The following is a 57,671-nucleotide window of genomic DNA, read 5'->3' as shown; positions in this document are numbered from 1 at the left end:
CACGTCGGCGCCCGCCTCCGCGGCGGAGCGCACCACGGACAGGGCGTACTCGGGGTTGTGGTGGTAGCCGTCGAAGAAGTGCTCGCAGTCCACGAACACGCGCTGCCCGTGTTCACGCAGGTGCGAGACGGTGTCGGAGACCATGGCGAGGTTCTCGTCCAGGGTCGTGCGCAGGGCACGTTCGACGTGGCGGTCGTCACTCTTGGCGACAAGGGTGACGACCGACGCGCCGCTTTCGCGCAGCGCGGCCACCTGTGGGTCGTCGGCGGCCTTCACACCGGAACGGCGGGTCGCGCCGAACGCGGTGAGTCGCGCGTGTTCCAGCTGGAGCTCTTGTGAAGCCCGCTGGAAGAACTCGGTGTCCTTGGGGTTGGAGCCGGGCCAACCGCCCTCGATGAACGCCACCCCGAAGTCGTCCAGCTGCTTGGCGATGGCCAGCTTGTCGGAGACCCGAAGGTTGATCCCCTCGCGCTGGGCTCCGTCGCGCAGCGTGGTGTCGAAGACGTGGAAACTGTCGTCCCTCATTGGTGGAACTCCCGAAGGTGGATGTGCACGGCGGCCCCGGCCAACAAAAAAGACCCCTCGTGGACACGAGAGGTCAGCGCGCTGGCAGGGTCCGGATTCTCTTCCCTGCGTCATCGCGGGAAGTCGTCAGCCAGCGCGCCCCTGAATAATCACGACCTGGGACGGCATGGGGCCAGTGTGCCATACCGGCCCCGAAGAGTCGCACCTCGGGGCCGGTTTGTCTCACTCTTCAAGACGCGAATTTCCCACTACGGACATCTCGGACCTCAGGGACCCGCGGGGGCCGGGGTCTGCGGAACCACGGCGGACTCGGCCTCCTGGGTCATGGCGTCGAGCTCCTCCTGGGTGATGAGCGGCTCCATCGGCGGGCGGTCCTGCGGTGTGTTGAGGATCTCGTCCAGGATCTCCCCGCGCGGGTCGACCCACCCGGGATCGCCCTCCGCGGGCGGGGCCGGAGCCGCCGGCTCGGCCTCCTGTCCACCGCCGGGCGCCGGATCACCGGCCGGGGCGACGGCTTCGCCGTGGTGCGCCTCCTCCGCGACGTGCTCCTCCTCCGGTTCGTCGGGGTGGAGCAACGGGGTCACCGTGCGCTCGGAGTCGGAGGGTTCGTCGGCGGACTCCGAGGGGGTCGGGGCCGGCGGGTTCAGCGCCGCCGAGACCTCCGCCGCGCCGTAGGCGACGGCTCCCACCACCAGACCGGCGCAGGCGGTCAGGGCGACCCTGCCCGGCCACGGGGATCGGGGGCGGGCGTGGGCGGAACCGTCCGGGGCGGGGGACGGGGACTCGGTCATGGGGGACTCCAGGGGATGAGGGGGATCGATGACACGGGCCGCCCGGGACGCCCCGGGCGGCCCTCAGCCGACTAGAACTTGGTGATCCAGTCGTACTTGTCGGCGCGCAGACCCGTCTGCAGGCCGACGAGCTCCTCGCGCAGCCGCATGGTGACCGGGCCCGGGGTGCCGTCGCCGATGGTGAACTCACCGTCGTCGCTCTTGACGTGACCGACCGGGGTGACGACCGCCGCGGTACCGCAGGCGAACACCTCGGTCATCTCACCGGACTCGGCGGCGCTCCTCCACTCGTCGATGGACAGGGGCTTCTCCTCGGCGGGGATGCCCAGGTCGGGGGCGAGCCTGAGCAACGACTCGCGAGTGATACCGGGCAACAGGGTTCCGGTCAGCGAGGGGGTGCGCAGGCGCGCGTTCTCGCCCTCGCCGAACACGAACCACAGGTTCATGCCGCCCATCTCCTCGACCCAACGGTGCTCGCGGGCGTCCAGCCACACGACCTGGTCGCAGCCCTTCTCCACTGCCTGCGACTGGGCCAGGAAGCTCGCGGCGTAGTTGCCGGCGACCTTCGCGGCACCGGTGCCGCCCGGGGCGGCGCGGGTGAAGTCCTTGGACAACCAGACCGTCACCGGCTGGACGCCACCGGAGAAGTAGGAACCCACCGGCGAGGCGATGAGCAGGTAGACGTAGCTGCGGGAAGGGTGGTTGACCCCCAGGCCGACGTCCGTGGCGACCATGAACGGACGAAGGTAGAGACTGAAGTACTCCTTGTCCGGGACCCAGTCGCCGTCGTGTTCGATGAGCAGTTCGATGGACTTGAGGAAGAGCTCCTCGGGCAGCGCCGGCATGGCCATGCGCGCGGCGCTCCGGTTGAAGCGGGCGGCGTTGGCCTCCGGGCGGAAGGAGGCGAGCGAACCGTCCGGGTGACGGTAGGCCTTGAGCCCTTCGAAGATCTCCTGCCCGTAGTGGAGGGCGGCCGTGGCGGGGTCCAGGGACAGCGGGCCGTACGGTTCGATTTTGGCGTCGTGCCAGCCCTCGCCCTCGGTGTAGCGGATGCTCACCATGTGATCGGTGAACACCTGACCGAACCCGGGGTTCTCCAGCAGTGCCTCACGTTCCCGCGGGGTCTTCCGCCGGTCGGAGAGCTGGACGTCGAACGTCAACCCAGTGGTGGTGGTGTTGTTGTTCATGTTGTCGGTGGTCCTCTCGGGTGCATCGGGTCGGCAGCGCCGCCGACCTGGAATCTAGTGTGTCGGAAGAGCGCACCCGGGGCCAGAGCGGACCATGGACGGTCGCACGGACGACGGGCGCGCCGGATGTTCCGGACGCGCCCGTTCGTGGGTCATGAGGTGGCTGAAGTCCCGCTACGGCCGCGCCCGCTGTTCGAGGCAGGGCCGGAAGCGGTCGCCTCAGCCCTGCTCGGCTACTCGCGCGGCGAGGTCGTCGCCGATCCGGGAGGTGGACCGGACCGCGTCGCTCTGGGCGCGGGTCTTCAGGTCGATGGAGACCGCCTGCTCGATGCGGCGAGCGGCCTCGGGAACCCCCAGGTGATCCAGCATCGCCGCGGCCGACAGCACCGTGGCGGTCGGGTCGGCCTTTCCCTGGCCCGCGATGTCGGGCGCCGAGCCGTGGACCGGCTCGAACATGCTGGGGAAGGTGTTGTCGGGGTTGATGTTACCGCTGGCGGCGAGGCCGATGCCGCCGGTGATGGCGGCGCCGATGTCGGTGATGATGTCGCCGAACAGGTTGTCGGTGACGACCACGTCGAAGCGGCCCGGCTGATTGACGAAGAACATCGACGCGGCGTCGACGTGGCAGTAGTCCACGGACACCTGCGGGTACTCGGCGCCGACCTCCTTGACCGTGCGCTGCCACAGCTCGCCGGCGAAGGTCAGGACGTTGTCCTTGTGCACCAGCGTCAGCTTCTTGCGGGGACGCTCGGCGGCCTTGTCGAAGGCGTACCGGACCACGCGCTCGACCCCGAAGCGGGTGTTGACACTGTCCTGGGTGGCGATCTCGTGCGGGGTGCCCTTGCGCAGCACACCGCCGGCGCCGGCGTAGGGGCCCTCGGTGCCCTCCCGAACGACCAGCATGTCGATGTCCTCGGGGGAGACATCCGCCAGGGGGCTGTCCACGCCGGGGTAGAGCCGGACGGGGCGCAGGTTCACGTAGTGGTCGAAGTCGAAGCGCAGGCGCAGCAGCAGGCCGCGCTCCAGGACGCCGCTGGGGACGGAGGGATCGCCGACCGCGCCCAGGTAGATGGCGTCGTGTCCGCGCAGTTCCTCGGCGACGGTGTCGGGCAGCGTCTCACCGGTGCGGTGCCAGAGCCGGGCGCCGAGCTCGTATTCGGTGGTCTCGATGGCCAGGTCGTGTTGGGCGGCCACGACCCCCAGCACCTTGAGGCCTTCGGCGACGACCTCGGGGCCGATCCCGTCTCCGGGGATGACGGCCAGTTTCACGGTGCGCGCTGCCATACGGACTGCCTCTAACTCAGACGTGACCACGCCCGTGTTTCTCACATGACGAGATCAAATGAACAGTAGGTGAGACAACTGTACCGGCCCGAACGACCGGCACAGTCCCCCACCCGCGAATTCGCTCAGGCGCGACGGTTGATCGCGTCCTGCAGGGCGCGAGCGATCTCGTCGTCGGTGTCGGGCGCGGACGGGTACTCGATCATGTCGTACATGTGATCCTCCGGATGCGTCGTGCGACGGCGCCCGAGCACGACGGGGCCATCACCGCTGAACGGCGTGGGCGACGGTGTCCACGAAAGAAGGGGGACAAGGAGTTCGCCCCGGCGGGATCGCCTGCCGGAGTCGCCGGAACGGGCCCCGGTGGGGGCGGGTTCGGCGTGGATCGTGGCGCCCGGCAGTGTGCCTACACCACTGACTCCTAGGACTTCAGACTATCGGATGTCCAACTATATGACCAGAACTTCTCACCATGTGAGAAGCCTTTGTGTTTTCGCTGATCAGAACGGTGAAAACGAACCACATCGACGCGGAGATCGGCCCTGTGTCACCTCCGGAGCCCGCCGAGCAACAACCACGCACCGCGTCCCTGGGTCAGCGCCCGAATCCGGCGTTCCCATCGCTCGACCTCCGTCCGCCAGCGGGTCGCGTCCCTCTCCGCCTTGCGCATCTTCTTGTGCCAGTCCTTCGGCGGCCCCTCACCGCCCCTCTCCGACACGGTGAGAACCTCGGCGTGATCCAGCACGTGCACACCCCACAATCGGGCGACGGCGGCGTCCCGGCCCGCCATGTCCGCCCCCAGGTGCCGCGCGCGAGCGAAGGCCGCAGTGCGCTCCAGACGCAGTGGTTCGGCCCTTCCGCCCGCGCCCACGGATCGGACGAGACCGGCCCCCTCACGGTCGGCGGCCCCTGTCAGGACACGTACCGCGCACCTCCTCGGGCGTGTACCGGGAGACAGCAGGAGCCGGAAGGGGACGTCCGGGTCGGGCTCCGGTTCGGTTTCCGCGAAGCGCGTCCTCGGCTCACAGCGGTAGTTCTCGTGGAGGAGTCGCACGTCAACCGCCGGGTCGTCGATCGTGGCGTGTCGCCCCGGTGTGACCCACCGCCATTGGCCCACCAAGGTGACCCGGATGTCCGCCACGTCACCCGCGAGCAGGGCGTCCACCGTTTCGACCACGTCGTCGAACGTGCGACCCACCGTGTCGACCACCACGTCGACGAAGGGCACCTGCCAGGTCCGCCCGGGTATCCGGCGGCGAGTGTACTTGCGAGGAACCCGGTTCTCCAGGAAGGGACGCCCATAGCGCGCCGCCTCCTCCCCTCGTCGCTCCGTCGTCGGTACTCCCAGATGCAGACCCACGGACTCTTGCTCCGGGACGAACACCGCGCCCCGTTGCGAAAGCCGGTACCCGAGTTCGCTGTCCTCTCCCAGGACCAGGTCCGGTGACGTCCCACCGACCGCCTCGAACAGCTCGCGCCGCGTCGAGGCCGTGGCCCCCGTGAACACCTCCCAGGCCCGGTGCCCGGCCGAGCGCAGACCATCGGTGCCTTCCAGGATCTCGGCCATCCACTCCATGCCGCTCGCGCCCGGGAACAGGTGCTCGTCGGTCTCCGCCCGGGACACGTGCTCGTGGACATCGGCGGGGGTGAACTCGCGGCCCCGCTCCTCACCGAAGACCGTCCGACCCATGACGACGAGGTAGTCGGCCAGATGGTGCCACCTCATCTGCGCCTCGACGTGCCGCCGACCGACGACCATGTCGGCGTCCAACCGCAGCACGACCGACGTCGAGCAGGCCCTCACACCCGCCCCGACCGCGTGCCCGGGCCCCCATCCCTTCTCCGGAGCGACCAGTAGACGGGTGTGCTCCGGGCGGATCGGAGGCAGCCGCAACGGCGGATCACTGCCGTCATCCACCACCACGACCTCCATCAGGCCGCCCGGATAACTCTGCGCCGCCAACGAGGCCAGGGTCAGATCTAACTTCTCCTGACCACCATGGGCCGGAACCACCACACCCACCGACAACTCGGGCTCCCACTCCCCCAGCGCGGGCGGCTCCAACACCGAATAGTCGTTACGGCGCAGCCTGGGACGCCGAGGGGGCTCGTTCTCTCCCACCACTGCGCGACCGTTCCTCGCGCCCGGTGTCTCGCCCTCGGCCATGTACCCTCCCCCGCCCATCAGCCGATGGCCCGACGCAGGAACCGACCGGCACGGCTCCCGGTCAACCAGCGGAACCGGTTCTCCAACTTCGTGGCGCGCGCCTTGTGGAACTCGGCCCGCGCCTGTTCCCGTTCCAACCGTGCCCGCCAGTCCTTTGGCGGTTCCTCCTCCGATCGGATCGAGGGTTCCTCCACCTCTTCACCCGGCATGGACAGCACCGACTCACCGGCGATCCAGTGCACACCGAAGAGTTCACCCACCATGGTGTCCAGGTCCTCGGCCCCCTCCCCCAAGCGCCGCGCACGGGCGAAGGCCGCCGCACGCTCCAGGCGAGGCCCGTCCAGGTCGTCGCCGACCCCGGTCACCAGGACCAGGCCCGCCCCCGTCTCGTTCGCCTTCGCCATCAGCAGGTGGATCCCATCGATGGTCGGGATCTGCCCGGGCCGGATCGACATCCGGAAGGGGACGTCCGGGTCGGGTTCCGACACGGTCTCGGCCAGACGTACTCTCGGCTCGCATCGGTAGTGCTCGTGGAGGAGCCGTGCCTCCAGCGCCGGATCGTCCAGGACCCGGTGCCGCCCCGACGTCACCCGCCACCATTCGCCTACCAGGTGGACCCGGACGTCGCACACCCGGCCCGCCAGCATCGCGTCCACAGTCGCGGCCACATCATCGAACCGGGCTTCCGTCGCGTCCAGCACCACGTCGACCCTCGGCACCTGCCACTGCCGTCCGGGCAGGTCCCGTCGCCCTCCGCTGAGGGGAAGCCTCGTGCCCACGAAGGGGCGACGGAACCGGGCCCCCTCCTCCTTGCGGGTCTCCATCTGCGGCAGTCCCAGGTGCCAACTACTGGTCTCCAGCTCAGGGACGAAGACCGCCCCGTTCTGAGCGAACCTGTATCCGAGATGGGTGTCCTCGCCGAGGACCAGTTCGGACGCGGCCCCACCGGACTCCTCGAAGAATTCCCGACGCACCGAACCGGTGCCGCCGATGAAGAAGTTGAACACCTTGTAGTCCGCGGTACTCAGGTTCCTCGTCCGCTTGTAGGCGCGGCGCAACCACCCCAGTTCCTCACCCGGTGTCCGGACCAACGCCTCCGGCTCTCCCCGACGCACCGCGTCGAACACCTCGGTCGGCTCCAACTCTCCGGGGTCGTGGTCGACACAGCGCAGGTGCCCGGTGACCGCCAGGTAGTCCGCCAGGTGGTGCCACCGCATCTGCGCCTCGACATGTTCCCGGAAGGCGATCATGTCCGCGTCGAAGAACAGGAGGACGTCGGCGTCGGTGGCCGCGGCTCCGGTCCGCACCGCGTGTCCGCGAGCCCAACCTCCGGGCAGGCTCGGTACGATCCGGGTGTGCTCCGGGTGGATCGGAGGCAGCCGCAACGGCGGATCACTGCCGTCATCCACCACCACGACCTCCATCAGGCCGCCCGGATAACTCTGCGCCGCCAACGAGGCCAGGGTCAGATCCAACTTCTCCTGACCACCATGGGCCGGAACCACCACACCCACCGACAACTCGGGCTCCCACTCCCCCAGCGCGGGCGGCTCCAACACCGAATAGTCGTTACGGCGAATGAGCGGGCGAGGCGCGGACCGCTTCCGCACCGGGTCGGCTTGAACAAGCGTCATCGTTCACTCCCGGATGTCGTCATGTCGAAGGGGCTCTCGCCGGCCGCCCTCACCGGCGCGTCCATGAGGTCGGGTTCCAGCAACACGCTGGGCCGCCAGCCACGCCACTGTTGGTGTGCTCCCCGCAAGAAGTAGCCGGGGTCCTCGCTCCAGGTGTGCCCGTCCGGCCTGCGGCGGATGACGCACCCCAGACCATGGGTGCGGTAGATCGCGCCACCCATAACGCGTATGTCGTCGAGGAGACCGGCGTCCTCATCGACCTTCCATGGCCGGAAACCGCCGACCTCCTCCATGACGGTGCGGTCGGTCAGCATCGCGGCACCGGTCACGTGCCGGGCGAAGCGCTCGGAGCGGACCGGGCGTCGAACGGTGAGATCCAACTGTTCCAGGTGGTAGTACTCCGTCGCGCAGCCGACCAGGTCTGCGCCGGAATAGCGGCGGGCCCACACCAGATCCGACAGATGATCCGGCCCATACCAATCGTCATCGTCCATCTTCGCCACCAACGAACCACTCGCCCGCGCGATCGCCCCGTTCAACACCGAACCGAACACCATCCCCGAATCCGGCTCCCACACCACCAGGGAACGCCCACTCCCCCGGAAGATCTCGACCGCCTCCGACACACCAGGAGCACCCACCCCGAAACCGTGCAGCGCCAACACCACCTCCACATCCACACCCCGCTGACGCCCCACCTGACGCAAAGCGAAACCCACCATCTCCGGCCGCCGCGTACACAAAACAACCGACACCGAAGGCTCTACCGACCCACCACCCGACCGATACCAACGCGCCTGCCGCCCGAACAGCCGCAACGCCACCCGCCGCAACCGCACACTGTGCTCCTCACGCAGCAGCTCGTCGACGAACCCCTCCTCACTCACTCGCCCGAGAAGCGCGTGGAGTTCCTCGCCCAAGGGCCGCGCCCACATCGGCGGTCGGGCTCCCACCAGCGGGATGCCCGCGGCGGCCAACCCGGCCACCGCACGCACCGCCGCCACCGGCCCACTGTGCCGCCCCCACTCCACCCGCACCGCACGCAGATCACGCAAACCCGCCACCACCACATCCGACACGGCACCGTCATCCGGCACCCGCCAACGCACCCCACCCCCCACGACCAACACCCAACGACCACCCCGCGAAACCAACCGCCCCACCTTGGCCGACGAAGACCTCGTGAACCCCATCGGATTCACCACCCGCTCATCCACAGCAGGCACCGCATCCACTGACAGACGGGAGGGTTCGGCCGCCCCGTGTACGGCGCCCGGCTCGCCCAGGCGCCGCCAAAGCCGCTCGGGCTCGGTTCCTTCCGGCGCGGCGGACGGTATGGACTCGACGGGACTCCGTCGTCCTCCCACCAGGGAGCGGGCCACCGCCATCAACACCTCACCCGACTCGACCGGGTCGGTGAAGGAGAACTCCCACGCCCAACCCCGATTCGGTAGACGGCGTGTCCTTGAGCTCAACAGGCCCTTCCACTGCCCGATACCCGGTGGGGCCGGTAGCGGCGGGCCCTGGCGCGGTACGGTGTCCAGCACGACGATCATGGCCCCGGCCGCTCGTGGAAGCCCGTTGCTCCTGCTCCAAGTGCGCAGGTCGATCGTGCTCGCCGCGACGAGCACGAGCAGGTCCACCTGTTCGTCCGCCGTCCCGCCCTCGCCCGCTCCCAGGTCCAGGGCCCGGACCCCGGCCCCTTCGGCCACACCCGCCACCACGCGGTCGGTGCGCGGGCCTACGTGGGCGACCAGGACCGACTTCGCTCCGTGTGCTCGCAACGCTCCGGTCAGCAGATCCCCGATCACCGCGTCACCCTCATGTCGTGTGCCCGATCCTCGGAGTCACCACCCAGGTCCCTCCAGGCGACGGCGAGTTCGGTGAGGGGAATGTCCTCGGGATCGGGCTCCAGCAACGCACTGGGCCGCCAGCCCCGGAGCTGGCGGTCCCCCGAGGCCTGGAGGAAATGGCCGGTGTCGACCCTCCAGGTGTGCCCACCAGCCTTGCGGCGGAGCACGTAGTTGCAGCCGTGACCACGGTGGATCCGGCCGCCCATGCGCTCGATCCCCATGAGCAGCCGGGTGTCCTCGGCCGTGGGCACCGGGGAGAAACCGCCCACCTCCTCCAGGGTCCTGCGGTCCATCAACAGGGTTCCTCCGGCCGCCCTGTGCCACAGGGCTTCGGTGGCCCCACCCAGACGCACGGTCCGATCCAGTGCTTCGAGGTAGACGAAGGAGGCCACGGCCCCCACCAGGTCGGCTCCGGAATAATGGCGGGCCGCCACCAGATCCGACAGATGATCCGGCCCATACCAATCGTCATCATCCATCTTCGCCACCAACGAACCACTCGCCCGCGCGATCGCCCCGTTCAACACCGAACCGAACACCCTCCGCGAATCCGGCTCCCACACCACCAACTCACGCCCCGAAGCACGATAGGCATCGACCGCCTCCGACACACCAGGAGCACCCACCCCGAACCCGTGCAACGCCAGCACCACCTCCACATCCACACCCCGCTGACGCCCCACCTGACGCAGAGCGAAACCCACCATCTCCGGCCGCCGCGTACACAAAACCACCGACACCGAAGGCTCTACCGACCCACCACCCGACCGATACCAACGCGCCTGCCGCCCGAACAGCCGCAACGCCACCCGCCGCAACCGAACACTGTGCTCCTCACGCAGCTGCGCATCGGCCATCCACGACTCGTCGACGGAAGCGACCGAACACGACAACTCACCGCCCAGGCACCGGGCCCAGACGGGCACCGGACCGCTCAGCAGCGGAACGCCCGCGGCGGCCAACCCGGCCACCGCACGCACCGCCGCCACCGGCCCACTGTGGCGCCCCCACTCCACCCGCACCGCACGCAGATCACGCAAACCCGCCACCACCACATCCGACACGGCACCGTCATCCGGCACCCGCCAACGCACCCCACCCCCCACGACCAACACCCAACGACCACCCCGCGAAACCAACCGCCCCACCTTGGCCGACGAAGACCTCGTGAACCCCATCGGATTCACCACCCGCTCATCCACAGCGGGAACACCACCCACCGACACATCCGGCCCGCCAGCACGACCGACCAACGCGCCGGGGCGGCCCAACTCCTCCCAGGTGGGACCCACGCCGACGGCACCGTCCGAGCTCTCCGGCACCGGTACTTCCCGGCCCTGGCGACCGCCCACCATCCCCTGGGCGACCGCACGAAGGACCGCCTGGACCTCCACCGGATCGGTGAAGGTCAACGCGCAGGACCAACCCCGGTCCGACAGGCGACCCACGTGGAAGTCCAGCAGCCCTTCCCACTGCCCCGAACCTGGCACCACCGGAAAGGGCGGCCCGATGTGCGGGGCCGAGGCCATGACCACGATCCGGACCTCAGTGGCCGACGGCAGCCCACCGCTCAGGGGGACGGCGGCACGCAGGTCCGCCGTGGTCGCCGCGAGGAGAACGAAGCGTTCGATGGCCCCCGCGAACGGGCGCCCGGCCGCGCGCCGCAGGTCGACAACCTCGATTCCGGGCTCAGGGCGGGCAAGGTTCGGTGCGGTTCGCACACCGATATGGCACAGCACCAGACGCCCCTGCCCACGCCCCCCGAGGGCCTCGGCCAGAACTCCATCCATCACGAGACCACCCGAGCGGCCACCGAGGCACCCCCGAATACCTGCACATCGGACAACCCGTCACGGATCTCCGTGCGCAGTTCGGTCACCGAATCGGCCACGGAGTCCAATCGATCGGTCAACTCATCGGCCCGGCCGAACAGTTCGGCCCGATTCTCCCCAGCGATCTCGGCGACCTCTCGCACCTGTCGATCGAAACCACGTCGCAATTGCCTGATCTGAACAGTGGTACGCCGCACCTGGATCACGAGCAGCACCACCAGGCCCGAGAGCGCCGCCAGAGCCGTGATCTGCACGGCCGACCAAACGTCGATCAGCCCTTGAGCGAACAACAGTCCGAGCATCGTGGACACCGCGACCGTGGAAGACAGGAACAGGAGAACAGGACGACGCCGCAGAAATCGCAATTCGAGCTCCATTCGAACAGATCGGTGGGGTTCCTCCAAAACCGACCACGAAGAACGCTCACATGCGGTCGGCCCGAGGACACGATTCCACTATCCCGGAGGCAGCAAGTTCCGAACAGATGCACGTCCCATAATTTTGCCAATTCTTGATGCACATTCAAACACCGAATCGGCAATTAGGAACGATCATCCCCAGTAACACATAAGGCCATTAACACAACAGAAAGGCCGCCCCGACCAGAGATCGATTAACGAAATCTGGACGGAACGGCCCCGTACCACCGGCCCGGAGTCAGTTCTCCAGGTCGATCTGGCGGACTATGTCCGCCTCGATCTCCGCGCCGATCGAGGTCAGGATCTCGTCCGGCACCGCGGAGTCGACGGTCAGCGCGATCAGCGCCTTGCCGCCCTCCTTGTCCCGGATGACCTGCATGCCCGCGATGTTGACCTCGGAATCACCGAGCAGCGCGCCGACCTTGCCGACGATGCCGGGGCGGTCCTCGTAGGAGAGGAACACCATGTGCTCGTCGAGGCCGATCTCCATCGTGTAGTTGTTGATCTCCACCAGCTTCTCGGTCTGACGGGGACCGGTGAGGGTACCGGAGACCGACACCCGGGTGCCGTCGGCCAGCACACCGCGCACCGAGATCAGGTTGCGCCAGTCGCTGCTGTCGTCGCTGGTCACGAGGTTGACCTCGACCCCGCGCTCCTTGGCCAACAACGGCGCGTTCACGAACGTCACGGTGTCCTCGACCACGTCGGTGAACACACCCTTGAGCGCGGCCAACTCCAGCACCTTCACGTCGTGCTGGGCGATCTCGCCCCGTACCTCGACGTCGATGCGGGCGGCGAGCGCGCCGGCCAGCGACGTGAACACCCGACCCAGCTTCTCGGTGAGCGGCAGACCCGGCTTGATCTCCTCGGCCACGCCGGTGCCCTGCACGTTCACCGCGTCCGGCACGAACTCGCCCGACAGGGCCAGCTTCACCGAACGGGCGACCTGGGTACCGGCCTTCTCCTGCGCCTCGGAGGTGCTGGCGCCCAGGTGCGGGGCCACCACGACGTTCTCGAACTCGAACAGCGGGCTGTCGGTGGTCGGCTCCTTGGCGAACACGTCGATGCCCGCGCCGGCCACGCGCCCCTCCTTGATGGCCCGGTACAGGGCGTCCTCGTCGAGGATGCCGCCGCGCGCGGCGTTGATGACCCGGACCGAGGGCTTGACCTTGGACAGCGCCTCGTCGCCGATGAGGCCCAGGGTGTCCTTGTTCTTGGGCAGGTGGATGGTGATGAAGTCGGCGCGCGCCAAGAGGTCGTCGAGCGTGGTCATCTCCACGCCGATCTGCGCGGCGCGGGCCGGCTGCACGAACGGGTCGTAGGCGATGACCTTGGTGCCGAACGCGAGCAGGCGCTGGGCGACCAGCGCGCCGATACGGCCGAGGCCGACCACGCCGACGACCTTCTCGTACAGCTCCACACCCGTGTACTTGGAGCGCTTCCACTCACCGTTGATGAGGGCGTTGTGCGCGGGGGCGGTGTTACGGGCGCTGGCCAGCAGCAGGTTGATGGCCTGCTCGGCGGCGCTGATGATGTTGGAGGTGGGGGCGTTGACGACGAGCACGCCGGCCTTGGTGGCCGCGTCCACGTCGACGTTGTCCAGGCCCACACCCGCGCGGGCCACGACCTGGAGGCGATCGGCCGCGCCGACGGCCTCGGCGTCCACCTGGGTCGCGCTGCGCACGATCAGGGCGTCGACGCCGGTCAGGGCGGGAAGGAGCAGGGACCGGTCCGCACCGTCCACATGACGGACTTCGAAGTCCTCTTCGAGAAGCGCGATTCCGGCGGGTGAGAGCTTTTCCGCGACGAGTACGACGGGTTTGGGCACAACGGTTCCTTTTCAGGTGGTGCGACCCGATCGCGCAGGTGGAGGCGCTGCCCGAATCGGGTGTGACGGCCGATCCAAAGTCTACCTGTGGGGTAGGGAAGCCCACTGGGCAAGGGGCGGAAAAAGGGGGGAAAGATGTCTCACCTTCCCCCCTCGATCACGAATCCCGTGAGCTTCAGGCCTTGAGCCAGCTCATCAGCGGACGCAGCTCGGCGCCCACCTTCTCGATCTGCTCGGCCTGCTCGGCCTCACGACGCTTGGTGAAGGTCGGCTTGCCGTTGTCGAACTCGTCCATGAGCTCCTTGGCGTAGGTGCCGTCCTGGATCTCGCCGAGGATCTTGCGCATCTCCTCGCGGGTCTGCTCGGTGATCAGACGCGGGCCACGGGTGTAGCCGCCGTACTCGGCGTTGTCCGAGATCGACCAGTTCATCTTGGAGATGCCGCCCTCGTACAGGAGGTCGACGATCAGCTTCAGCTCGTGCAGGCACTCGAAGTAGGCGATCTCCGGCTGGTAGCCCGCCTCCACGAGGGTGGCGAAACCGGCCTTGACCAGCTCCTCCGTGCCACCGCACAGCACCGTCTGCTCACCGAACAGGTCGGTCTCGGTCTCCTCGGTGAAGGTGGTCTTGATGACGCCGGCCTTGGTGCCGCCGATGCCCTTGGCCCAGGACAGGGCCAGGTCCCAGGCCTGTCCGCTGTCGTCCCTCTCGACCGCGACCAGGCAGGGCACGCCGCGCCCGGCCTCGTACTGGCGACGGACCAGGTGGCCGGGGCCCTTCGGGGCGACCATGGCGACGTCGACACCCTCGGGGGCCTTGATGAGGCCATAGCGGATGCTGAAGCCGTGCGCGAAGAACAGCGCGTTGCCGGCTTCAAGGTTGGGGGCGATCTCCTCGGTGTAGAGGTCACGCTGGATGTGGTCGGGGACCAGGATCATGATGACGTCGGCCTCGCGGGTGGCCTCCGCGGGGGTGAGGACGCGCAGGCCCTCCTCCTCGACCTTGGCGCGGCTCTTGGAGCCTTCGGCCAGACCGATGCGGACGTCCACGCCCGAGTCCCGCAGCGACAGCGCGTGCGCGTGACCCTGGCTGCCGTAACCGATCACGGCGACCTTCTTGCTCTGGATGAGCGCGAGGTCCGCGGCGTCGTCGTAGTACATCTCTGCTGCCACTTGGGATTACTCCTTGTTTCTGCGTTCTCGGGGGCTCAGGCGCTGCGTTCGATCGCTCGCAGGGAGCGGTCGGTGATCGAACGCGGTCCCCGGCCCAGGGCGACCAGCCCTGACTTGACCAGTTCCCTGATTCCGAAGGGTTCCAGATTCTTGACCAGGGCATCGAGTTTCTCGGGGTCGCCGGTGGCCTCGATGACGACGACGTCCGGGCTGACGTCCACGACATGCGCGCGGAAGAGCTCGGCCGTCTGAAGCACATGGGTGCGGCTGTTCGCGTCGGCCTTGACCTTGATCAAGAGCAGCTCGCGCTGCACCGACGCGGTGGTGTCCATCTCCACGATCTTGACGACGTTGACCAGCTTGTTGAGCTGTTTGGTCACCTGCTCCAAAGGGTGGAGGTCGCAGTTGACCGCGATCGTCATCCTGGACAGACCGGGGTACTCAGTGGTGCTGACACTGAGTGAGTCGATGTTGAACCCACGACGGGAGAAGAGAGCGGAGGCTCGGGCGAGGATGCCCGGGGTGTCCTCCACCAGAACGGAAAGCGTGTGACTGCTCATGCTTGTTCGGCCTTCTCCTAGTCCTGGTGTTCCCAGTTCGGCGCCATGTCCCGCGCGTACTGGATGTTGTCGTTGCTGACGCCGGGACCGACCATCGGCCAGACCATGGCGTCGTGGTTGACGGTGAAGTCGACGACCACGGGGACGTCGTTGATCGACATCGCCTTCTCGATGGTGGCGTCGATGTCCTCGGGGCGTTCGCAACGCAGTCCGACACAACCGTAGGCCTCGGACAGGCGCACGAAGTCCGGAATCCGGACCTTCTCGTCCTTCGGTGAGGTCTGCAGGTCGGTGTTGGAGTAGCGGCCCTCGTAGAACAGGGTCTGCCACTGGCGGACCATGCCCAGGTTGCCGTTGTTGACGATGGCGACCTTGATCGGGATGCCCTCGACGGCGCAGGTGGCGAGTTCCTGGTTGGTCATCTGGAAGCAGCCGTCACCGTCGACCGCCCAGACCACGCGGTCGGGGTCGCCGGCCTTGGCGCCGAGGGCGGCCGGGACGGAGAAGCCCATGGTGCCCAGACCACCGGAGTTGACGAAGGAGCCGGGGCGCTCGTAGTCGATGAACTGCGCGGCCCACATCTGGTGCTGGCCGACGCCCGCCACGTAGGTGGCCTCGGGGCCCACGACCTGGCCCAGGCGCTCGATGACGGCCTGCGGCGACAGGGAGTCGTCGTCGGGGACGTCGTAGCCCTTGGGGTAGGTGGTGCGCAGCTGGTTCAGCCGGTTCCACCAGGCCTCGTAGTCGCCCTGGCGGCCCTTCTCCTGGTCGGCGCGCACGGCCACGACCATATCGGCGAGGACCTCTCGGGCGTCGCCGACGATGGGAACGTCCGCGTGCCGGTTCTTGGAGATCTCGGCGGGGTCGATGTCGGCGTGGACGACCTTGGCGTCGGGGGCGAAGCTGTCCAGCCGGCCGGTGACGCGGTCGTCGAAGCGAGCGCCCAGGGCGAAGATGAGGTCGGCCTGCTGCAGCGCTCCGACGGCGGCGACGTCGCCGTGCATGCCCGGCATGCCCACGTACTGCGGGTGCGAGTCGGGGAAGACACCGCGGGCCATCAGGGTGGTGACCACGGGGACACCGGTGAGTTCGGCCAGGACCCGCAGTTCGGCGGCGGCGTTGGCGCGCAGGACCCCTCCGCCCACATACAGGACGGGGCGCTTGGCCTCGGCGATCATCCGGGCGGCCTCGCGGACCTGCTTGCCGTGCGGCTTGGTGACCGGGCGGTAGCCGGGCAGGTCCAGGCGCTCGGGCCAGACGAACTCGGCGGCGGCCTGTAGGGCGTCCTTGGAGATGTCGACCAGGACCGGACCGGGGCGACCGCTGGAGGCGATGTGGAAGGCCTCGGCGATGGTGCGCGGGATGTCGCGCACGTCCTTGACCAGGAAGTTGTGCTTGGTGATCGGCATTGTGATGCCGCAGATGTCGGCTTCCTGGAAGGCGTCGGTGCCGATCATCGGGGCGGCGACCTGGCCGGTGATGGCGACCATCGGGACGGAGTCCATGTGGGCGTCGGCCAGCGGCGTGACCAGGTTGGTGGCACCTGGACCGCTGGTGGCCATACAGACCCCGGGGCGTCCCGTGGCGTAGGCGTAGCCCTCGGCCGCGTGCCCCGCCCCCTGCTCGTGGCGCATCAGGATGTGGCGCACCTTGGCCGAATCGTAGAGGGGGTCGTACGCGGGGAGGATGGCGCCGCCGGGAATCCCGAAGACAGTGTCAACGCCGACGTGCTCCAGCGACCTGATCAGCGATTGGGCGCCGGTCATCTGCTCGGTCATCTCAAGATCCTTCAGCGATGTCCAGAGCGGCGGTGGGGCTCTGGAAGTGGTGGTTTCCGGTCTCATGGCCTGGTGCGGCAATAAAAAAACCCCCACCGCCCGGTGGCGGTCGAGGGGTGGCGCGCAGCAGAAGAAACTCAGTGGGCTGCGCGCCGACCAAGTACGAGAATCAGGAGGTTGTTCTGCACGCTGTCAACATTGGCCGAAGGGGCCCGTTCGCGTCAACCGATTCCACGTATTGTCTCACCATGCAAGACGCCGATTTCAGCATCCGGCGAGACTCGCACCACCGAGAAACGCCCTGGCCTGCATATATACACGAAGGACCCCTGCCGCGTGTAACACAGAACACGTGACAGGGGTCGGACACATCCACCCCGAGCCGGACTTAACAGTCCATCTCGGACTACTCCCCGAAGAGGTCCTCGACCCGCTCGGCGTGTGCCGCCTTGCGCAACATCGCGTCCAGAACGGCGATGTCGGTGGTGCCGGTGATCCGTTCCCGAGCCGCCTCGGACACCTTGATCTCCCTGGCCTCAAGAAACCCGAGCAACGCCTCGACACGGCCCTCGACACGCCCCTTCTCCTTCCCTTCGCGGAAAGGGCGCCCGATCAGTTCGGTCTTGAACTCGTAGTCCTTCAGCATGATGAGCTTCTCCAATACCGCGGGGGCCGCGGCCGACAGGGCCGCGAGCACATAGTCAGAGTACAGCGAGCTGGACGAGTCATCGAGGCTGTTCAACGCCGCCACCAGCGCGTTCAACGCCGCCTCGTCCTCGGTCGGGTTGTTGGCCAAGGCCAGGATGGTCAACACCGGTCGGGCCACGGCCGCGTCGGGATCGGTGACAGGGGTGAGGGTGTCCAGCGCCAACGTCAGGGGACGGATCTCGCCGCACCCCAGTTCGATCGGTTCGGCGAACCGCCGCGCCAAGGACGACGTGGGCGTGAGCGCGAGCAGGACCACCGGGCATTCCAGCCGTAGCCGGGTGTTCGCCACGTAGGCGGGCCACCGGTAGTACTTGCGACGGTCGGGCCGGTTCTGGGGTTCGACGATGATCCCCAGAACCGGGATCGGCCCGTCCTGTTTCTCGTGCGGGTAGGGCGGCCGTTCGCAGACCACCACCGAATCCGAGGTCAGGTGAGTCAGCGCCGTGCTCGTGGCCTCGGCGGAGTCGCAACGGACACGGGTGAACTCCGGCAACGGCTTACCGGTGATCTCCTTGAGGAGTTCGACCACAGACGCGGGATCGTTGCGGATCAGGTCGAGTGGGAACTCGTGCTGATGAGAGGGCATGCCGGAAAATTAGCGCCCATATCCGCGTCTCCGCAGGTGAACAGCGCTACATCCGGTTTGGTGGTGGTTCGTCCTACAGGTTGACGCCGGCTTCGCCACCGACGAGGGACTCCACGCCGCTCGCGGGCATCGGGCGGGCCACCAGGAAACCCTGGCCGTGGTCGCAACCCATCACCCGCAACTGCTCCAGCTGCTCGGGGCGTTCGATGCCCTCGGCGACCACCTGGACGCCCAGGTCCCGTCCCAGTTGGACGATCGTGTGGGTGAGCAGGGTGACCGTGTCATCGCGGCCCAGGTCGGCGATGAACGAAGGGTCGATCTTGATGGCGTCCACGCTCAACTCCCGCAGGTGCGCCAGAGACGCGTACCCCATGCCGTAGTCGTCGATGGCCAGCCGAACACCCAGGCCGCGGAGCTCGCCGAGGCGCTCCACCGCGTCACCCTGGTCGTCGAGGAGGACCTCCTCGTCCACCTCCAGGGTCAGCACCTCCGAGGACAGGCCCGTCTCGTCGAGGACGCCCTCCACGGCGCGCACGAAGCGGGGCGACAGCACCTGCTTGACCGAGAGGTTCACCGACAGGCCGATGTCCCAGTCCGAGACCCGCCACACGGCGACCTTCTCGCAGGCCTCACGCAGGATCCACTCCCCCAGCGGCACGATCAGCCCCGACTCCTCGGCCGCGCCGATGAACGCGTCCGGGCCGACGACCTCGCCGTCACGGTCCCAGCGCACCAACGCCTCCACCGCAGTGACCTGGGACGTCCCCAGGTCCACGATCGGCTGGTACTCCAGGAAGAACTCACCGTTGCTGAGCGCCTGGCGCAGCCGGATCTGCAACTCCAGCCGGGACACGACCATGTCGTGCATGTGGGCCGCGTAGACCTCGACGTTGCCCGCGCCGCGCTCCTTGGCCCGGGTCATCGCCACGTCGGCGTTGCGCAGCAGCTCACCACTGTCCGTGGAGGGTTCGGCGAAGGCCACCCCGATGCTCGCGGTCAGCAGGATGTCGCGGTCGGCCACCTGGAAGGGTTCGGAGGCGATCACCCGGCCCAGACGTTCGGCCAGGTCCACCACTCGCTGGGCCTTGGGAACGTCCTCGACCAGGACCGCGAACTCGTCGCCGCCCCAGCGCGCCAGGGTGGCGTTGGAGTCCAGCTCACCGCGCAACCGGCGCGCGGCCTGCCCCAGCATGTGGTCGCCCCGCACGTGTCCGGCGGAGTCGTTGACCGCCGTGAACCCGTCCAGGTCCAGGAAGATCACCGCGACGTCGCCGGTGTGCTCGTCGTTGATGGCCCGGTGCGCCAGCACGTCGCTGGCCCTCTCCTCCAGATAGGCCCGGTTGGGCAGGCCCGTCACACCATCGTGGAAGGTCAGGTGCTCCACCTGGTCCTGCAGGGCCACCTGAGCACTGATGTCGCGGGTGGTCACCAGCAGCCGGTCGGGTTCGCCGGGCTGTTCGTAGAGCGAGACGGTGGACTCGGTGTGCCGCCAGGTCCCGTCCGCGGCCCGTACCCGCAACCGCAGGTGCACCCCCTGGCCGCTGCGTTGGCCGAACAGGTCCAGGACGGCGTTGGTGCGCGACAGGTCCTCGGGGTGGATGAGCGTGGTCACCGGCGCGGCGAGCACGTCGTCCAGCCGGTAGCCGAACGCCTCGGCGGTGCCCGGGCTGAGGTAGAACACCCCGCCGTCGCGATCCAGCACCAGGATGACGTCGCCGCTGTTGCGGGCCAGTTCGTTGAAGTGCCCCTCACGGTTTCGGACCATGCGGGTGAGGGTGGCGTTCTCCTCCAACATTCCCAGCACACGCACCACGAGCACGATCACGGCGGTGCCCGCGGCGATCGGCAGGACCGCGGCGACCTCGGACATCCGCAACGCCCCGGCGGTGAGCACGACGGTGGCGGCCAGGACCGAGGCCAGGGCGGCGAACTCGGGGGCGAACCGGTACAGCCCACGTCCGGTGATCCGGCGCGGCTCGGCGCCCGGCCGGTGCTCCACCAGCCACGGAAGCGCGCCCAACAGCGCGAAGCCCAGGAACCGCACCGGCTGTTCGATCCCCCCGGCCACCGGCGGCCCGGTGAGGCGGGTGACCGCGCCGATCATGTCGGAGGCGGCGATGGCGATGAGGGCTCCGGTCGCCACCAGCACCGCGCGCCGGGTGCTGTGCGGCGACATGAACACCAGCGGGATGAGCAGACACAACACCACGATGTCGGCCACCGGGTACACCAGCGCGAACCCGAGCAGCCCCGCCCCTTGGCCCAGCTCCTCGTACAACGGCGAGAACAACAGGACCCACACCACGGAGAACACCGCGGCGGCGCACACGTAGCTGTCGGTGATGTGCCGGATCGCCGTGCGCAGTCCACCCGGCCAAGGCGCGAACTTGGTGAAACCGATCACGAAGAGTGGCAGCGCGACCAAGGCGAACAGGTCGCCCAGGGTGAGGGAGAAGACCGACCCGGCGCTGAACGTCCGGGTGATGGCGTGGGTCAGGGCACCCGCGCACCAGGCCAGGGCCGAGAAGCCGAGGAACCTCAGCGCGGCCGGGCCGTCCGCCCCGTCGACGTGCGCGTCCCGGTCGGCTCCGGTTCGAGCCCAGCGTTTGGCGGCCAACAACAAGGACGCGCCCGCGGCGCCCGCGACCACGGCCCCGGGCCACTGCCCGAGGGAGTCCGCGACCGTGCTCTCCCCCGCCGGGATCAACGTCCCCAGGAGATAGAGGAGAAAGAGCGCGCCCAAACCGAACACCGCAAGCCGGCGTGCCTTGAGACCCATCAGGGGCCTCCCCAACGCCTGGCTCTCTCCTCGGACATGGAGCACCCACCTCGTGTATTTCTCGACTCAGGACGCGGTGGAACGCACGCACCCCATGCATGGACACCCTACGCAACCAAGGTCACACGGCGATTGAGGACCGGCTGAGAGATGGCGACGGAACGGCTACTCTCGGTCACCTCGGTTTCAGGTTCAACCCGTCCCCCGCACCCGCCTCTGACCCCGCTCCTGAAAAGGGATCGGCGCCGCGGGGCCCCTACAGCCCCACGACGCCGCATGAAGCCTGGAAGGCTCCGTGTAAGCCTCGGACCGACACCGTTGCGGGTACCGGGTCCAAGGCGGGAACCTCGGCTCAGCCGGAGAGCTTCTCCAGGATGAGTTCGCGGGCCCGGCCCGCGTCGGCCTGACCACGGGTGGCCTTCATGACAGCGCCGACCAGGGCGCCGGCCGCGGCGACCTTGCCACCGCGCACCTTGTCCGCGGCGTCGGGGTTGGCCGCGATCGCCTCGTCGACGGCCGCACCGAGCGCACCATCGTCGCTGACGACCTTGAGGCCGCGCGCCTCCACCACGGCGTCGGGCTCGCCCTCGCCGGCGAGGACACCCTCGACCACCTGACGGGCGAGCTTGTTGGTGAGCGTACCCTCGGCGACCAGCGCGATGATCCGGGCCACCTGCGCGGGGGTGATGGGCAGCGCGCCCAGCTCCACCTCCTGCTCGGTCGCGCGGCGCGAGAGCTCGTTCAGCCACAGCTTGCGGGCCTCGGCCGAGGGTGCGCCCTCGGCCACGGTGGCCTCCACCAGAACGATGGCGTCGGCGTTGACCAGGTCGCGCAGCTCGGTGTCGGTGAGCTTCCACTCGGTCTTGATCCGGGCCCGCTGGGCGGCGGGCAGCTCGGGCAGGGTGGCGCGCAGTTCCTCGATCCACTCGGCCGACGGAGCGACAGGGACCAGGTCGGGGTCCGGGAAGTAGCGGTAGTCCTGGGCCTCCTCCTTGGAGCGGCCCGAGGTGCTACGGCCCAGCTGCTCCTGGAAGTGGCGGGTCTCCTGGACCACGCGCTCCCCCGCGTCGAGCACGCCGGCCTGACGCTCGATCTCCGATGTCACGGAGCGTTCCACCGAGCGAAGCGAGTTGACGTTCTTGGTCTCGCTACGAGTGCCCCACTTCGAGGCACCGATCTCGTTGATGGACACGTTCACGTCGCAGCGCATGGAGCCTTCCTCCATGCGCACGTCGGAGATGCCCAGGGAACGGACCAGGTCGCGCAGCTCGGCGGCGTAGGCGCGGGCCACCAGCGGGGCGAGCCCACCGGTGCCGGTGATGGGCTTGGTGACGATCTCCAGCAACGGGATGCCGGCGCGGTTGTAGTCCACGTTGGAGTGGCTGGCGCCGTGGATCCGCCCGGTGGAACCACCCACGTGGGAGGACTTGCCGGTGTCCTCCTCCATGTGCACGCGTTCGATCTCGATACGGAACTCGCGCGGGCCGTCGGGGGTGTCGACCGTGACGTCCAGGTGTCCGTCGACGCAGATCGGCTCGTCGTATTGGGAGATCTGGTAGTTCTTCGGCATGTCCGGGTAGAAGTAGTTCTTCCGCGCGAACCTGCCCCATGGGGCGATGGAGCAGTTGAGCGCCAACCCCAGACGGATCGCGCCCTCCACCGCCTTCTCGTTGACCACCGGCAAGGAGCCGGGGAAGGCCAGACACACCGGGCACACCTGGGTGTTGGGCTCGGCACCGAACGCGGTCGGGCATGAGCAGAACATCTTGGAGGCGGTGCCCAGTTCGATGTGGGTCTCCAGGCCGAGCACAGGTTCGTACCTGGTCAGCGCCTGCTCGAAGCTAGGAGTTACCGCGTGGGCCATCGCCGCAAACCCGTTTCAGTAGAGGACATACCTTCCAGGTCAGCCTACCGAGGTCGAGGGGCCCTCTGTGCCCGTTCCCGATCCTCGCGGGACAAACGGATGTCACGGCGAGCGCACGATTGGGCCGCTAAGGAGGAGATCTACCGTCACCCAGGGTGCCGGACCGTTAGTCTTGATTGCCAGGAAACACGAATTCGCCGGTCGGGGCAGGGTCGCCCCAACCGCCCTTCCGCACGGGAGCGCCTGAGCATGTCCGGCATCCTGCGTCGGTGCGCCGCGTTGCTTTGCGCGAGCACGCTGATCGGCGCCCTCTCCACTTCACCCGTCCACGCCGACGGTTTCTCGCGCGTGGACCGCGACCCGATGGCGGGTGCCCCGGTCCTGCTCGAAGACGGCCGGGAACTACAGACGGCCCTGTTCAGCCTGCGTGTGGCCGACGAGGACTCGGTGCGCGCCTACGCGATGATGGTGGACGAGGAGGTGCGCCCGAGTACCGCCTACGTCGAGTCCGCGTGGGCGGACCGCCCGGAGTGGACGGGCACGGCCCGGGAGACGGACCCGGCCGACCGCGCGAACTGGATCGTGCGTCACTCCTACCCCAACCTGCCGCTGACGTCGTTGGCCTCCGAGGCCGGGTTGCCGGTCCTTGAGGAGCACACGGCGATCGCCGCCACCCAGGCCGCGCTGTGGCACGTGTTGGACGACGTGGACCCCGGCACCGAGGGCAACTCCGACGAGATGCTGCACCTTTTCGACCACCTGGTCGAGGGCAGCTCCGCCGCCGAGGGCGGCACGACCGCCCGATCGTTGGAGCTCTCCCCCACCCAGGTGGAGGAGATCGCGCCGGGCGAGCCCTTGGGCCCGTTGACGGTGTCCAGTTCGGGTGAGGGGGATGTGCAGGTGTCCGTGCGCGGCGCACCCGCGTCCTGGCTCGTGGACTCCGCGGGTCAGGAGATCTCGAAGGTCTCCGACGGTGACGAGGTCTACCTCGACGTCGACCCGTCGGTACCGGCCGGGGTGGCCACCCTGCACGCGCGCGGCCCGGGCGTCCCCCTCCCGGAGGGGCGTCTGTTCACCGGCCGCGAGGGGGTGCGCACCCAGCCGCTCATCACCGCGGAACCGGGTACCGCCACCAGTTCCACCACCGCGACGGTCACCTGGCACGCCGAGGAACCCGCCGAGGCCGGTACCACGGACGAGCCGGCGACCCCCGAACCGGAGCCGACGGCCGCACCCGCCGAGGAACCCGCGGACGAACCCGAAGTCATGACCGAGGTCCCGAAAGACGAGGACCGAAACCAGGAGGATGGTCTGGCCCTGACCGGCACCTGGTTGTCGGGGCTCCTGGTCATCGCGGGTGCACTGGTGGTATCCGGCCTGCTCATCCTGGTTCTGGGCCGTAAGCGTCGGGATTAGGCAGCCGAAACAGCCTCACCGCGCCGACCTCGATCTATAACATCTCTCCGCAATCCGGATTTGCCCTGCCCAGATTTGGACTTGCCCGTAATGGGCCACATTTTTCGTGAAGCGGGTTGGAAAGCACGAACCGTCTCGCTAGTATCGGCCGGGCGATCGACGACCCAGGGAGCACGCGGCCCCTCCCGCGTCTGACGGCCCTCCCGGAGAGATCGCTCCCCCTGAATGGCTCCGCGCCCCCTGACCCCGACCGTGGCGTCCATTCACTTCCGCACCGGCGGATCATCCGGTTCACCCCTAATAAGACACCGGGAAACAACTTGAGTAACTTCTCCCTCCCCCGCATCGTCGGCCGCACCGGCCTCGCGGCCTCCGCGGCCGCCTTCCTGGCCTTCGGTCTGGCCGCCCCCGCGGCCGCCGACGAGGTCGAGACCTACGAAGGTTCTGCCGAGGGCACCTACGTCGGCAACGCCGAGAGCGGTCCCAAGGTCCACATGGGCGGCAGCTCGGTCCCGACCAGCCTGTTCAACCTGGAACTGACCGACGGCAGCGTCCTCACGATGTACTGCATCGACTTCCGGACCAACATCGTCGGTCAGGCCGAGTACAAGGAAGACGACTGGGCCGACTACCCGGGCAAGGGCGAGTTCGCCGAGCCCGGCAAGGTCCTGTGGATCCTGCAGAACGCCTACCCGAACACCGACGCCGCCGCCCTCGGTGAGGCCGCGGGTGTCGAGGGTCTGAGCAACGAGGACGCCCTCGGTGCCACCCAGGCCGCCATCTGGCACTTCAGCAACGACATGGACCTCTCCGACGGCAACAGCGAAGCCGTCGTGGCGGTCTACGAGTACCTGACCGCCAACGCCGAGAGCATCGAGGAGGAGCCCGGCGCCGCGCTGAGCATCACCCCGAACTCCGCCGAGGGCACCGCCGGTTCGACCGTCGGCGAGTTCGAGATCTCCACCAACTCCGCGGAGATCCCGGTCACCCTGGACGCCCCCGAGGGTGTCGAGCTGGTCGACGTCGAGACCGGTGAGAAGGTCGACGCCGTCGACAACGGCGACAAGGTCGGCTTCGCCGTGCCCGAGGGCACCGAGCCGGGCGAGGCCTCCTTCTCCCTGGAGGCGACCTCCTCCGTGGAGACCGGCCGTCTGTTCCAGGGCAAGTCCGCCACCGAGCCCACTCAGACGCTGATCACCGTCGACGGTGACGAGACCTCGGTCACCGCTTCGGCCTCCGCCACCTGGGCCGCGGGCGAGACCCCGACCGAGCCGACCCCGACCCCGACTCCGACCGAGGAGCCCAGCGAGCCTGCTCCGACCCCGAGCGAGGAGCCCAGTGAGCCGGGCGACGACAAGCCCACTCCCCCGGCCGAGAGCGACGAGCCCACCCTGCCGGTGACCGGTGGAGCGCTGGCCGGCCTGGTCGCCGCGGGCATCGCCGCCCTCGGTGCCGGTGGTGGCGCCATCTACCTGAGCCGCAAGCGCAAGGCCGGTGCCGGCGACGCCGCTGAGGACACCGACGTGTAACAGCCGACACATCCTTACCAGCCGGTAAGCCGAAGGGGCCCGTTCCAAAGGACGGGCCCCTTCGGTATTATCGGACAGGAACAAATCGGTACTGTTGTGCCACCGGGCTCAAAGAGCCCAAACCCTCTCCGCCCACTCGGGCATCTGTTCTCCTCCCTCCCCGCTGTCGTACACACGTGGCACAACACCTAGCGACAGGACACGACTTGAAGCTCTCCCCCTCCCCCCGCGCCTTCTCCCGCGCGGGTGTCGCGGCCTCCGCCGCCGCGTTCCTCGCCCTCGGTCTGGCCGCCCCCGCCGCGGCCGACAACGGCGACGTGGTGCGCGCTCAGTACACGAGCAACCATCAGTCCGGTGTGACGGTCCACATGGACGGGCGCACCATCGGCACCAACCTGTTCAACCTGGACGTCGAGGCCGGCGGTAAGGCCATCACTTACTGCATCGACATCGAGACCGGTATCCGGTCCGGCGCCTGGTACAACGAGGACGACTGGGCGAACTACCCCGGCAAGGGCGCGTTCGCCGACTCCGAGCCCGGCAAGGTCCTCTGGATTCTCCAGCACGGCTACCCGGCCCTGTCCGGTTCGGAGCTGGCCTCCGCCGCCGACACCAACATCCGAGTCAGCGACGAAGAGGCTCTGGGCGCCACCCAGGCCGCCATCTGGCACTTCAGCAACGGCGCGTCCCTGGACCAGCGCAACAAGCCGGCGGTGAAGGCCGTCTACGACTACCTGGTCGAGAACGCCGAGGAGCTGGCCCAGTCGCCGGCGTCCCTGAGCGTCAGCCCGGACTCGGCCACCGGCAAGGCCGGTGAGACCGTCGGCGAGTTCGTGGTCTCCACCACCGCTTCGGACATCCCGGTCACCCTGGACGCCCCCGAGGGCGTCGAGCTGGTCGACGTCGAGACCGGTGAGAAGGTCGACGCCGTCGACAACGGCGACAAGGTCGGCTTCTCCATCCCCGAGGAGGCGGAGGCCGGCCAGGCGTCCTTCTCCCTGGAGACCACCTCCACCATCCAGCGGGGTCGCCTGTTCAAGGGTGAGGACCCCGACAAGCCGACCCAGACGCTGATCACCGCCGAGGACACCGAGACCTCCGTCCAGGCCGGTGCCGGTGTCGAGTGGGCCGCGGCCGACCAGCCCGCCCCCGAGCCGGAGCCCGAGCCCGAGCCGGAGCCGGAGCCCACCCCGGACGAGACCGACGAGCCGGCCCCCAAGCCGACCCCGACCGACGAGCCGGAAGAGGACGACAAGCCCGCCCCCGGCAAGGAGGACGAGCCCACCCTGCCGGTGACCGGTGGAGCGCTGGCCGGCCTGGTCGCCGCGGGCATCGCCGCCCTCGGTGCCGGTGGTGGCGCCATCTACCTGAGCCGCAAGCGCAAGGCCGGCGCCGCTGACGTCACCGACGCCTAAGCCCGCTTCCCAGGTCGCGAGAAGTGTCCGTTCGGGCGCCGTCAGGCCCTGTTCTCTGGAAACCCGGGGAGGTGCCGGCGGTGGGATAGCACGTTTTTTCGCTATCACACCAGAGGTGCCGAAGGTTCCTGACTTTTTGGGGCGCCCGAACACGCCAAAGCGAAGCGGCGGCGCTGAACGATAGGGCCCGTTCCCGTGCATGGCACGGGGGCGGGCCCCTTTGGTTTACCCGTGGTCGTCCGAATGGCTGATACCGGCCAGTTCGTAATAGATCCGTTGTTCCATGTGACCCAGTGTGAAAGCCTCTCTCCGCAACCTCCCAGGAAGAGAAGTGACGCACGTGTTCCGCCGCGCATCCTCCGTTCTCCTCGCTCTCACCCTGTCCCTGGTCCCCCTCTCCGTGACCGGCTCCGCCTCCGCCGAACCCGCCCCCTACCGCGGTTCCGTCGAGGGTCGGTACACCGGGGTCGCCGAACACGGGCACGCCGTAACCATGGCGGGCGAGCCCTACACCACCACCGCGACCTTCAACGTCCACCTGGAGGAGAGCGACCAGCGGCTCACCACCTACTGCATCGACGTGCGCACCGGGCTGGTCGAGGACGCCTGGTACCGCGAGGACCAGTGGGAGAACTACCCGGGACGGGGCGACTTCACCGATCCCGGCAAGGTGCACTGGATCCTGAAGAACTCCTATCCGGTGGTGGACGTGGAGGATCTCCAGGAGGAGGCGGAGATGGCCAGGCTCACCGAGTCCGAGGCGCTCACCGCCACCCAGGCGGCCATCTGGCACTTCAGCAACGGCGTGGACCTGGACCGGGTCGAGCAGGGCCCCCAACTGGACACCAACGTCAACGCCGGAAACGTCACACACCTGTACCGGCACCTGATCGACAACGCCGAGGAACTTCCGAACGAGCCGGCCTCGCCGCTCACCGTCAGCCCCGACGCGGACTCCGGACTGGCCGGGGACACCATCGGCGAGTTCACCGTGGAGACCAGTGGGGAGAGCATCCCGGTCGGTGTGGAGGGACCCGACGGGGTCGAGGTGGTGGACGCCGACAGCGGCGACACCATCGAGGAGGTGTCCGACGGTGACGTGGTGGCCTTCTCCGTGCCCGCGGACGCCGAAGCGGGCGAGGCCACGCTGGTCCTGGAGACGACCGCTGCGGTGGAGACCGGTCGCCTGTTCAAGGGCGAGGACTCCGAAGAGCCCACCCAGACGCTCATCTCCGCCGAGGACAGCGAGATCGTCATCGGTGACACCGCCACCATCGCGTGGGACGCCGCGGGCGGCACCCCGCCGGAGGTGGAGGCCACCACCGAAGCCGACCCGTCGCCGGTGGCCGACCAGGCCGCCACACCCACCTCCGGCGGTCTGGCCTTCACCGGCAACGCCGTGATCGCCCTGGTCGCCGCGGCCCTGGTCGCGATCGCCGCCGGCACGGGCGTGATGTATCTGACCCGCCGCCGCAGGGCGCAGGCCGGCGAGTAACCCACCCGGCCCCGAACAGCCCGAAGGCCCCGCACCCGTGAACGGGTGCGGGGCCTTCGTGATGCCGAACCGGCCGCTAGGCGACCGCGTAGGGGCTGCGGGCGATCAGGGAACCGTCCCGGTCGGTCAGGGCGCGCTCGACGGCGGCCGCGACCCGGTAGGTACGGTCGTCGGCCAGCGGCGGCGCCATGATCTGGAAGCCGACCGGCAGGCCGTCCTCCGGAGCCAGGCCGCACGGCACCGACAGCGACGCGTTCCCGGCCAGGTTGGACGGGATCGTGCACAGGTCGGCCAGGTACATCGCCATCGGGTCCTCGGCGCGCTCACCAAGTGGGAAGGCCGTGGTGGGCGTGGTCGGCGAGACCAGCACGTCCACCTTCTCGAAAGCGGCCTCGAAGTCGCGCTTGATGAGCGTGCGGACCTGCTGGGCGCTGCCGTAGAAGGCGTCGTAGTAGCCGCTGGACAGCGCGTAGGTGCCGAGCATGATCCGGCGCTTGACCTCCGGACCGAAGCCCTGGGCGCGGGTCAGCGACATGACCTCCTCGGCGCTGCGCGTACCGTCGTCGCCCACCCGCAGGCCGTACCGCATGGCGTCGAAACGGGCCAGGTTGGAGGAGGCCTCGCTGGGCGCGATGAGGTAGTAGGCGCTCAGCGCGGCGTCGAAGCTGGGGCAGGACACCTCGACGACCTTGGCACCCAGGGACTCCAGCAGCTCCACGGTCTCGCGGAAGCGCCGGCGCACACCCGGCTGGAAGCCGTCGTTGTCCAGTTCCTTGACCACGCCGACGGTCAGGCCCTCGACGTCGCCGTTACGGGCGGCCTCGACCACCTGCGGCACCGCGGCCTCGATGGAAGTGGAGTCGCGCGGGTCGTGTCCGGAGAACGCCTCGTGGAGCAGGGCGGCGTCCAGCACGTTGCGCGCGAACGGGCCCGGGGTGTCCAGGGAGGAGGCGAAGGCGATCATCCCGTAGCGGGAGGAACCGCCGTAGGTGGGCTTGCCACCGACCAGACCGCACACGGCGGCGGGCTGGCGGATGGAACCACCAGTGTCGGTTCCGGTGGCCAGGGGTGCCTCGAACGCGGCCACGGCCGCCGAGGAACCACCGGAGGAACCGCCCGGGACGCGATCGGTGTCCCACGGGTTGCGGGTGAGCTGGTAGGCGGAGTTCTCCGTGGAGGAGCCCATGGCGAACTCGTCCATGTTGGTCTTGCCCAGGATGACCATCCCGGCCTCGCGCAGGCGCGCGGTGACCGTGGCGTCATAGGGCGGCTGCCAACCTTCGAGGATCTTGGAGGCCGCGGTGGTGGGCATGTCCTGGGTGGTGAACACGTCCTTGTGCGCGATCGGCACACCCGCGAGGGGGCCCTGTTCGGTGCCCTGGGCACGCTTGGCGTCCACCGCGCGGGCCTGTTCCAGCGCGGCTTCGCGGCCCACGTGCAGGAAGGCGCCGATGTCGCCGTCGACCTTCTCGATCCGGTCGAGGTAGGCGGTGGTGGCCTCCACCGAGGAGACCTCTCCCGCCTTGATCGCGGCACCGAGTTCGGCGGCACTGAGACGAATGACGTCGCTCATCTACTCTTCCTCCCCAAGGATCCGCGGGACCCGGAAGCGCTGGTCCTCCACCGCGGGGGCTCCGGCCAGGGCCTGCTCGGGAGTGAGGCCGTTCCTGGCCTCGTCGGGGCGGTAGACGTTGGTCAGCGGCAGGGCGTGCGAGCTCGGCGGGATGTCGCCCTGGGCGACCTCCTGCACCTTGGCCACGGCGGTGAGGATGTCACCGAGCTGGGCGGCGAGCGTTTCGAGCTCGCCCTCGTCGAGCGCCAGCCGTGACAACCGGGCGAGGTGCGCGACCTCATCGCGGGTGATGGCGGTCATCAGTTGAGAACCGTTTCTTCGGCGGACGGGTGATCAGCACAATCCTATTGGCCCCCGCCCGTGTCACGGTCCCGTTCCCCGTCACCTGAGTCCCATGACACCCGGTTCACCTTCGGCCGTGTAGGAGACCGCCACCGCACCGGGAACGTCCAGCGCCTCGTACACGCTCAGACCCTCGTTCTTGTCCCACATGAACGTGGACTCCCCATCGAATCCGTCGAATCGTCCGAACCCCTCGGAGACGGAGGCGTCCTCCGTCCATTCGTTCAGGTAGAGCACTCCGCCCTCCAGCCCGACCCTGATCCCCTCGGCCCTGGCCTCGGGCCTCAGAGTGCGCTCGACCTCACCCGATCGATCCTGGATCCGATACTCATCGGTCTCGACGTCCCAAAGCCCCAACCTGGAGCCGTCGGGTGAGACCCACAGCAGGTTCTGCGTCTCAAGGTGGGTGGCCTTCTCCGCCTCGATGTCAAGGAGGGAGTATCCCAAGGGTGGATACGGGTAGTGAAAATCGATGTACACCAGAGCACCTGAGCGGGAGTCGATGGTGCGCTCCAACGAATCCTGATAGCGGCGACCGATGGAATGTTCGACTCTCCACACTTCTTCACCGGTCTCCGTGTCGAGTCCGACCAGTTCCGATGTGAAGCCATCTCTCGGATCATCGTCCTCAGACTCCTCGTGACAGGTGGTCGCGACCACCACCGAGTCATCCCGCACATCAATGTCATCGACGGAGCCCTCACCGGAGCAACGTGCCAGGTCCTGAACCATCCACACTTCATCACCCGTTTCCAGGTCGTGGGAGAACACCGTGTCCTCCCATCGAAGAATCCAGGATCCCCCGGTGATAGTGCGCAGCGGTTCGAACAGGTTCCCGCTCTGCACCCGGTATATGTGGTCGATTTCGGACAGGTCAAAATCGGCCTCATGCGCGACCCGACCGGTATCGCTCTCCAAGAGAACCATGCGAGATGTCTCCTCCTCGCGGAGCACGACGAATTCACCGTCATCGGTGACCTCGGCGAGGAATTCCCGATCTGGTTCGTAGTATGACCAGAGCTCCTCACCGGTTTCCCCGGACAAAGCGAAGGCACCGTTCTCAGAGAGCACGACGACCCCTTCACCTATTTCCCGGAGGGACCGCCGCTCACCATCAGGAGGCTCCCAAGTCCACGCGACCTCACTGACCGATCCCACATGTTCCGGAGGATCACCGGCTTCATGGGTGCTGTGAGAACTCATCGGAATCGAACATCCAGCCACCAGAATCAGCGTCCCGAGAACAGGAAGCACACGAGAATACCCAAGCCTTGCGTCTTCTTTTTTTCCATAATTAAAAATCCGGCACGCCTGACCCGAAAACACTCCACCCCGCAACTTATTCATCCTCACCTTTACTATTAAGATGGTCGTTCCATTTTTCTTCAGTAAGCTGAAACGCCCTTACGAAATTTTCCACAGCCTCACGAGTACTACTCTCCCCATCTGGCCACGGAAGGTCATCAATTTGACCATAATACTTTTGAATATCAGCATCAGAACCAGATACCCCCCATGTACTATGATCCGGCGGAACATAGAGGCTTCCAGAGCCATCCCTCTGCGCAATGCCTTCCTCTTCCAATTCGGCCATAAGATCAGGGTCCCTCTCTGCGGCAACACCAAGGGCGTACCCCATCATACGCTCCGACTCCACCCATGACCCTCTGACTTCAACACGAGTACCAGAATCACTTTCCGTGACTTCAAAAACTTCCGCTGCAATTATTTTGGCAAGCTCCACAGAAAGGCCAGAAGCTCCACGATCTCCCCCAAAACCACCTAGTGCATTAATGACTGAACCACTGACTTTATTTCGATAGTCCGCAAACTCTTGGTCATTCGCCCCACGCGCCGAACTTTCATTGAGCAGCGCCACCTCGACTAGCGTCTGAAAACTTGAAGATTGGATAGGGATATCTGGATCCCTTTTTCCCGTATTAGACGAGTACTCTTCCATGGATTCCGCGGAGTTAAGCAAAACTTCGGTATACAATTTTTCTGCAGCATCGGGATCACCAACAGCAAGCTGCGTGAACGCAACGCGGACTTCTGGGTCAAACTCCGAGCCCTGCCCATACCCGAGGGGAGTATTTCCGGGAAGACCATCCGTGTTAGCAAAGGCATCTTGGAAGGAAATGACTATATCAGCAAATCCATCAGCCAATTCTGGATTCAAATGACCGACCGAGACATTATGCCAAGTGACATCGTCTTCATCGGTCACATGTTCCCCCGTATTAAAAAGGGATTCCTGGAAGTCAGTGTCTTCCATAAGAACCATTAGCGCTTCCAATGCATCCTCGCGGCGATGTCCTTCAGTATCGTCATCCCCATCAGCAGGCCCATCCGTAATCCAATCAGTGACCTCGCGCACCGCTGCCCCATCGTCCCCCCAATCATGGGTGTACAGGTGCACTAGCGCATTTTCTCGGTTGCTATCCGCATTTGGCCCGCCCCAAGAAAGAGGGGCATCCACCCCTTCCGGGTACTCTCCTGTGAGCAATGCATAGTTCGCATCATCATTGCGTGTAGCCACTTCCAGGAGTATGGACATAGCGTTGTCATCGGTCGCGCCTTGGCCCGGCAGATGACTAATACGATCCACTTCTTTGGAAACAGCATCTATCAAACGAGTGGAGAACTCCGCACCAGCCTCCAATGTTTCATCAGCATGAACAAACAATTCACCCAACCCCGCAGCCTGATCCCGCCAGTTCTGAAGGATATCTCCAGCACCACGTCCAGTTTGGTCAGTACTGAAATCCGGCCCTCCAAGAACATCTTGGACGCTTGCAGGAACGGAATCATAACCACCTCCGACAGCCTCATCAGAAAGCACCAGAAGCCCGTCACCCAAGGCGCCAAGAGCATTTTCTCTTTGCGAGTCACTCAGATGCTCACCATCGATCTGCCCGGGAAGTTCGACCACCCCTCCTTCAACCTCTTCATCCAGGGCATCATAGAATTCCTCTAGATAATCGAGTTCATAACCCCGAGGCTGGCCTCCATTGCGTTTTGCGTCTCCAGCAAGAGCAGTGAGAGCGGCCAATTGCTCCAAAAGCCGATAGTACTCATCATCAAGCTCTTTTTCCCCGGTCAGATAATCAGCCATGTTCTCAGCGTCCCTCGTTCCAGTATCGAACGTGGACGGGTAGTACATGATCTGCCGGGTGGAATTGTACGCCGCAAACCCTAGGACCCCGGCGTCGACCAACTCTCGAAGATTGGACACGGTTGGCCCACCCTTCAGGTTTTCAGAGTTATCCTCTGCCTCTCCCTCCAGGGTTTCCCAGTGACCCTGAGCTCGGTCATTGAGGACTCCTGCCAACGCTCTACGTGCTTCGATTCCACCAGCATCGTCCTCTGGGAAACCGAAGTTATTACCGACTGCCGTATCCCATTCTTCCTGAAGGGCAGCGATCCGCGACTGGTAGCGTTCGACTTCACCACTCCACTTGGTCACGACCCCCCAAACGTGCCAGTAGGAGGTCAGAGCCGAACTCCATGCCGAATGATTTTCGTTCGCGGTGGACAAAAGATTTTCTGCGATCAGATCGGAGAACTCTAACGCGGCGCCCGTGAACAGTGACTCTAGATCTCCGCTTTTTCCGGTGATCCGGCCGACGATTTCCAGCATGTCGTCTGCGGCTTGATCGAGTTTTCCAGTGTCGATCTCGCAAGGCGTGGGGAAAAATACACGAATCTTCCTGATTTCCGAGTTGACTAATAATAAAAGAATCGATTATTGGAGGTTGACAGGGCGCGCCATCGGCGCATCCGCCGAGTTATAGACCTCTGATGCCTGGCCATCGGTATTCGCCGTCTCGGATGCACCGCCCTGAACGTTCTCCGCTAGCGCAACCCCGTGATTCTCGACTCTGGCTATGGCCTCGGCCTGCTCTTCCCCGTAATCCGACCAACCACCGACCCTCGGATCGTCGGCGCAGGCGGCCGAAGCCGAAGAAAGGACATCGTTGAAGTCGTCGTGCAGGCCGTTGAACGCTGACGCGTACTCTTCGGCCGAGGCACCCGCTCCATAGGCGTCCTGAACGTTGACGCCCACTTCGTGCAAGGGCATAGGGGAACATCCTCTGTCATGACCGACAAAATGGGATGCAGATTAAGTTAGCAGCCACGTACCCTTCGTGATCATGGTGGCCGCCACGATCATCGCGAGCCGAACCTCGGTGCCCCTCGTGAACTGCGGTTCCACCCGGGATCGGGCCCCCTGGCCACAAACGGTCAGTCGGTCACTGATGGCCGGTGGGGGTCGGGGTGGTGTGGGCGGTCCACCAGGGCAGCACGTCGCGGGGGTGCATGGGTTCGGCGAAGTGGTGGCCCTGGGCGGAGTGGCAACCGGCCTCCAGGGCGGCCTCGGCCAACTCCGCGCTGCTCACGCCCTCGGCGGTGGCGCGCATGCCCAGGGCTCGGACCAGGGTGATGGCGGCGCGCACCACGGTGTGTCCCCGAGACGCCTCCTCGGCCAGACGCGTGGTGAACGACTCGTGGATCTTCACCTCGTCCAGGGGCAGCCCCGCGAGCTGGGCGAGGGTGAAGTGTCCGGTGCCGAAGTCGTCCAGGGCCAATCCCACGCCGAGTGCCCGGAGCCGTTCCACGGCCTCGGTGGCGGCCTCCGGGTCGTTGATGAGGGACTGTTCACCGACCTCCAGGACCAGGCGTTCGGCGGGCACCCCGTATTCGCGCAGGGCCGCCGCGACGGTGTCGGGCAGCTCGGGATCGAGGAGTTCGCGCACGCCCAGGTTGACCGAGACCGGCAGGGTGAGACCCTCGGCGTGCCAATCGGCCGCGCGGGCCAGTGTGATGTCCAGGACCTGGGCGGAGAAGGCCCTGAACAGGTTGGAGTGTTCGACGATCGGCAGGAACTCGTCGGGGGTGAGCAGCCCCTGGGAGGGGTGTCGCCACCGAGCCAGAGCCTCCAGACCGATGGCGCGACCGTCGGCCAGTTCGACCTTGGGCTGGTAACGCATCTCCAGGGCGCCGTCGACCAGCCCGCGCCGCAGCTCGCTGTACATGCTCAGGCGGGCGGTGGAATTACGGTCCTTGCCCGGGTCGTAGGACTCCACCCCGGTGCGGTCGGTCTTGGCCACGTACATGGCGACGTCGGCGCGCTGCATGAGCGACTCGAAGTCGGGTGCGTCGTCCGGGTAGAGGGCGATGCCGGTGCTGACCTGAAGGTCGAAGTCCATGCCCTCCAGGCGCACCGGTTCGGCGAGGGCGCCGCGCAGTCGCAGGGCCACCTCGCGGGCGGACTCGGTGTCGCGGACCTTGGGCAGCAGGATCGCGAACTCGTCGCCGCCCAGCCGGGACACCAGGTCGTTGGGCCGCACGCTGTGGGTGAGTCGTTGCGCCAGGGTCTGCAGCAGCCGGTCCCCGGTGGGGTGGCCGAGGGTGTCGTTGACCTCCTTGAACCTGTCCAGGTCCAGGATGAGCAGGCCCACCCTGGTGCCCTCCTGGTGCGCGCGGACGATCTCGCGGCGCGACCGGACGGTGAGGAGTTTGCGGTTGGCCAGCCCGGTGAGTTCGTCGTGGTTGGCCTGGTGGTCGCGTTTCACCAGCAGCAGGGCGCTGGTGTAGAGGGCTCCGAGCGGGAACGCGAACAGCGGGACGTAAAGCACCGAGTGGGTCATGGCGATGACGATCAGCGGGGCCAGGCTGAGCAGTACCCCGTTGACGTAGATCTGCTGGCGCAGTCCCTTGAACATGACCTGGCGCAGCGGCACGCGTTCGTGCATGGCCACGGCGCACAGCACCAGGATGCGGTTGACCACGAAGGAGGCCGCGCCGGCCAGGGCGATGACGACGATCTCGCCGCCCACCGGTACCCACGGGGTGGTGACGAGCTCGGGCATGACCAGGCGTAGGACGGCGTCGGCCACGCCCAGGGACAGCACGTACTGGGCGGCGTTGAAGGCGGTGCGATGCGGGGCGTGGGCGCGGGCCACACCCGCGACGATCGTGGCGGAGCACTGGACGATCGCGGCGATGGGCAGCCCGTAGAAGATGACGAGCGCGAAGGTGAAGGGCAGCGAGGTGGGCGCGCCGGAGCCCGGGGACTGTCCGGGCATGGCGATGGGTCTGAGTTCGCCCAGCACCACCATGCACAACATGACCCAGACCAGGGGTTCCCGGCTGAGCAGGATGAGCTGTTCCATGCCGAGTTCGAGACTGGAGACGCCCAAGAGCAGGGCCCCGGCGGCGGTGGTTCCCGCCATGTAGAGCCACAGCGGGGTACCGGCGCGGGGCCCGACGTCCCGGGTAGCGATGGGGTCCTTCATCCGTGTCCTCGAACCTCATGACCGTAATCCGAGATACGGGCGGGTCCGTATCCGGTGCGTTGGCGCCCAGCTTACGCGGTTTCGTCACCAACTGTCGCATGCCAGGAACTATGCGTTAACCAATTTGTTGGTCACTCCCAACAGAAGGAAACGGGCGGGGTGTGCCCGCCCGTTTCTCGTCACGCCCTGACCAGGGGATTCACTCCCCCGCGTCCTCCTCGGGTTCCTCCTGCGGATTGATCCGCACGCTCTCGGCGGCCTCCACTCCCTGTTCCAGCAGGGTCCGGAACCCCGCCTCGTCCAGGACCGGAACACCCAACTTCACGGCCTTGTCGTACTTGGAACCGGGGGCGTCGCCCACCACCACGAACGAGGTCTTCTTGGACACCGAGCTCGTGGCCCGACCGCCCTCCTCGGCGATGGACTCCTTGGCGCCATCGCGGGTGAAGCCCTCCAGGGAACCGGTGACCACCACCGACACCCCCTCCAGCAACCGCGAACCAGGGGCCTGCCCCTCGTCCTCCATGCGCACGCCCGCGTCCGCCCACTTGCGGACGATCTCGGCGTGCCAGTCCACCTCGAACCACTCGCGCACCGACTTGGCGATCGTCGGGCCGATACCGTCCACCGCGGCCAGTTCCTCCTCGGAGGCCTGACGGATGGCGTCCATCGACCGGAAGTGCCGGGCCAGGTCCTCGGCCGCGCGCGGGCCCACGTGCCGGATGGACAGGGAGACCAGGATCCGCCACAGCGGCTTCTTCTTGGCCTCCTCCAGCTGGTCGAAGAGCTTCTCCACGGTCTTCTTCGGCTCGCCCTTGAGGTTGGCGAAGAAGGAGACGACCTTGGGGTCCCCGGTCTTGGGATCGGTCTTGGGCTCGGTGGTGTCCGGATCCAGCACGTAGGTGCGGATCGGCAACAGCCGGTCGACGGTGAGGTCGAACAGGTCGCCCTCGTCCTTGAGCGCCGGGTCGGCCGGCTCCACCGGCTGCGTGAGCGCGGTGGCGGCCACGTACCCCAGCGCCTCGATGTCCAGGGCCTTGCGACCGGCGATGAAGGCGATGCGCTCGCGGAGCTGCCCTGGGCAGGAACGGGCGTTGGGGCAGCGCAGGTCGACGTCGCCCTCCTTCTGCTGCCCCAGTCTCGTGCCGCACTCGGGGCACTCCTGCGGCATGACGAACTCGCGCTCGGTGCCGTCGCGGCGCTCGGTCACCGGGCCGACGATCTCCGGAATGACGTCGCCCGCCTTGCGCAACACCACGGTGTCACCGATCAGCACGGCCTTGCGGGCCACCTCCTGGGCGTTGTGCAGGGTCGCGAACTCCACCTCCGAACCCGCGACCAACACCGGTTCCATGACCCCGTACGGGGTGACCCGGCCGGTGCGACCCACGCCCACCTTGATGTCGACCAGCTTGGTGGTGACCTCCTCCGGCGGGTACTTGTAGGCGATGGCCCAGCGCGGTGCCCTGCTGGTGGAACCGAGCCGACGCTGCAACCCGAAGTCGTCCACCTTGACGACGATGCCGTCGATCTCGTAGGCGGGATCGTGCCGGTGTTCCTGGTAGTGGCCCACGTACTCGCGGACCTCGTCCATGGTGGCCACCACCTTGTACCGGTCGCTGAGCGGCAGCCCCCACTCGCCGAGCAGGGTGTAGGTCTTCGACTGGCTGGTGAGCTTCACCTCCTGCGGCGCGCTCTCCGGGGAGTCGACGCCCCAGCCACCCTCCGCCTCGCTGTACCCGGCGGGGACGTACGCGCCCACACCGTGCACGATCATCGACAGCGGTCGGGTCGCGGTCACCCGCGGGTCCTTCTGCCGCAGCGACCCGGCGGCGGCGTTGCGCGGGTTGGCGAACGGCGCGTGCGACCCCTCGTCGGCGATGCGCTTGTTGAGCTCGTGGAAGGCCTCCACCGGCAGGAAGACCTCGCCGCGCACCTCCAGCAGTTCGGGGGCGGCCCGCACGCTCTCGTCGAGCCGCTCGGGGACCACCCCGATGGTGCGCACGTTCAGGGTGATGTCCTCGCCCACCCGGCCGTCGCCACGAGTGGCGGCCCGTACCAGGCGGCCCCGTTCGTAGACCAGGTCCACGGCCAGCCCGTCGATCTTCAGCTCGCACAGGTAGGCGTCGACCGGGACCTCCGCCGAGGCGCGGTCGGCCCAGGCGTTGAGCTCGTCGGAGTCGAAGGCGTTGCCCAGGCTCTCCATCCGCACCAGGTGCTCGACCGCGGCGAAGTCGACGCTGATGGGCGCCCCCACCTTCTGGGTGGGCGAGTCCTGGGTGATGAGGATCGGGTGGCGGTCCTCGATGTCGCGCAATTCGAGCATGAGCGTGTCGTACTCGGCGTCGGAGATGATGGGGGCACCCATGTAGTACCGGTAGCCGTGGTCGTCCAGCTCACGACACAACTCGGCGTGCCGGGCGCGTACCTCGTCGGGAACAGTGGTGTTGTCGGGCGCGCTCACTGCAGCCTTTCTGGTTGTTCTCGCGGGGGTGTCCGGGGGAGTGCGGGTTCGGGGGAGGCTTACTTACGGGGTTCGTCCCGAAGGACCCGGGCCCCGTCTCTGACGGCCTTGAGGGCCGCTCTGGCGTGCCGGGGCGAGGCGCCCGCCAACCCACAGGTGGGTGTGGTGACCACCGCGCGGGAGAGCAGGTCGGGGGCCAACCCCAGCCGGTTCCAGAGCTCGCGTACGGGATCGACGTTACGCGCGGGGTCGGACATTTCACGGCCGTCCACCGAGGGCACGACGCCGAACATGAAGCCCACTCCGTCCTCCGCCGCGGTGCCGAGCATCTCGTCGTGGGCGCGGTCGATCAGGTGCGCGTCCATGCCGATCGCGCGGGCACCGCTGCGCCGCAACAGGTCGACGGGGACCGACGGGGCGCAGCAGTGCGCGGCCGGTACCGCGCCGGCCTCGTCGAGCGCGGCGAACAGGTCGCGCAACGTCGCTTCCACTCGCACCCGGTCCACGGCGGGCAAGAGCCCGAAGCCGCTGGCGGTGGGCAGGGAACCCACCAGCACCGCGGGTAGTGAGGGTTCGTCGACCTGCACGATGATCCGGGCTCCGGGGGCGCGGGTGCGCACGTCCGCGAGGTGGGCGAGGACGCCTTCCAGGTGCGATTCGGCCAGGTCGCGGCAGGCTCCGAGGTCGGAGACCATCCGCTGTCCGTTGCGCAGCTCCATCGACGCCGCCATCGTCCACGGCCCCGCCACCTGGATCTTCAACGGGCCCTCGTAGGTGTGGGCGTGATCGGTGAGGGCGTCCAGGTCGTAGGCCAGGAAGCTGCCGGCGCGGACCAGGTCCCGGCCGGGGGTGTCGGCCACCCGCCATCCGGTGGGTTGTGTCTCCACGGGCAGGTCCACGAGGAGTCCGGCGGTGCGACCGATCATGTCGGCGCCGGCACCCCGCTCGGGGAGTTCGGGCAGGTGTGGAAGGTCCGGGAGTTCACCGAGGACGGTGCGCGTGGCCTCGTCCGGGTCCTCGCCGGGCCAGGATCCGACACCGGTGGCGGACGCGACGGGCCAGGGGTAGGGCTGCTGTTGACTCACGTTGCCCAAGGTTAGAGCAATACGGCCTCAGGCCCTGATTCGTGAACCACGGGGGTTTACCCGTTCGGGCGCCGTCAGGCCCCGTTCTCTGGAAACCCGTGGAGGTGCCGGCGGTGGGATGGCACGCTTTTCGCTATCACACCAAAGGCACCGAAGGTTCCTGACTTATTGGGGCGCCCGAACACCCGGCAGGGCTGCGCCGCAGGCGTCCGTTGAGGGTTGGTGGTGGGCGACGGGTGGGCCAAAGCGAAGCGGAGGCGCAAAACGAATACGACCTCAGGCCAGGGTGAGCACGGGGCCGTCGGGGGTGATCTCCAGTGTGCAGGCGGTGAGGTCGTCGACGATGGCGACGGCGCCCAGGCCCTCCAGGTCGGTGGCGTCGTGGGAGGTGGCCACGGCCAACACCGTGGCTCCGGAGGCCACCCCCGCGCGGATTCCGGCGGGCGCGTCCTCGATGACCAGGCAGCGTTCGACGTCGTGGCCGAGCGCGGCGGCGGCCTTCAGGTAGCCCTGGGGGTCGGGTTTGCCGACGCTGACGTCCTCCGCCGCGACCAGGACCTCGGGGAGGGGCAGCCCGGCGGCGGCCAGGCGCTCGCACATCAGCCGGCGCCCACCGGAGGTGACGGCGGCCCAGCGGTCAGCGGGCATGGCCTTGAGGAGTTCGCCGGTGGCGGGCAGGGCCTTGACCGCGTCCACGTCGTCGAGTTCGAGTTCCTCCAGCTCGTCGGCGGCCTCCTCGATCCGCTCGGCGGGCAGGAACATGGCGATCGTGTCCTCGGAGCGTCGCCCGTGGGAGACCCTCAGGACCGCTTCGGGGTCGATTCCGTGGGACTCGGCCCACACACGCCAGGTGCGCTCCACCACCGGGGTGGAGTCCACGAGCGTGCCGTCGATGTCGAACAGGATCGCGTCCGTCGAGATGCGCATGGCCCCACCGTACGGGTTCAAGCGAGCCGAGGGGCCGGGATCAGGCCGCCTCGGCGGGCGCCCTCGCCTCGTCGTCGGTGGTCCCACCGTCCCGTTCGCCCTTGCCCCGCTTGCGGCGGTTGCGCAGCACCAGCACCGTGACGGCCACGGTCGCCACGGCGACCACGCCCACGGCGGTCCAGGGCGAGTTGAGGAACAGCACCAGCCAGCCGCCGACCAGCCCGGAGATGACCGTGCCCCACAGCCCGGCCCAGATCAGTCCGCCGATGAACGTCGCGACGATGTAGACGGGAAAGCGCATGCGCACGGCGCCCGAGGCGAAGTGGATGGCGGTCTGCATGCCCACGGTGAGGAAGCTGAGCGTGACCACGGGCGCGCCATAACGGTCGATACGCGCCTTGGCGGCGTCCAGCTTGGGGCCCAGGCGTTCGCCGATCCGGCCGCGGCCGACCCCGGCGCCCACGCCCCGACCCAGCAGGTGGGTGGCCGGGGCGCGCAGCATGATCACCACGAGCAGGGTGACGTAGACCACCCAGAAGGGCTGTCCCTCAAGGAACGCGAACTGCGGCATGGAACGACCCCTTCTGACCTTGGCACCACCAACTTTGCATTGCCTTACCTAAGTTCGGCAAGTGGCCAAGGTCGAAAAACCTGCGTTGTTCGTCCCACATCGCCCGATGAGTGAGCGCTCCGTTCAGGCGATGGAGTCCTCTAGGCGCGAGGTCGCGGCGATGGTCGCCGACCCCAGCACCGCGTCACCCTCGTAGACCACCACGGCCTGACCCGAGGCCACTCCCTTGGCGGGCTCGGCCAGCCGAACCACCAGTTCGGGGCCCTCGTCGGCGTCGCGCTGCCACACCGTCGCCGGGTACACCTCGCCGTGCGCACGCAACTGCACGTGGCACTCGGTCGGCTCGGTCAGCGGGCCACTCCCGCTCCAGACCGGCTTGCGGCCCACGATCCCGTCCACCCGCAGCGACTCGCGCGGGCCCACCGTCACCGTGTTGTTCACCGGCTCGATGGACAGCACGTAGCGCGGGTCGGGCGCCCCGCCCAGCCCCAGGCCCTTGCGCTGACCGATGGTGAAGCCGTGCGAACCCCGGTGGGTGCCGACCACGTTTCCGTCCTCGTCCTGGATCGGCCCCGGCTTCTCCCCCAGGCGCTTGTTGAGGAACCCGGCGGTGTCACCGTCGGCGATGAAGCAGATGTCGTGGCTGTCGGGCTTGTCGGCCACCGACAGTCCGCGCCGCTCCGCCTCCGCGCGCACCTCGTCCTTGGTGCAGTCGCCCAGCGGGAACATCGCGTGCTCCAGCTGCTCGGCGTTGAGCACGCCCAGCACGTACGACTGGTCCTTGGCCTCGTCCACGCTGCGCACCAGCCGACCGTCGAGCTTGCGCACGTGGTGACCGGTCGCCACCGCGTCGAAGCCGAGCGCGATCGCGCGGTCCAGCACCGCCTCGAACTTGATCTTCTCGTTGCAGCGCAGACACGGGTTGGGGGTGTTGCCCGACTCGTACTCGGCGACGAAGTCCTGCACCACCTCGCGATCGAACTCCTCCGACATGTCCCACACGTAGAAGGGGATGCCGATGACGTCCGCGGCGCGGCGGGCGTCGTGGGAGTCCTCCACCGTGCAACAGCCTCGTGCGCCGGTGCGGTAGGACTGTGGGTTCTTGGAAAGGGCCAGGTGGACGCCGGTGACGTCGTAGCCCGCCTCGGCCACTCGGGCCGCGGCGACGGCGGAGTCGACCCCGCCGGACATGGCCGCCAGTACACGCAAAGTCATAGTGCCTCCAGAGTATGCGCCCGGAGCGGGCGGGGGTACCCGCCGTGTGCGGTCGGAGGTACTCACCGGGTTCTGCGAAAATCAACACATGGCTCTGTTCCGTCGTCGCCGATCCAACGACTCCACCGATTCCTCCGCCTCGGTCGCCACCGCCGCGGTGGCCGCCTTCTGGGACGCCTGGCCGTCCCTGCGACCGGCGTTGGCCGAGTCCGTTGACTCCGGCACACCCGTCGCCCCAGAGACGTCCGAAAGGGTCTCCGAGCTGGTCCGGGCGATCCATCCGGACATGGATTGGGAGATCGGCAAGGCGCCGGAGCCGCAGGCCGGTGGTCTCGACGACATGGACCTGTCGACCGACATCGACCCCGCCAAGCTGCTGGAGCAGCTCGCCGCGCTCGACGACCCCTCCAGGCTCACCGACGCGCCCGCCTACGCGATGACGCTGCGTCCAGGAGCCACCGAGGACGCCCGGGTGGTCTCCGAGCGCTGGTCCCGTTCGGCGCCCGACGACGCCGAGTGGACGTTCCGCCCGGTCCTTCCCGCCGACCACGACCAGCTCACCGCCACGGTGAACTGGGAAGACCACGAACTCGACCTGTCGCACGTGTCCGTGTCCATGCGCGTGGACCAGGCCAACGGCCGGATCGACGTGGGCGTGTACCACCCCGACAACATGTTCCTGTCGACCGAGACCCGTAGAAGGCTCGCCGACCACGTCACCCTGCTCGCCCTGGGCGAGGACCAGGTGGTGCGCTGGGTGGGGAGGGTCGAGCCCTTGGACGAGCGGCCCCTGGATCCGCTTCCGCCCACCTCCATGCCGTCCGTCGCCAAGCAGATGGGCGACCTGCTCGGCGGCACCGACGGGTGGGTGACCCTGCACGGGCGGCTGCCGTTGCAGGGCGCGGTGGAGATCCTGCTACGGCACCCCGTGACCCGTCGCGAATACCCGGCGCTGTCGCTGTTCGTACAGGTACTGGTGCCCTACACCGACGCCGACTCCGACCGTCTGCCCAAGGACTCCTCCAGCACGGCCCTCGCCGAACTGGAGGCACGACTCAAGCAAATCCTCGGCGACGACGGCGCCCTGTTCATGCGACAGTCCGGGGCCGGGCAACGCATGTACATCTACTACCTCGACCCGGAATCCGGCGTGCTGCCCGAGTTCGAGACCGCGTTGATGGACTGGTCCGAGGGGAAGATCCAACTGCGCACGCAACTCGACCCGAAGTGGTCCCAGTTCGAGCTGGCCCGACGGCCCTACGTGCGCAAACTGGGTCGTTGAGGTTCTGAGCGGCGGAACGGAGGGTCAAGGACGACCCCCCGTTTCACATCTGGCGATCAGGCACCAACAGGCGTAACGTTGCCCTCCCGTCGGGAGGACGGATTCGATGGATGGTGTGCTGCCGAGTGCGCCCACTGGTCGACCACGGATGGCCGCGGTCGGTGCGATCCTCGCCTTGTGCCTGGTGGCGGCTCCGACGATGTCGCTGTTCCCGATCGGGGTCTGGAACACCTCCCGTGCCCTGTTCCTGAGCGGCGTGGGGACGTGGGCCTTCCTGCTCGCCCCGGTCGCCGTCGGCGGCATCCTCCTCATGTGGCTGCTGGCCAAACGCTGGCTGATGGGCGCGGGGGTCAACCACACCACTTCGACGGCCGCCCTGGTCGTGGGCACCGCCATGGCCGTGCCCGTGATCCTGGGGCTGCTCGCGCCCTCGTTCTCGCCGCTGCCCGGTGACGTCGCGCTGAACTCCGCCGCGGTGACCGCGCTGGTGACCACGGTGGCCATGGGTGTGTGCATGCTCGCCTTCCGGGCCCGGGGGCCCTGGCAACCGGGCGTGCTTCCGGGCGTGGCCGTGGTGCTGGCGTCGCTGCTCGTGCTGCCCCTGGCCTCCGACCTCATGCACGACCGGCACTCCGACCGGCGTTCCCTGTCCCAGGTCGAGGGCTTCACGGCTCAAATCGCGGTGCTCGACCACCCGGGGTGGTCCCCGATCCACGCGAACGAGGTGCGCGAGGGGCTGCGGGTCACCTACGCCCGGGCAGGCGAGGAGACCGAGGACGTATACGTGATCAGTTGGTCCGAGGATCTCGTCGATCAGGGCGTGCTCGCCGACTGCGACTTCAGCGGTGTGGAGTGCATGGCGGAAGAGAGGTTGGTCCTCGTGTACCGGGGAGGGCCGACGGTCCCGCGCGGGGGCGTCCCCAGCGAGGTCCGGATCCGACTGTCGGAGGACTTGATCGCCGCGGTCCGGCCGGCCGGTTCCACGAGGGAGTCGACCCTGCGCACAGTGGCGGAATCACTGCGCCTGGAACAGGCGGACGAACGAACCGACCTCGCCCAGACCATCGTCGGCGGTTGAAGACCGGCCGGGTCGGTCGTCGGCCTTCGGGTCGGCCGGGCGGGACCTGAGCGCGTTCGGTGAGGGTCCGTCCGGGGCGGCGGCGCAGCAGCCAGGACAACCCTTCGGCCGGCACCGGGTACTCGTGGATCACGGTGGCCTGAACCCGATCTCGCGTTAGTGTCGCCCACTATGTGGACAGTCCTCTTCTACGTGAACCCCCTGACCACCACACTCGCGTTGGTCTTGGGACTGGTCGTGGCGTTGTTCCTGGCCCGGCGGCGACCGGCCATGCGGGCGATGACTCTGTGTCTGTCGGCCCTGTACCTACTGGTCTTGGCGGCTCCCTTGAGCGGTCTGGGCGCGATCGGTGAATCGGATCGCCATGTCATCTGGGATCCACGGGCGTCCTTCCAGGACATCGGTGTCCCGAAAGGGCCCGAAAATTTCGGAGTGACACTCGATGACGGCCGCGTGGTCCACTATTCGCCAACGGAACCGACGATGACCGAGCGGGCCGAAAAAGCCGAGGTGGAAGACCCGGCATCGGAAGTTCTCCACGTATATGAAGGCCCGGACGGGGCCCTGGCCGTGACCGATACCGAGGGCACACCGCTGGAGCCGGAGTCCGAGGCGGAGCGGACCGCCGTGGAGACCATCGAGCGGGAACTGGAGTTCATGGACGCCCAGGTCGCCCAGTACGAGGAAGAGGGACCGTGGAGCGTCACCGGTGGCCTCGCCCTCCAGGAACGGGTCCTGAACACGCTGCTGTTCGTGCCGATCGGCATCGCCGCGTTCTTCGCGTTCTCCTCGTGGTCGGCCCGACTTCTGTTCGGCCCCGCCTTGTCCACGACCATCGAAACCACCCAGTGGGCCCTCGCCGCGGATCGGTTGCCCGATACCGGTGATCTTCTCGTCAACGGCGTGGGCTCACTCTTCGGCACTCTCATCGCCCTGACCGCGGTGGGGCTCGTCGAGGTCTTCGATCGCCGCCCCCGGGCCCGGCCTCGGGGTCCCCTTCCGGGCGCCCCCACCCCCGACCGTGCGTTGGGCTCGCTCCCACGCACCGCACCCCTCCCCTTGTCTCTCTCCCGGTTTCGGTCACGTTTCGAGCACACCGACTCGTCGACCTGGGATGACAAAAACGATGGGATTGACTCCCCTCTGTGATGGGAACTGGATCGACCGAAACCCCTTAACCCTGGGAAGGGTGTGGCCGTTGGCTCCCGGACACAGCGACAAGGGCGGGCCCGTTCCCGTCCCCGAACCGGTCGCGCACTTCCACCGGCGGGAACTCCCCCCACCGCTCGTCGAAGATCAGGTGCTCACGGGGCCCGCCGGTGTGGGCAAGACCCAACTGGCCGCGCACCACGCCCGGGCACTGCTGGCCGACCACCCCGACACCCTCGTGGTTTGGGCCGACGCCACCGACCGGGAGGGCGTGGTCTTCGCCTACTCCCACGCGGCCCGCCGGGTCCTCGACCACTGCCCCGACGACCCCGAACTCGCCGCCGGCCGGTTCCTGTCGTGGCTGTACGACCCTCCCCAAGGCGTGGACCCCCGCTGGTTGGTGGTGTGGGACCACCTGATCGACCCCCGCGACTTCGACGACCTGTGGCCGCCGCTCGGCCACCGACCCCGCACGGACGGCCAGGCCCAGGGGCGCGAGAAGGGTCGGATGATCGTCACCACCCGGCTGCCCACCGAACGCTTCGCCCCTCCCGGTCGGCGCCCGGTCGAGGTCTCCTCGTTCACCCGGACCGAGGCCCGCGCCTACCTGCGCTCCGCCCTCACCGAGGCCGGTGTCGCCCACTCTCCCGCCGAACTCGACGCCCTCGCCGCCGCCCTCGACCACCACCCGCTCTCCCTGGGGCAGGCCGTCGCCTACATGGCGGATCGCCGCACCGCCTGTTCGGACTACCTGGAACTGCTCGGCGACTCCCGCGACGCCCGCGAACCGGCGCTGGAGCGCGCCGACCGTCACCGTCCGATCGGGGTGGCCCGTCCCCTCATGGGGCTGATCTCGCTGCTCGGTCCCCTGGCCACCCCCGAACAGGTACTCGTGTCCCGACCGTTCCGCAATCACCTGGGGCGCCGCACCTACCCGCCGCGACGCCTCGCCGAGCACGAGGTCCGGTTGGCGCTGGCCTCCCTGGAACGCCTGCACCTGATCACCCGGGACACCCCACTCGTGATCGCCGCGCACGACCACCCGCGCTCCCGACCGACCATGGAGAGCGTGCGCACGGCCGCCGACGGGCTCATGAAGGTGTGGCCGGACACCTGCCGAGGCGCCTCCCTGGAGTGGCGGCTGTTGTCGAGCACCAACGCACTGCGCTCCCACGCGCCCCCGGGTTCGTTGTGGGACGTGGACCCGCACCCCCTGCTGTTCCGTACCCGTGCCCCCGCTTGGGCCGGTGCCGCGGAGAGCCCGCTCCCCTACCGGGAGATGTTCATGGCGGGTTCCTACCGGGAACTGGAGGAGTCCTACGAGCGGCACCTGGTGATGGAGGGGCCCGATGGGCCGACCGCCCTGCGCGTTCGGCATTCACTGGCCTATTTGCGGGCCTGGGCCGGCGACACGACCGGGGCCATGGTGCGCTTCCGACACCTACTGCACGACCTGCGCCGGTGGCACGGCGCCGACCGGGTGGAGGTGTTCGGTACCCGGGGGAACCTGGCCCTGTGCCGAGCCGACACCGGCGACCTGGCCGGTGCGGTCGCCGAGGCCCGCCGGCTCCTGGAGGACCAACGAGAACATCTGGGACCCGACCACCCGAACACACTCACCACCTTGCACAACCTCGCCCACTGGCGGGGCCGGATCGGAGACCCGCGCGGGGCGGCGGAGGAGTTCCGCCGGCTGGCTCGGACCCGCGCGGAGGTATTGGGCGCCGACCACCCCGTCACGCTGCGCTGTCGGCACGATCTGGCGTTCTGGCGTGCGCGCGCCGGTGAGACCGAAGGAGCGGTGCGCGCCCTGGAGGAGTTGCTGCGGGACCGAGGTCGGGTACTGGGACCTCGGCACCCGGACACCCTGACCACGAGGAGGCGGGTGGAACGCCTACGCCGCGAGGCCAGGATCAAGGCGGAGGTGACACCGAACGGGGGCGCGGGTTCCGAGGACAGTGGGGCCCGTGCCTCCCTGGCCGGGAGTAATGGAGGAAGTCACGAACTCGACCCCAACGACGAACCCACGGGCCCCCAGGCCGCCAGGCACCTCCGCGGCTGACCCCCGGCCCGGCCGAAGCCGAATGGTCTTGCTCCCAGCGCCGATTTCGGTGGAGCAGGCTGTGGGGCGGTTCGGGGGGTTCCGAGGGGTACGGGGGCGGTTCAGGGGGCGCCTGAGGTTCAGAGCCCACCGATTCACGGGGCGGGTGTGGGGTGGGTCGGTGGGGCGCCCGGGCAGCACGAAACCGGCGCTGAGAGCAAGATCGTCGCGGTAGGGGGCAGGAGTGGTCATGGTTCCGGGTGTTCGACCTGATCGATGACCTGGGCGGCCTCGATCTGGTCCGCCTCGGTCACCACCCGGCGCAGGGCCGGCACCGCCATGGCCAGTGAGACCAGCACCAGCACACCCGAGGCGATCGGAACGTAGTACAGCTCCACCCGCCCGAGGAGACCCGCCAGAAGGGCCGCGACCGGGCCGAAGGCGGTGCCGGACACCTGCACGAACGACATCACCCTCCCCAACTGGTGTCCCGGGACGATCAGCTGGATGGCGCCGAGCATCACGATGTTGGACGCGGTGATCACGAAGCCCAGCACGACCCACGCCACCACGGCCGCGTAGGCATTCGGGGCCAGTCCGAAGCCCAGGAAGCACAGGCCGGTGACGGTGAAGAACACCAGCTCCAAGCGGAACCGGCCCAGCCGAGCCACCATCGCTCCGACCGTGACCGCGCCCAGGAGCGCGCCCACCGCGGATGAACCGAGGAACGCACCGTACAGGGCCGCCGGCACCCCGAAGTGGTTCTGCGCGATCAGCACTATGACGGCGCTCAGCGCGGTGAAGGCGGCGTTGAGCGCCAGGTTGAACAGCAGGATCGGGCCGAGGGAGCTTCCCCGGAAGACGAAGACGAACCCCTCGCGCAGGTCGGCCAGAGCCGAGGGCCGCCCCCTGCCTCCAGTCCCGGCGACCCCGGCATCCCCATCGGCATCGTGTCCGGGGGCGCGACGTACCGCCAAGGGCAACCCGAGCAGAACCAGTGCCCCGAGAACGTAGGCGCCGGCGTTGGCCGCGATGGGAACGAACGCCATGATGGCGAACAGGAACCCGGCTAGCGGCCCGCCCGCGAAGTCCTGGGTGACGGTTCGCCCGCCCTCGATGCGCCCATTGGCCCGGTCGATGGTCCCGGCCGGGGCGAGGTTGGGCATCAGCGCCTTGCCCGCCAGATCGTAGAACACCTCGCAGGTCATGACGGTGAACATGACCGCGTACAGGACCCAGATCGTGGCGTGCCCGGTCGCGACGAGCACGGCCAAGGCCACGAGCGCGATCGACCGTGCCATGTTGGTGCCGATCATCAGCCGCACCCGGTCGACCCGGTCGACGACCACCCCGGCGGCCAGACCGAACAACAGGAAGGGCAGGAAGCGGGCGGCGATCAGCCCGGACACCAGGAGCGGGTCGTTGGTGAACAACGCCGCCACCAGTGGCAGGGCGATGGCCATCATGCCGTCGCCGAGGTTACTGGCCAGACTCCCGAGCCAGAAGCGGTTGAAATCCCGGCCGAGACCGGGTTTACGTGTGGCCTTCTGCAAGGGGTGGCCTTTCGTGGGGGATGGGGGCCGTGCGGCCGGCTTCATCTTGCCCGGCCGGCCCCCTGCCCTCAAGCCCCACTCACGGCTCGTCCTCATTGCCGCGCGCGATCCCCTTGTGGTGTCAGGGACGGCGAGTGGACAGGACGCAGAACTCGTTGTCCTCCGGGTCGGCCATAACGACCCAGCTGAACTCGCTCTGCCCATTGTCTACTCGGCGGGCACCGAGTTCGACCAGACGGCGGACCTCGTCGGCCTGCTCCCGGTCGGTGGGGTTGACGTCGATGTGCAGCCGGTTCTTGACGGACTTGCCCTCGGGCACACGGGCGAAGGTCAGCGCCGGAGGCACCGGCCCCACGCGCTTCTCGTCCTCTGTGGCCGTGGCCGGGCCGATGGCGACGAACGCGCCTTCGTCCTCCACCCCCAGCACCTCGTAGTCCAGGACCGCGCACCAGAAGCGGGCGAGCGCCTCCGGCTCCGCGCAGTCGATCGCGAGCTCGCTGAACTTGCTGGCCATGTCGGAACCTCCGGATCGAACCGTGTGGGTCGGATCGAGTGCAGATCAGGCTCTGCCTACACCACGTCCAACCTCCCCCATGCCCACTTTGACATCCTTTTAGAGGCAGCCGGTGATTGTTCGGTGTGCTCGTATCGTCATTATGTCACTCCGAGGGCTCATCCTCGCGCATGTCAAGCGCCGCCGGAGTGACCCACTCGGCGATTTCAATATCGCCATGGCTTCCGGCGATTCGGCCAGATTCGGAATACTCGGGGGCGCCCAAGGTTCTGTGTCGCAAGTACTCGGTTGACTTATCCACATGCCTTTCGATCGCTTGGTCACCGAGGCCCTCACTCACCTGGATGCTTTCCCCAGGAAGGGCCTTTCTCGGGTCGATTCCGTCGAATCCGGGGTCCGATTCGTAGTGGGTGGAGATCATCCGCTGCCGACTCGGGTTCTTTTGTGAACTTCTCCGGATCGTGGTTTCGGGCAGGGGGATGCGCGGGAGCCCAGGGGTCCCCCCGAAATCAATGGGATCACGGGAAGAGCCCTCGCACCAGATCACGGTTCACACCTGTGGATAACTCCGCGAAGGACCCCCCGGGACCCCGGACCAACTCGGCAAGAAGGTTCCCGGGCGGAATCCGGTGACCCCGGTGCGGGGTGCGGGCGACGGGGCCACCGGGCTTGGGACCTACTCCCGGAACGGCTCGCGCAACCAGGGCTCGGGCAGCGGAGAGCGTTCGACGAGCGCGTCGTTCAACCGTCGCCAGTACCGACCGGCCTCGGCCAACGCCCGCCAGGCGACCACCACTCCCCCGACCTCGCGCAGCGCCTCGCTCACCGAGTCGTAGCAGTGGGTGGCGTAGTCGTAGGCGATCCCCCGCTGGTCCGGCGGAACGGACGGCCGCACCATGGAGGCGAGCCAGGTGGAAGGCAGGGGCTCACCGGAACGGATCCGCCGGTCGAGCTCGGAGAAGAGGCGGTCGGCCCGAGCCAGCGTCCAGGCTGCGTGAGCAGGCCGGCCGGGGTCGTCGAGGAGCCGGCAGATCCCCGCGACCAACTCATCGGACCGCGAGGCCCTGGAGGTCGAGGCGGTCGGGCGAGCAGGTGAGAGTGCGGAGGGCTCGGAGGACTCGGAGGGGCCGGGAACGTTGGTGTTCATGCGCAGCACGCCCTCACGGTCGCCTCGGGCAGATTCCTCGCGTAGCGCCGCACCCGACGGGAGCGGCGGCGGATCTCCGAGGTGAGCTGGTGTGCGTAGCCGTAGGGGGTGGTGTGCAGGCCTCGCGAGGGGCGAGAGAGCCGTATGAGCATGGCGAGTAGGGCCAGTAGGATCTTCATCGTCGTCCTGTCTTAGTCAGGTCGGCCATGGCCCCGGGGCGTGCTCCAACACGTCGCCGGGGTTCCGTACGTCACGGAGCCTTTACTCTACCCATCTTTCCCTCACTGTTACATGGATATCCTCAGACCTCCCCAAAAGATATCCGTGAACCTCCCTCAACCATGCTCGTTCTATGGACTTGCCGAGCGGCTACAAGCCGGACTCTGAGATCGATGACGAAGCCATGGACCCCGTGTGGGTACAGCTGGCAGCGATCCTCGTCGCTCGAATCGACGCGGGACAATACCCTGCGGGTCGAGCCATCCCCTCACTCAGTCAGCTGCGCCAGGAGTTCGGAGTTGCCAGAGGCACCATCGTGAAGGTGACCAACTTCCTCGCTGAGCAAGGTCGCGTGCGCCCGGTACACGGCCGAGGGGTGTTCGTCCTGCCTCGGGACTGAGGGCCCGATGGGCCCCAGGAGGGGATTCGGTCACTACGACCCCAACGGACAGAGCTGCCGAAGGTTCAGTGCGGAGCGTATCCAAGCCGTGACCGTAGAATTGTCGGCTTCGCCCCAGTAAGAGTGCCCCACACGCAGAAAACCTCGAAGAGAATCGTCGAAACAGTCGCGCGGGCGCGCCCGCGTCCTACATAATTCTTATCGAGGGTGGGGACGGCCCGCCGGGGGTTTCACTACTCGTTTTCCCCGGTGGGCCCTCTTCCTCCACTCACCTTTCCCGGGATATGTGATTTGCGGTGGGGACTAATCAACTTCCCGGGATTCGGCCTCAGGGCCGGGGCTCTCCGTTGAGGAGAATGGGGGAACTCCGTGGGTGCTGTTGGCAGAGGGAGCAGCCGGGGGTACGGAGTGGTCAACAAGAGAGTCCCGGTCCTGTGACTGAATCCTGCTCTGCAGGTACTGGACCTGAGTGGTCAGCGCGTCCAACTTCGCGATCACCTCGTTGTGCTGGACCAATTCGATCTCCTGGTCCTCCTCCCAGCGACCTTCGCTGTACTCCTGCTCCATCGCGGTGACGATCACACCGATCACCAGGTTCAGCATGATGAACGCCGTGAGCACGATGTACAGGACGAAGAAGATCCACGCCTGGGGATGTTGTTCCAACACCGCGTCCGAGACGTCCGGCCAGTTCTCCGTGGTCATGAGCAGGAACATCGTGTACAGCGTGGTGCCGAGATCACCGAAGAACTCGGGCACGTCCTCGCCGAACATCTGCTGACCGAGGATCGCCGACACGTAGATGACGATCAGCAGTAGCCCGATCACCGTGCCCATGCCCGGGACCGCTTTGAAGAGCGCCCCTATGATCTGCCTCATCTGTGGGACCGCGGTGATGAGTCGCAGGATCCGCAGCACTCGCAGGATCCTCAGCACCGCGAACGGTCCGGTCGCCGGGATCAGCGAGATGACGACCACGCCGAAGTCGAACCAGTTCCAGGGATCTTTCCAGAACCTGCCCCGCCAGGCGTAGAGCTTCAGCGTCATCTCGATGGCGAAGATACCGATGAAGATCCGCTCCGCGATGAGGAGATACGGAAGGGCAGAACCCCCATAAGTGGCCCATCCCAATATGATGGCGTTGGCCAGAATCACGCAGAACATCGTGTTCGAGAACCATCGGCTCTCCACAAACTTGGTGACCTGGCCGCGCCGCAATGCCACTTCCCCCTCAACGTTGAGACCTTGCAATAGGACAAGGTTCGCCAAATATATCGAAGCCCTTGTTCACGCTTCGAAGTGCCCTTGCTCGCCGAAGTACATCCATACGACCACAGAGTCGATGGTCCCCCTCCCCGACGACGGACACCACCCCCATGACGTTACGACGATCCCGCACCGAACGAGTCGACAAACCGCGACCCGAGACCCTGATCAGGGGTACTTTCCGGGGCTCGTCAAGGGGTGCGCTCCACCACAGCCCGGATGACGAAGCGGCCGCATTCGGCCACCCCACGGACGCAAGAACACCCGCCCACGCGATACGCCCGACGTTCGGTGACCGATAAGGCGCACGATGCGCCGCGCGCATAGGGGATGACAGCGTCGGAGTGGGTGAGATAAGAGGGTCCCGCCGCTGGTATGTTCACCTCTGGCCTCGGTGACGCTCCGAGCCGCTGCCCCTGCCCAGCGCCCCCGACCGAGGAAGAAGCATGGCGGAGCTGAAGTACTTCACCGGTTCGATGAATTCGGGCAAGAGCACCATGGCCCTCCAAGAGCACCACTCTCGCGGGGGTGAGGGTGTGCTCTACACGAAGCAGGACCGGGCAGGCTCCGGGATCATCTCGTCCCGGCTGGGCTTGAAGTCCCCCGCGATCGAGGTGGGGGACGTCCTGGACCTGTACGACGACGTCGCCGACCGCAAAGCCCCGTACGTCATCTGTGACGAGGCCCAGTTCCTGTCCTACAAGCAGGTCGGACAGTTGGCGGGCGTGGTCGACGGCATGGACATCGACGTGTACTGCTACGGGATCCTGACGGACTTCCAGGGGCAGTTGTTCCCGGGCTCGAAGCGCCTGGTGGAGCTGGCCGACAAGATAGAGGTTCTGCCGGTCTACGCGCGCTGCTGGTGCGGCAACCGTGCCACGCATAACGCGCGGGTGGTCGATGGCGTGATGGTTTACGAGGGCGCGCAGGTCCACATCGGTGGCAACGAGTCGTACACGACCCTGTGCCGCCACCACTTCATGGCCGGCATCGCTTAACCCAGGTTACGCCGACCGTGACCATTTTTACTGCCCTACTCCTCAGGAATTCTACTCCCAAGGGTGATTGACAGCTGAGGCCCAAATTTACGCGCCTCCCCTGTGAAAGCAGTAGATGTAACCTCATCACTTGACGAGAGGCGAATTGCATAGGTTGCACTTCTCTGCTGGACCAGCATTACATATACGGATTTCGAATTATCTTCCAAGGAACCGTAATAATAATGGGATTCGTCCCCCATATCTGCAACACCGGACTCTGCAACCACCATTTCCGATTCAACCTGAGCACGAAGTTCTTCTAGGTCGACAGAGGCGAGATCATCCCTACTCCCGTCCGGCGTATAGATAATCGCCCTATAGGAGAAGTCGAACTCCCAGGGAACAGTATAAGCCCCCGAAGGCGACATCGTCCCACCACAATCATCCGACCGGACAAGGTCCCCTTCAGCGGGCATCCCGCCATCAGTTGACGAATCTTCGTATTCCCCCTCCGATGCACTGAAATTGAGATTCAGCTCTCGAATAGAAGGAAGAGTTCTTCCGCAAAGATCGAACTTATCATCGAGGAATTCTTCCCGTGGAGTTACACTTTGATTAGCAATCGGAGCCGGAGAATCACCTGGCGAAATACCTGATGAAGCTACATTTAGGAACGTACTGAGAATACCGACGATCACCCCGAAGACACCAAAGGCAGCGAGGGTTCCACAGCCGAAGACGGCGGTGGCGGCCTTCCAACCGTGCAGACCCTTCTTCGCCGGCTCCTTGTGCTTTGTTTCTTCTTCGGTCTTCGTATCCGACAAGGTTAAGCCTGCGCTTCCAGCTGAGCCTTCACTTCGGGGTGCTCAAGCGGACGGGTGAACCCCACGATGTCCGCACGATTGGGGTCATCGTACTCGCGCACCGCGATCGGTCCACAGTTGGTGCACCAGGCCTCGACCATCAGTCCGTCACCGACGACCATTCCCATGTGACCGGGCCCTGGGGGCTCCCCCGCCCGCGTGACATCAAAGAAGACCAGGTCACCAGGTTGTTCATCCCCTATCGGAACTTCTGGACCAAAGTTCCACTGGTCCTGAGAAACCCGAGGAACAGTCACCCCGATGCTCTCGTAAGCCTTCATGGTCAAACCGGAGCAATCGAACCCGTTCGGTCCCGTCCCACCCCAGACATACGGCTTTCCGCGCTGGTCGAGAGCCCAATCGACGACGGCCTGAGTCAAGTCGTCCGGGGCACTGCCGATCGGCGCACCATCCTGGTCCACCTGGCAGAGCACCGCCGTACGAACGGAGTCGGTGGAGTTGAATTCACCTTCCGCGTAGCGGTCGGCCCACTCCAACACATCGTCCACGTACCACCAGGCGTGGTTGTAGCCATAGATGGCCTGCCGCACATCGTCTTCGATCCCATGGGCGATGAGATAGTCGGCAGAGGCCGGGATCGCGTCGGCGGGGTCGTACACGTTGACGACCCCGTCGTCGTTCCCATCCAAGCCATAACCCTGTTCCGGGCGTTCCTCCACAGCCTGGATCGGTTCACCGCCCCAACTGTTCCCGGCGGCAGAACCGTCCAAGGCCCCGAACTGCATCGGTCCGGCGGCGCCCCAGTCGTTGTGGCCTTCGGTGATCCCGGGCCCCTCCCAACGACCGTGGTGCGACTCGACCTGGCCGACCCCGGCGAGGATGTTCCACGGGATCCCTCGGTCCTCGCCCACGTCCTGGTAGATCTCCAGGTAGTTCTCGGGAATGGAGTCCATGGCGTACTCGCTGCTGTCCGGCTGATCCGCGTCGGCGTTGGGACCACAGACCACCCCGGACGCGAGAAGAGTACCGACGTTGTTGGTGGTGATCGTGGGAACCAACATCAAGGTCAGAAAGACCAGACCGGCGACACCGATCACCGCGATCAGTCCGACTCGGGTCAGGCATGAGCCACCCGAATCAGGGGCCGAGGGTTGCCGCTGCCAGAGCACGTGACTACTCCTCCCCGAGCTGACCGGCCTCGGCGGGCTGGAAGTCGAAGACCTCCCAGGAACCGCCTTCCTTGATCACGGTGATGGCGAACTCTCCCAGCTCTTCGTCGAACTCGGCTTCGCCGGTCTCGGTGATGGACTGGGCCGTGACCACGAAGGTGATGGAGTCGGATCCGTAGGTGCGGATGGAATCGACCTCGGCCCGTCCCTGAGCGACGGCTTTCGCCTCGCTCCTCTCCTCCCAGAAGGCCCCTGCCCGGTTGGCGTCGGACAGCACTTCCGCGTACTCGTCCGTGGACAGAGCCTCCATCGACGCGTAGTACGACTCGGGAGGTTCGGAGTAGTCGATGGTCCCGTAGGCCTCGGCGAAAGCCTTGGCTGTCGCGCCGGCGGCCTGGAACTCCGCCTCGGTGAAGGGGAACCAACCGAGGACGTCCTGGTCCTCGGTGTCGGTGGTCGGGATCGGGCTCGGCGGCACCGTGGCCAGCCCACCGGGAGCACTTCCGGCCGGATCCGGTCCTTCCTCGGTGGGAGCGACCTCCCGAGGCGGCCCGGAGGCCCCCTCTTCTTCGTCGCTGAACCCACCGAGGCTGAAGTAGATCCCGAACCCGGCCAGGGCCGCGATCAGAACGATCACAACCAGCCGCTGTGTGCGCTCGGGGAGAGGGTTGGGCATGGTCTTCAGTTGCCTTGTCGTCTACTCGTCGGCTTAGTCATCATTCAGCCAGAAGGGCACGTCCCGCTTCCGGTCC

At 67.2% G+C, this 57,671-nt stretch carries 46 protein-coding genes (2 of these 46 running past the window's edge); 10 read left to right on the top strand and 36 right to left on the bottom strand.

Annotated features, from left to right (window positions below; translation table 11 throughout):
• The 16 genes from cimA to gatB form a co-directional block, all read right to left on the bottom strand.
• Positions 1–525 carry the beginning of a citramalate synthase gene (gene cimA / locus ACWGSK_RS11160; protein ID WP_358512776.1) on the bottom strand. Its footprint begins 1,086 nt before the window's first position, so only the first 525 of its 1,611 coding nucleotides appear in the window; its start codon is at positions 523–525; the stop codon falls past the left edge of the window.
• A 266-nt stretch (positions 526–791) separates the two neighbouring features.
• The gene (locus tag ACWGSK_RS11155; protein ID WP_452455778.1) at positions 792–1,316 is read right to left on the bottom strand and encodes a hypothetical protein; all 525 of its coding nucleotides are present in this window, start codon (positions 1,314–1,316) and stop codon (positions 792–794) included.
• A 71-nt stretch (positions 1,317–1,387) separates the two neighbouring features.
• Entirely contained in the window at positions 1,388–2,503 is a 1,116-nt protein-coding gene (locus ACWGSK_RS11150) for a branched-chain amino acid aminotransferase (protein ID WP_358512772.1), read from the bottom strand.
• A gap of 219 nt (positions 2,504–2,722) precedes the next feature.
• On the bottom strand, positions 2,723–3,787 hold the full coding sequence (locus tag ACWGSK_RS11145) for a 3-isopropylmalate dehydrogenase (protein WP_358512770.1): 1,065 nt from the start codon (positions 3,785–3,787) through the stop codon (positions 2,723–2,725).
• 547 nt (positions 3,788–4,334) lie between these two features.
• Positions 4,335–5,954, bottom strand: coding sequence for a glycosyltransferase (locus ACWGSK_RS11140; protein WP_452455777.1), 1,620 nt, complete (start codon positions 5,952–5,954; stop codon positions 4,335–4,337).
• A gap of 17 nt (positions 5,955–5,971) precedes the next feature.
• A complete protein-coding gene (locus ACWGSK_RS11135) occupies positions 5,972–7,588 on the bottom strand; it encodes a glycosyltransferase (protein ID WP_358512766.1) in 1,617 nt (538 codons plus the stop codon).
• Positions 7,585–9,399, bottom strand: a complete 1,815-nt coding sequence (locus ACWGSK_RS11130; protein WP_452455776.1) for a glycosyltransferase — start codon at positions 9,397–9,399, stop codon at positions 7,585–7,587. The genes ACWGSK_RS11135 and ACWGSK_RS11130 overlap by 4 nt, the downstream gene beginning before the upstream one ends.
• Complete coding sequence (locus ACWGSK_RS11125) at positions 9,396–11,162, bottom strand: glycosyltransferase (protein WP_452455775.1); 1,767 nt, start codon at positions 11,160–11,162, stop codon at positions 9,396–9,398. Before ACWGSK_RS11125 ends, ACWGSK_RS11130 begins: the two co-directional genes overlap by 4 nt.
• Before the next feature lie 68 nt (positions 11,163–11,230).
• Positions 11,231–11,638, bottom strand: coding sequence for a hypothetical protein (locus ACWGSK_RS11120; protein ID WP_358513567.1), 408 nt, complete (start codon positions 11,636–11,638; stop codon positions 11,231–11,233).
• Between the two features lie 292 nt (positions 11,639–11,930).
• Entirely contained in the window at positions 11,931–13,520 is a 1,590-nt protein-coding gene (gene serA / locus ACWGSK_RS11115) for a phosphoglycerate dehydrogenase (RefSeq protein WP_452455774.1), read from the bottom strand.
• A gap of 175 nt (positions 13,521–13,695) precedes the next feature.
• The gene (gene ilvC, locus ACWGSK_RS11110; RefSeq protein ID WP_452455773.1) at positions 13,696–14,691 is read right to left on the bottom strand and encodes a ketol-acid reductoisomerase; all 996 of its coding nucleotides are present in this window, start codon (positions 14,689–14,691) and stop codon (positions 13,696–13,698) included.
• A 35-nt stretch (positions 14,692–14,726) separates the two neighbouring features.
• Positions 14,727–15,251 (bottom strand): acetolactate synthase small subunit, encoded by a 525-nt coding sequence (gene ilvN / locus ACWGSK_RS11105; RefSeq protein ID WP_358513561.1) that lies wholly within the window; start codon positions 15,249–15,251, stop codon positions 14,727–14,729.
• A gap of 17 nt (positions 15,252–15,268) precedes the next feature.
• Positions 15,269–17,095 carry an acetolactate synthase large subunit gene (locus ACWGSK_RS11100; RefSeq protein ID WP_358513559.1) on the bottom strand — a complete coding sequence of 609 codons (1,827 nt, stop codon included), beginning with the start codon at positions 17,093–17,095 and terminating at the stop codon, positions 15,269–15,271.
• A 340-nt stretch (positions 17,096–17,435) separates the two neighbouring features.
• Positions 17,436–18,323, bottom strand: coding sequence for a hypothetical protein (locus ACWGSK_RS11095; RefSeq protein ID WP_452455772.1), 888 nt, complete (start codon positions 18,321–18,323; stop codon positions 17,436–17,438).
• A gap of 73 nt (positions 18,324–18,396) precedes the next feature.
• Complete coding sequence (locus tag ACWGSK_RS11090) at positions 18,397–21,102, bottom strand: EAL domain-containing protein (protein ID WP_452455771.1); 2,706 nt, start codon at positions 21,100–21,102, stop codon at positions 18,397–18,399.
• A 352-nt stretch (positions 21,103–21,454) separates the two neighbouring features.
• Positions 21,455–22,966, bottom strand: coding sequence for an Asp-tRNA(Asn)/Glu-tRNA(Gln) amidotransferase subunit GatB (gene gatB, locus ACWGSK_RS11085; RefSeq protein ID WP_358513553.1), 1,512 nt, complete (start codon positions 22,964–22,966; stop codon positions 21,455–21,457).
• A 249-nt stretch (positions 22,967–23,215) separates the two neighbouring features.
• Here gatB and ACWGSK_RS11080 point away from each other — a divergent pair, with 249 nt between their 5' ends.
• The 4 genes from ACWGSK_RS11080 to ACWGSK_RS11065 all read left to right on the top strand — a co-directional run bounded on the left by ACWGSK_RS11080 (position 23,216) and on the right by ACWGSK_RS11065 (position 28,821).
• Entirely contained in the window at positions 23,216–24,382 is a 1,167-nt protein-coding gene (locus ACWGSK_RS11080; RefSeq protein ID WP_452455770.1) for a Cys-Gln thioester bond-forming surface protein, read from the top strand.
• Positions 24,383–24,702: 320 nt separating this feature from the next.
• Entirely contained in the window at positions 24,703–25,911 is a 1,209-nt protein-coding gene (locus tag ACWGSK_RS11075; RefSeq protein WP_452455769.1) for a thioester domain-containing protein, read from the top strand.
• A gap of 206 nt (positions 25,912–26,117) precedes the next feature.
• Entirely contained in the window at positions 26,118–27,326 is a 1,209-nt protein-coding gene (locus ACWGSK_RS11070; RefSeq protein WP_452455768.1) for a thioester domain-containing protein, read from the top strand.
• A gap of 331 nt (positions 27,327–27,657) precedes the next feature.
• Positions 27,658–28,821, top strand: a complete 1,164-nt coding sequence (locus ACWGSK_RS11065) for a thioester domain-containing protein (protein ID WP_358513546.1) — start codon at positions 27,658–27,660, stop codon at positions 28,819–28,821.
• Between the two features lie 76 nt (positions 28,822–28,897).
• Here ACWGSK_RS11065 and gatA read toward each other — a convergent pair whose 3' ends face one another.
• From gatA to mnmA, 11 genes are all read right to left on the bottom strand, one after another.
• Entirely contained in the window at positions 28,898–30,394 is a 1,497-nt protein-coding gene (gatA, locus tag ACWGSK_RS11060; RefSeq protein ID WP_358513544.1) for an Asp-tRNA(Asn)/Glu-tRNA(Gln) amidotransferase subunit GatA, read from the bottom strand.
• The gene (gene gatC / locus ACWGSK_RS11055; protein WP_067602534.1) at positions 30,395–30,694 is read right to left on the bottom strand and encodes an Asp-tRNA(Asn)/Glu-tRNA(Gln) amidotransferase subunit GatC; all 300 of its coding nucleotides are present in this window, start codon (positions 30,692–30,694) and stop codon (positions 30,395–30,397) included.
• 81 nt (positions 30,695–30,775) lie between these two features.
• Positions 30,776–32,083, bottom strand: coding sequence for an outer membrane protein assembly factor BamB family protein (locus ACWGSK_RS11050; protein WP_452455767.1), 1,308 nt, complete (start codon positions 32,081–32,083; stop codon positions 30,776–30,778).
• On the bottom strand, positions 32,076–34,376 hold the full coding sequence (locus tag ACWGSK_RS11045) for a TPR repeat region-containing protein (RefSeq protein WP_452455766.1): 2,301 nt from the start codon (positions 34,374–34,376) through the stop codon (positions 32,076–32,078). The genes ACWGSK_RS11050 and ACWGSK_RS11045 overlap by 8 nt, the downstream gene beginning before the upstream one ends.
• A gap of 105 nt (positions 34,377–34,481) precedes the next feature.
• A complete protein-coding gene (locus ACWGSK_RS11040) occupies positions 34,482–34,817 on the bottom strand; it encodes a hypothetical protein (protein ID WP_452455765.1) in 336 nt (111 codons plus the stop codon).
• Positions 34,818–34,989: 172 nt separating this feature from the next.
• The gene (locus tag ACWGSK_RS11035) at positions 34,990–37,035 is read right to left on the bottom strand and encodes a putative bifunctional diguanylate cyclase/phosphodiesterase (protein WP_452455764.1); all 2,046 of its coding nucleotides are present in this window, start codon (positions 37,033–37,035) and stop codon (positions 34,990–34,992) included.
• A gap of 199 nt (positions 37,036–37,234) precedes the next feature.
• Positions 37,235–39,499: an NAD-dependent DNA ligase LigA gene (gene ligA, locus ACWGSK_RS11030; RefSeq protein ID WP_452455763.1), complete on the bottom strand. Its 2,265-nt coding sequence runs from the start codon at positions 39,497–39,499 to the stop codon at positions 37,235–37,237.
• 59 nt (positions 39,500–39,558) lie between these two features.
• Positions 39,559–40,593, bottom strand: coding sequence for a methionine synthase (locus tag ACWGSK_RS11025; protein ID WP_452455762.1), 1,035 nt, complete (start codon positions 40,591–40,593; stop codon positions 39,559–39,561).
• Positions 40,594–40,860: 267 nt separating this feature from the next.
• Positions 40,861–41,511: an HAD-IA family hydrolase gene (locus tag ACWGSK_RS11020; protein ID WP_452455761.1), complete on the bottom strand. Its 651-nt coding sequence runs from the start codon at positions 41,509–41,511 to the stop codon at positions 40,861–40,863.
• Between the two features lie 40 nt (positions 41,512–41,551).
• Entirely contained in the window at positions 41,552–42,082 is a 531-nt protein-coding gene (locus tag ACWGSK_RS11015) for a DedA family protein (RefSeq protein ID WP_452455760.1), read from the bottom strand.
• Between the two features lie 123 nt (positions 42,083–42,205).
• The gene (mnmA, locus tag ACWGSK_RS11010) at positions 42,206–43,297 is read right to left on the bottom strand and encodes a tRNA 2-thiouridine(34) synthase MnmA (RefSeq protein ID WP_452455759.1); all 1,092 of its coding nucleotides are present in this window, start codon (positions 43,295–43,297) and stop codon (positions 42,206–42,208) included.
• A gap of 88 nt (positions 43,298–43,385) precedes the next feature.
• Between mnmA and ACWGSK_RS11005 the strand changes: the two genes are divergently transcribed.
• The 4 genes from ACWGSK_RS11005 (at position 43,386) to ACWGSK_RS10990 (ending at position 48,868) form a co-directional block, all read left to right on the top strand.
• Positions 43,386–44,579, top strand: a complete 1,194-nt coding sequence (locus tag ACWGSK_RS11005; protein ID WP_452455758.1) for a DUF695 domain-containing protein — start codon at positions 43,386–43,388, stop codon at positions 44,577–44,579.
• Between the two features lie 148 nt (positions 44,580–44,727).
• Positions 44,728–45,657, top strand: a complete 930-nt coding sequence (locus ACWGSK_RS11000; protein ID WP_452455757.1) for a hypothetical protein — start codon at positions 44,728–44,730, stop codon at positions 45,655–45,657.
• 171 nt (positions 45,658–45,828) lie between these two features.
• The gene (locus ACWGSK_RS10995; RefSeq protein ID WP_452455756.1) at positions 45,829–46,806 is read left to right on the top strand and encodes a VanZ family protein; all 978 of its coding nucleotides are present in this window, start codon (positions 45,829–45,831) and stop codon (positions 46,804–46,806) included.
• A 40-nt stretch (positions 46,807–46,846) separates the two neighbouring features.
• Positions 46,847–48,868, top strand: coding sequence for a tetratricopeptide repeat protein (locus tag ACWGSK_RS10990; RefSeq protein ID WP_452455755.1), 2,022 nt, complete (start codon positions 46,847–46,849; stop codon positions 48,866–48,868).
• A gap of 227 nt (positions 48,869–49,095) precedes the next feature.
• Here ACWGSK_RS10990 and ACWGSK_RS10985 read toward each other — a convergent pair whose 3' ends face one another.
• From ACWGSK_RS10985 to ACWGSK_RS10970, 4 genes are all read right to left on the bottom strand, one after another.
• The gene (locus ACWGSK_RS10985; protein WP_452455754.1) at positions 49,096–50,400 is read right to left on the bottom strand and encodes an MFS transporter; all 1,305 of its coding nucleotides are present in this window, start codon (positions 50,398–50,400) and stop codon (positions 49,096–49,098) included.
• Positions 50,401–50,521: 121 nt separating this feature from the next.
• Positions 50,522–50,914, bottom strand: coding sequence for a VOC family protein (locus tag ACWGSK_RS10980; RefSeq protein ID WP_452455753.1), 393 nt, complete (start codon positions 50,912–50,914; stop codon positions 50,522–50,524).
• Positions 50,915–51,590: 676 nt separating this feature from the next.
• Positions 51,591–52,061 (bottom strand): hypothetical protein, encoded by a 471-nt coding sequence (locus tag ACWGSK_RS10975; protein WP_452455832.1) that lies wholly within the window; start codon positions 52,059–52,061, stop codon positions 51,591–51,593.
• Entirely contained in the window at positions 52,058–52,240 is a 183-nt protein-coding gene (locus tag ACWGSK_RS10970) for a hypothetical protein (RefSeq protein ID WP_452455752.1), read from the bottom strand. Before ACWGSK_RS10970 ends, ACWGSK_RS10975 begins: the two co-directional genes overlap by 4 nt.
• Before the next feature lie 173 nt (positions 52,241–52,413).
• On the opposite strand from ACWGSK_RS10970, the gene ACWGSK_RS10965 reads away from it, so the two are divergent.
• Positions 52,414–52,680, top strand: coding sequence for a GntR family transcriptional regulator (locus ACWGSK_RS10965; protein WP_452455751.1), 267 nt, complete (start codon positions 52,414–52,416; stop codon positions 52,678–52,680).
• A 303-nt stretch (positions 52,681–52,983) separates the two neighbouring features.
• On the opposite strand, the gene ACWGSK_RS10960 is transcribed toward ACWGSK_RS10965, so the two are convergent.
• Entirely contained in the window at positions 52,984–53,844 is an 861-nt protein-coding gene (locus tag ACWGSK_RS10960; RefSeq protein ID WP_452455750.1) for an ion transporter, read from the bottom strand.
• 548 nt (positions 53,845–54,392) lie between these two features.
• Between ACWGSK_RS10960 and ACWGSK_RS10955 the strand changes: the two genes are divergently transcribed.
• Positions 54,393–54,944, top strand: a complete 552-nt coding sequence (locus tag ACWGSK_RS10955) for a thymidine kinase (protein WP_358514680.1) — start codon at positions 54,393–54,395, stop codon at positions 54,942–54,944.
• Between the two features lie 35 nt (positions 54,945–54,979).
• Here ACWGSK_RS10955 and ACWGSK_RS10950 read toward each other — a convergent pair whose 3' ends face one another.
• The 4 genes from ACWGSK_RS10950 to ACWGSK_RS10935 all read right to left on the bottom strand — a co-directional run.
• On the bottom strand, positions 54,980–55,750 hold the full coding sequence (locus ACWGSK_RS10950) for a hypothetical protein (RefSeq protein WP_358514682.1): 771 nt from the start codon (positions 55,748–55,750) through the stop codon (positions 54,980–54,982).
• Between the two features lie 2 nt (positions 55,751–55,752).
• On the bottom strand, positions 55,753–56,811 hold the full coding sequence (locus ACWGSK_RS10945; RefSeq protein WP_452455831.1) for a C40 family peptidase: 1,059 nt from the start codon (positions 56,809–56,811) through the stop codon (positions 55,753–55,755).
• A 112-nt stretch (positions 56,812–56,923) separates the two neighbouring features.
• Positions 56,924–57,595 carry a hypothetical protein gene (locus tag ACWGSK_RS10940; RefSeq protein ID WP_358514686.1) on the bottom strand — a complete coding sequence of 224 codons (672 nt, stop codon included), beginning with the start codon at positions 57,593–57,595 and terminating at the stop codon, positions 56,924–56,926.
• Between the two features lie 33 nt (positions 57,596–57,628).
• A protein-coding gene (locus ACWGSK_RS10935) for a type IV secretion system protein (protein ID WP_452455749.1) crosses the window boundary here: on the bottom strand, positions 57,629–57,671 show its final stretch. The gene runs 2,285 nt beyond the window's last position; 43 of the gene's 2,328 nt are visible here — the last part of the coding sequence; its start codon lies beyond the right edge, outside the window; its stop codon occupies positions 57,629–57,631.

This window comes from Nocardiopsis sp. NPDC055551 (assembly GCF_053619415.1).
Note: the sequence above shows the minus strand (reverse complement) of the source record. Positions and strands in the feature narration are given on the sequence as shown.

Bases quoted from the DNA above. Each gene is read 5' to 3' on its own strand.
- gatA (WP_358513544.1), bottom strand. From the start codon at position 30,394: ATGAGCGACGTCATTCGTCTCAGTGCCGCCGAACTCGGTGCCGCGATC.
- ACWGSK_RS10970 (WP_452455752.1), bottom strand. From the start codon at position 52,240: ATGAAGATCCTACTGGCCCTACTCGCCATGCTCATACGGCTCTCTCGC.
- ACWGSK_RS11150 (WP_358512772.1), bottom strand. From the start codon at position 2,503: ATGAACAACAACACCACCACCACTGGGTTGACGTTCGACGTCCAGCTC.
- ACWGSK_RS10960 (WP_452455750.1), bottom strand. From the start codon at position 53,844: ATGTTCTGCGTGATTCTGGCCAACGCCATCATATTGGGATGGGCCACT.
- ACWGSK_RS10995 (WP_452455756.1), top strand. From the start codon at position 45,829: ATGTGGACAGTCCTCTTCTACGTGAACCCCCTGACCACCACACTCGCG.
- ACWGSK_RS10945 (WP_452455831.1), bottom strand. From the start codon at position 56,811: ATGTTGGTTCCCACGATCACCACCAACAACGTCGGTACTCTTCTCGCG.
- ACWGSK_RS11155 (WP_452455778.1), bottom strand. From the start codon at position 1,316: ATGACCGAGTCCCCGTCCCCCGCCCCGGACGGTTCCGCCCACGCCCGC.
- ACWGSK_RS10975 (WP_452455832.1), bottom strand. From the start codon at position 52,061: ATGAACACCAACGTTCCCGGCCCCTCCGAGTCCTCCGAGCCCTCCGCA.
- ACWGSK_RS11090 (WP_452455771.1), bottom strand. From the start codon at position 21,102: ATGGGTCTCAAGGCACGCCGGCTTGCGGTGTTCGGTTTGGGCGCGCTC.
- ACWGSK_RS11135 (WP_358512766.1), bottom strand. From the start codon at position 7,588: ATGACGCTTGTTCAAGCCGACCCGGTGCGGAAGCGGTCCGCGCCTCGC.
- ACWGSK_RS11000 (WP_452455757.1), top strand. From the start codon at position 44,728: ATGGCCGCGGTCGGTGCGATCCTCGCCTTGTGCCTGGTGGCGGCTCCG.
- ACWGSK_RS11015 (WP_452455760.1), bottom strand. From the start codon at position 42,082: ATGCCGCAGTTCGCGTTCCTTGAGGGACAGCCCTTCTGGGTGGTCTAC.
- ACWGSK_RS11080 (WP_452455770.1), top strand. From the start codon at position 23,216: ATGTCCGGCATCCTGCGTCGGTGCGCCGCGTTGCTTTGCGCGAGCACG.
- ACWGSK_RS11145 (WP_358512770.1), bottom strand. From the start codon at position 3,787: ATGGCAGCGCGCACCGTGAAACTGGCCGTCATCCCCGGAGACGGGATC.
- gatB (WP_358513553.1), bottom strand. From the start codon at position 22,966: ATGGCCCACGCGGTAACTCCTAGCTTCGAGCAGGCGCTGACCAGGTAC.
- ACWGSK_RS11020 (WP_452455761.1), bottom strand. From the start codon at position 41,511: ATGCGCATCTCGACGGACGCGATCCTGTTCGACATCGACGGCACGCTC.
- mnmA (WP_452455759.1), bottom strand. From the start codon at position 43,297: ATGACTTTGCGTGTACTGGCGGCCATGTCCGGCGGGGTCGACTCCGCC.
- ACWGSK_RS11100 (WP_358513559.1), bottom strand. From the start codon at position 17,095: ATGAGACCGGAAACCACCACTTCCAGAGCCCCACCGCCGCTCTGGACA.
- ACWGSK_RS11035 (WP_452455764.1), bottom strand. From the start codon at position 37,035: ATGAAGGACCCCATCGCTACCCGGGACGTCGGGCCCCGCGCCGGTACC.
- ACWGSK_RS10965 (WP_452455751.1), top strand. From the start codon at position 52,414: ATGGACTTGCCGAGCGGCTACAAGCCGGACTCTGAGATCGATGACGAA.
- ACWGSK_RS10955 (WP_358514680.1), top strand. From the start codon at position 54,393: ATGGCGGAGCTGAAGTACTTCACCGGTTCGATGAATTCGGGCAAGAGC.
- ilvN (WP_358513561.1), bottom strand. From the start codon at position 15,251: ATGAGCAGTCACACGCTTTCCGTTCTGGTGGAGGACACCCCGGGCATC.
- ACWGSK_RS11140 (WP_452455777.1), bottom strand. From the start codon at position 5,954: ATGGCCGAGGGCGAGACACCGGGCGCGAGGAACGGTCGCGCAGTGGTG.
- ACWGSK_RS11050 (WP_452455767.1), bottom strand. From the start codon at position 32,083: ATGAATAAGTTGCGGGGTGGAGTGTTTTCGGGTCAGGCGTGCCGGATT.
- ACWGSK_RS11005 (WP_452455758.1), top strand. From the start codon at position 43,386: ATGGCTCTGTTCCGTCGTCGCCGATCCAACGACTCCACCGATTCCTCC.
- ACWGSK_RS11045 (WP_452455766.1), bottom strand. From the start codon at position 34,376: ATGCTGGAAATCGTCGGCCGGATCACCGGAAAAAGCGGAGATCTAGAG.
- ACWGSK_RS10940 (WP_358514686.1), bottom strand. From the start codon at position 57,595: ATGCCCAACCCTCTCCCCGAGCGCACACAGCGGCTGGTTGTGATCGTT.
- ACWGSK_RS11040 (WP_452455765.1), bottom strand. From the start codon at position 34,817: ATGCCCTTGCACGAAGTGGGCGTCAACGTTCAGGACGCCTATGGAGCG.
- gatC (WP_067602534.1), bottom strand. From the start codon at position 30,694: ATGACCGCCATCACCCGCGATGAGGTCGCGCACCTCGCCCGGTTGTCA.
- ACWGSK_RS11095 (WP_452455772.1), bottom strand. From the start codon at position 18,323: ATGCCCTCTCATCAGCACGAGTTCCCACTCGACCTGATCCGCAACGAT.
- ACWGSK_RS10980 (WP_452455753.1), bottom strand. From the start codon at position 50,914: ATGGCCAGCAAGTTCAGCGAGCTCGCGATCGACTGCGCGGAGCCGGAG.